Here is a 54,639-nt window from a genome sequence, read left to right on the forward strand (position 1 = left end):
GCCGAGTCAGGCCAAGCCCGCCGCGGGGGGGCGGGGCGCGGCCCCGCCCCCCCGGGGGGGGCCCCCGGGCGGGGGGGGGGGGCGGGCGGCCCCCACCCCCCCCCCCACGCCCCTTTTCGTCAGGGCGCCGGCAGCGGGCTCGCCGGGACCAGTCCCCGGCGCAGGACGTCGAGCATCGGCGCGCAGTCGTGCATGAAGAAGTGGTCGCCCGGATAGACGTGGAACCCGAACCCGGCCGCGGCATGCTCGCGCCACCGCTCGACCTCCTCGGGCGGCGCGTTGGTGTCGTGCTCGCCGGCGAACGCCGTCATCGGCACCGGCAGCCGCACCCCCTCCCGCGCCGACGAGTCCTCCGACAGCCGGAAGTCCGCCCTGATGGTGGGCAGCAGCAGGTCGACCAGGTCGCGGTCGTCGAAGAACTCCGGCGGGGTGCCGTTCATCTCCTTCAGCCCGTCGATGAACTCATCGTCGGGCAGCTCCCCCATCCGCCGTCCGGCGGGGATGGGAACGGGGCCGCAGCCCGACACGTACAGGTGCACGGGCATCCGCGCGCCTTCCGCGGACAACCGCCTGGCCAGCTCGAACGCGACGAGCCCGCCCATGCTGTGGCCGTAGATCGCGAACGGCTTGGACATGGTCGGCGCCAGGCCGTCGAGCAGCGCGGGGACGAGGTCGGCCAGCCGCGACAGCGGCGGCTCCGCGATGCGGTCCTCCCGCCCGGGGAGCAGGATCGGGCAGACCTCGACCTCCTCGCCGAGCCGCGCGGGCCAGCTCTCGAATATCCGGGTCCCCCCGCCCGCGTAGGGCAGGCAGTAGAGCCTGACATTCGCCGTGGGATTACGGTGCCGCCAGGAGATCCAGCGTGGTCCCGTACCGTTCATTCGGTCCTCCTCGAAATTCTTGCCGATGAAAAGCCGCCGATAATGAGCGGAAATCCGGGGCGGCTAGATTCGTTTCCGTGCCGGTGATAAGCGATCCGCTCCAGTACAACGCGGAAAACGTCTATGTCGATCTGCGGCCGACTTTCGGCCGCCGCCTCTACCTGAAGTGCGAAGGATTCAACTTCGCCGGATCGGTCAAATTGAAGGCGGCCGCCGAGATGGTACGGGCCGCGGAGCGGTCGGGACGGCTGCTGCCCGGCTCGACCCTGGTGGAGTCCTCCTCCGGGAACCTGGGCCTGGCGTTGAGCCTGGTCGCGGCCAGCAAGGGCTACGGCTTCGTCTGCGTGACCGACATCCGCTGCAACGCGCCGGTGCGCGCGATGATGGAGCTGTACGGCGCCCGCGTCCACGTGATCACGACCCCCGACCCGGTCACCGGGTTCCTGGGGGCGCGCATCGACTACGTGCGCCGGCTGTGCGCGCACGACGAGCGTTATGTCTGGCTCGATCAGTACTCCAACCCGGGCAACTGGCAAGCCCACTACCGCCGCACGGCCCCGGCCATCGCGGCCGACTTCCCCGGCCTCGACGTGCTGTTCGTCGGCGCGGGGACGACGGGGACGCTCATGGGCTGCGCCCGGTACTTCCGGGAGCACCGGCCCGGGGTGCGCGTGGTGGCCGTGGACGCGGAGGGGTCGTCGGCCTTCGGCGGCCCCGCGCTGCCGCGGCTGATCCCTGGACTGGGCACCAGCGTGCGCCCGCCCCTGCTCGACGAGTCCTACGTCGACGACGTCCGGCACGTGGGCGAGGCGGACACCATCCGCGCCTGCCACCGCATGGCCGCCGACGGCTTCCTCTTCGGCGGCTCGACGGGCACGGTCGTCAGCGGCGCTTTGCGCTGGCTGGCCGAGCAGCGCGCCGGGAAGGAGGTGACCGCCCTGGCCATAGCTCCCGACCTGGGAGAGCGCTACATGGACACCATCTACTCGAAGGCGTGGCTGCACGACCACTACGCCGACGAGGAGTGGATGTCCCCGCACTGGGAGCTCGACGACCTCGCCGAGCCCGCCCCCACCGTCCCGACCGCGTGAAAAGGGAGGATCCACCATGACCAATCCTTTCGAGAACAACGACGCCGACTACTACGTCCTGACGAACGACGAGGGCCAGCACTCGTTGTGGCCGTCGTTCATCGAGATCCCCGCCGGATGGAACAACGTGCACGGCGCGGACAACCGGCAGAGCTGCCTGGACTACATCGAGGCCAACTGGACCGACATGCGGCCGAACAGCCTGGTGGAGATCATGGAGAACGCCGGCAGGTGACGGACGGTGCGGTGGGCGGGCATCGTGCCCGCCCACCTGTCGTGCTATCCGCGCACATCGACCGGACGGGGCACGTCGGCGTACACGTAGTGGCCCTTCTCCTGCGCGTACTCCGCGAAGAGGCCGGGCGTCCGGTACACCGGCTCGGGCCCGGCCGTCGACAACTCCAGGAAGCCCGCCTCGCGCAGCTCCTCCAGCAGGTCCTCGGCCTCGTCGGGACCGCAGCCGAGCAGCCGCGCGGCCGTCCAGGGCGTCACCTCGGGGAAGTCCAGGCTCCCGAGCCTGTGCAGCGCCATGGACGGGCCGGGTCTGAGCCCGCGGTAGCTGAGCGCTATCCGCTCGCGCATGTCCCACACGCCGTGGCTGATCTCGCTCAGCCGGCCGCCGGGGCGTTCCAGCCGGACGATGAAGTCCTTGAGCAGCCAGTGACCCCTGGCGCCCAGGCGCATGGCCGCCCCCCACAGGGCCAGGGGCATCTGGTCGCACAGCTCGGCGAGCCGCTCGACCGCGTCGGGCTCGCCGTCGGTCCTGGCCGCGCCGACGAGGTCCCGCAGCAGCGAGACCGACTCGGCCTGCTCCAGCGGCGTCACGTGCCCCTGGACGTTCCCGTACGCGTCGGGCAGGCTGCGGCCGGTGATCAGCACGCAGCAGGTGCTGCTGCCCGGGATCAGCGGCCGTACCTGGGCGGCGCTCCTGACGTTGTCGAGCAGGACCAGCACCCGGCGGCCGTCGAGCAGGCTGTTGTAGAGCGGCACCTGCTCGTCCACCCGCGCCGGGATCTCGGCCGGTGCCACGCCGAGGTCGCGCAGCAGCCGGCTGAGCACCGCCGACGGCTCCGCGGCGAGATATTCCGAATCCCAGCCGCGCAGGTCGGCGAAGAGCCGGCCGTCGGGGAAGAGCGCGGCCGAGCGGTGCGCCCAGTGCAGCGCCAGCGCGGTCTTGCCGACGCCGGCCTTGCCGGTGAGCACGCCCACGGCGGGCGGCCCGCCGGGGCCACGGAGCCCGAGCAGCCCGTCGAGTGCGTCGAGCTCCGCCTTCCTGCCCGTGAAGTACGGCGGCGCGGGGGGAAGCTGCGCGGGCACCAGCCCGGTCAGCACGGTGGCGGCCGGCCGGCCGTCGCCCTCCGAGAGCCGGGGGTCGTCGTTGAGTATCGCCGCGTGCATGTCGCGCAGGATCGGGCCGGGTTCGAGCCCGAGCTCGTCCACGAGCCGGCGACGGCCTTCGTTGAAGACCTCCAGCGCCTCGCTGCGCCGCCCGGCGCGGTAGTGCGCCAGCATCAGCGCCGCCCGCGCCCGCTCCCGCAGGGGATGCTCCCTGACCAGGGTGGCCAGTTCGGGCACGAGGTCGGTGTGCCGGCCCAGCTCGGCCTTGCGCGCGAGGCACTCCTCGGTCGCGGCCAGCCGCCGCTCCTCCAGCTGGAACGCCTTGGCGGCCAGGACCCCGCTCGGCATCCCGGCCAGCGCGTCGCCGCGCCACAACTTGAGCGCCTGGTCCAGCAGGGCGCCCGCCACGGACGTCCGGCCTTCGCGCAGCGCGGACTGCGCCTGCCCGGTCAGCCGGGCGAACTCTTCGTGATCGATACGGCAGCCGGCGGAGTTCAGCTTGTAGCCGGGTGACACGGTGGCGATCACTTCGGGGTAACCGGCCGCGGCGAACATCTTGCGCAGCGCGGTCACGCAGATCGCGATCTGGGTACGCCGGGTCACCGGTGGATCGTCGTCCCAGACGGCCTCCACCAGGGTGTCGACGGACACCACACAATCCGGAGCGAGGAGAAGCATCGCCAGGACGACGCGCTGGCGCGGGCTGCTGACGGGGAGCTGGCGGCCACTGGCCACCACCTCCAGAGGACCGAGAAGCCTGAATTCTAGCGATTTCTGGGTATTTCCGGACAGCTCACTCACGAACCCCATCGTCGACCCCGCCCATCGCGGCCCCTCGTCACCCCGGCAGGATCTCGATAGGAGCTCAGGCGTGAACCTTTCACCAAGCCGCCGACCTCGCCTCCCAGGCGCATACCGCAGTATGCTGGTCCACGGCGGACACGACGCGCATCACGGTGACCCTGCCGAACGACCAGGTCGCCGAGCTCCGGAAACTCACCGACAACGTCTCCGGCTATGTCGCCGAAGCGGTGGCCCGCCAGCTTCGGCACCAGCTTCTGGGGGCCGAGCTGCTGCGCCACCAGGAGGAGCACGGAGAGTTCACCGATGAGGAGCTGATCGCGGCGCACGCCCGGATCTTCGGCGAGGCGAGCCCCGGCGCCGCGGCGAGCGCGGTGTGATCGAGCACGTAGAAACCGTCGTGCTGGACTCCCAGGGGCTGTCCGCCTGGATCGCGCAGGACCGCGACGTCCTCGCGATGTTCCACGTCTTTCACACCATGGGCGCCGATCTGGTGATCGGCGCCAACACCATCGTGGAGGTCAGCCATGGGCGGGTGAACACGCCCCGGTTGCAGTGGGTGCTCTCCCGCGTCAAGATCGAGCCGGTGACCGAGCAGGCCGCGAAGGCGGCCGCGCATCTGCTCAAGACGGCGGGTCTGCACGGCCACCAGTACGCGATCGACGCGACCGTCGCCGAGATGGCGCTGCGCCGGCCCGGTCCGGTGGCCATGCTCACCTCGGATGTCGCCGATATGGCGCGGCTGTGCGGCCATCGTGTCCGGCTCATCGGCATATAGGTGCTCGCCGACGCGGGGATGGCTGCGCGCCTCACCTACTGTCGGCGCCCGCCCTGATGGCTGCGCGCCTCACATGTTCTCGGCGCCTGCCCTGATGGCTTCGCGGATGCGGAAGTAGGTGCCGCAGCGGCAGATGTTGCGCAGGCCGTCGAGGTCGGCGTCGGTGATCCCGCGGCCTTCGGCGGCGGCACGGCGGACCAGCGCCACGGCGGCCATGATCTGGCCGGGCTGGCAGTAGCCGCACTGGGCGACGTCGTGGTCGAGCCAGGCCTGCTGCATGGGGTGCAGGTCCGCGCCGGCCGTGGCCGCGAGTCCTTCGATGGTGGTGACCTCGTCGGCCGGCTGGAGATCTTGGACGGGGATCGCACAGGGGTTGATCGCCGCGCCGTTGAGGTGGCTGGTGCACGCCTTGCAGACGTTGATGCCGCAACCGTACTTCGGGCCGGTGACGCCGAGGATGTCGCGCAGCACCCACAGCAGCCGCACGTCGCCGGCGACGTCGACGGTGACCTGCTCGCCGTTGACGCGGAAGGTGTACTCGGGCACGCGGCTCTCCTCGGTTCAGCGGGCGTGGTCCAGGCCGTCGGCCGGGGATGGAGGGATGGGAGGGATGGTCGGTTTGGGGGTGAAGGAGAGCGTGCCGTGGTTGATGGGGAAGCTGGTGGGCATCGTTCCGGTCGCGCGGCCGTACGCGCAGGCGACCGCGGCCATCGACGCGGCGACGCCCAGCTCGCCGGCGCCGCCGGGCGACTCGGAGGTGCTGGGCATGACGATGATCTGCAGCTCGGGCGGGGTGTTCCACTGCCGGGTGTAGAAGTAGTTGTCCCAGCTCGCTTCGAGGAAGTAGCCGTCGCGCAGGTGCAGGCTGGAGGTCAGGGCCAGCGCGATGCCGTCCATGATGCCGCCCATCATCTGCGCTTCCAGGCCGCGCGGGTTGACGGCGAGGCCGACGTCCACGGCGAAGACGACCTTGGTGACGCGTGGCCCGCCCACGCCGTCGCGGATGGGGCGGTTGACGGTCTCCGGCCGGCAGTCGATCTCCACCAGGGCGGCGCTGACGGACTTGTACTCGGCGTGGAACGCCATGCCCTGCGCGGTGCCGTCCGGCATCGGGCGGCCCCAGGCGCCGGCCTCGGCCACCTTGGCCAGCACCGCCCGCGCGCGGTCGTCGCGCAGGAAGTCGTGCCGGAACCGGTACGGGCTCTTGCCCATCTTCGCGGCGAGCTGATCGACGATGAGCTCGCGGGCGCAGGTGACGTCGGGCGAGTAGACGTTGCGCATGCTGCCGGTGTTGAAGCTCTTGTCCGTCTCGCTGAGCGACTGGCTGGTGACACCGAAGTCGTAGGACATCTCCTGGCTGAGGTGGAAGAACGTCTGGGAGAAACCGATGTCGCCCACCGGGAGCCGCGCGGCCAGGGCGGTGATGATCTCGCCGAGTCCGTGGCCGAGGTCGGTGGAGACGCCGGTGTGCCGCTGCTTGTAGCTGAGCACGGTGCCGCCGAGGTAGGCGACGCGGACCCGTGAGGTGGCCATCGGATGGGCGCGGCCCTGGCGGGAGTCGTCGGCGCGGTGCCACATGAGCTTGACGGGTTTGCCGATCTGCTGCGACATCTCGGCGGCTTCCAGCGCGGCGTCGAAGAACAACTTGCGCCCGAAGGACCCGCCGCCTTCGGCGACGTGCACGGTGACCCGGCCGGGCGGCAGCCCTAGCTTGGCGGCGATGGTCTGCTGGGCGACGATCGGCGATTTCAGCGCCGACCAGATCTCGGCGCGGTCGGCCCGTACGTCGGCGATCGCGCAGTTGGGCTCCAGCGCGCTGTTGCTGCGGAAGGCGAAGGTGAACTTGCCTTCGACGGTCGGAGTCGGCGGTCTGAGCCCGAGCGGCAGCTCCGCGGCTTCCAGCGCCCGCAACACGCTCTCGTCGGACTTGCCGGCCGCGGTGCCGGGTTTCCAGGAGACCCGCAGCGCGCGTACGGCGTCGATGCACTGGCCGAAGGTCTCGGCGCGCACCGCCACCCCGGTGGAGATCACCACCGCGTCGGTGACGCCCGGCATGGCGCGGACCTCGGCGAGGTTGGCCACCGAGCCGACCTCGCCGTTGATGGTCGGCGGCCGGCACACCATCGCCGGCTTCGCGCCCGGGACGTCGAGGTCCATCGTGAACTTCTTGCGCCCGGTCACCGCGTCCAGCGCGTCGATCCGGTTGTGCGCTCTGCCGATGACGGCGAAGTCCCGGCGGGGCGTGAGCTCGACGGACACCTGCTGGGTCCTGGTGCCGGCGGCCTTCTCGGCGAGGGCGCCGATGCCGACGCCGCGGCCGGCACGATCGGTGATCACTCCCGCCTTCAGCGTCAGGTCGGCGGCCGCCGAGCCGAGGTGGGCCGCCGCCGCCGCCATCAGCCGGAGCCGGGCGACGGCGGCGGCGACCCGGATCGGGGTGTAGGTCGCGATGGTCGTGTTCGACCCGCCGGTGAGCTGGTTGAACAGCAGCTCCGGCCGGGCATCGGCCAGCGTGACCCGCACCCGGTCCAGCGGCACGGCCAGTTCCTCCGCGATCAACATGGCCGTCGAGGTGGTGATGCCCTGCCCCACCTCGGCCCGCGGCAACGCGAACGACACCGTGCCGTCCTGGTGCACCACGACCGAGATCAGGCCCGAGGTCGGCAGCGCCGCCGCGGTCATCAGGTCGTTGAGGTCGAGCAGGTCGGTGAGCTGCTGCGAAGACACCTGGGCGCCGGCCGCCGGCGCCGGATGGAGCTCGGCGGCCGCCACCAGGGTGGGTGCCGCGAGCACGTATCCGAGAAAGCGCCGGCGACCGATGGCCTCGTCCACATTCGATCCCGTCATGTGCGGCTCATCCAGGTCGGTTGGTCGTGGGGATCTCTATCTTGGTCTCCTTGCCCTTGGTGAGGAAGAACAGGATGTAGCGGCGTACGGCTTCGTCGATGACCCAGGCGACCTCGGGCACGAGCGGCAGCGGAACGAGACCCTCGCGGAACTTCACCAGTTTCGGCCAGGCGGTGGCGATCAGCGGGTCCCACAGCGGCTCGCGCCTGATGCCGTCCCAGTCGGCCACCTGGTTGCCGGCCAGATACCGGGCGAGCGCGTTGCACAGCGGCCGGCTGACGCTGCCGGGACTGGTCTGCTCGGCGAGCTGGCGGAGCAGGACGTCGGTCAGGATCACGCCCTCGGGCGTCGGGCCCATGTTGCGAGGGAGGATCTGGTCCGACTGGGCGTTGCACGCGTCCCAGGTGGCGGGGATGTACTCGTCCTTGATGCCGAGCAGGTGCGCGGTCACCTGCCACACGTGCAGATACGCCTCGGAGTCGGCGGCGCTGATCGGGACCTTCCATTCGCGCATCTTGCGCATGGCGAAGGTCGGCAGGGTGTGCCAGGTGACCAGCATGTCCTCCTGACTGATCGGGATGTCGCCGCTCCAGTGGGGAGACTGCTGCAGCAGGTGCCGCACCGCCGCGTGCACCAGCCGGGTCTTCACGGCATCGACCACGCAGGTGCCGTCGGGCCGGTAGGCGTTGAGCGATCCGACGGCGAAGCCCAGGATGCTCGTCTTGGCGACGCGATCCTCCATGTCCGCGCCACCCTTGGAGTAGTAGACCGCGCGGGCCTCCTTGGGAATGGCGGTGCTCAGCATGCCGCCGCCGACGCCGTTGAGCAGATTGAGGTAGAGCCCTCTGGACTTGTTGAACTCGGCCGCGGCGCTCAGCTTGCCGTGGTCCGCCCATGACGGCAGCTCGCGGGCTTTCTCGATGAACGCCCGCAGATCCTCCGGCAGCCCCTCAGGTAACGGCTGATCGTTGCGGGTCCAGTCCCACAGCAGCCGGTTGACCTCGGGCACCGCGCCGCGATCGAGCAGCGAGGCGACCAGCGGGTCGGCCTCCTCGTCCCAGACCCACCGGGGATCGGCGCCGGCGCCCGCGCCCGCGATCGAGCCGGTGGGCGCCCAGGTCCAGGGCGTCATGGGGCGCGCCTGAGCCGGGGACGCCATCCCGAGTGCGCCGGCGGCCCCCAAGGCCCCGCCTGAGATCAGCATCTTGCGTCTGCTCAGCTCCGCCATGCTCCGAACTCCTTCCGAGTCCCCGTGGGTCCTATCTTCGGCCGCCCGGTCAGGACGGGCGGTTGGTATCCGGAATCTCGATCCTGATCGGCCGCGCTTCGGACAGGAAAAGCAGCGCGGCCTTGCGCAGGAACTCGTCGAAGAGCCAGTAGGCCTCCGGTGCCAGCGGGAGCGGCAGCAGACCTTCGCGGACGGCGATGAACGGCCGCCAGGACAGCTTGAGCAGCGGATCCCAGATCGGCTCCCTGGGGATCTTCAGCCAGCCGGCGATCTGGTCGCCGAGCATGTAGCGGGTGAACGCGCCGAGTATGGGCTTGGACAGGATGCCGGCATCGACCGGGGAGCCCAGGTTGAGCAGGATGTCGGCCAGCTTGACGCCCTCGGCCGTCGATGCCAGCACCGGGTCCAGGACCTCCTTGGCCTGGGCGTTCGCCTCGGCCCACGAGGCGGGGATGTACTCGTCCTTGATGCCGAGCAGGTGCGCGGCCAGCTGCCACGAGTGCAGGAAGGCCTCGGACTCGGCGGCGGGGATGGGCACCTTCCACGCGGTCAGCTTCTGCATGACGGTCGTGGGCAGGCTGTGCCAGGTGACCATCATGTCGCGCTGGCTGATCGGGATCTCTTCCTCGGCGACCTCCGGCCAGTGCGGGGACTGCGGCAGCAGGTGCCGCACCGCCGCGTGCACCAGCCGGGTCTTGACGCAGGTCACGATCATCTCGCCGTCGGGCTGGTAGGCGTTCCGGGTCCCGACGTCGTAGCCGAGTTTGGCGGTCTTGGAGATGCGGTCCTTCATGTCCGCGCCGCCCTGGGAGTAGTAGACCGCGCGCGCTTCCTTGGGGATGACCGTGCTCATCATGCCGCTGGCCAGCCCGTACAGGACGCCGAGGTAGAGCCCGCGCTTCTCGTTGAACCGGAACGCGGTCGCGAGCTTGCCCTGGTCGGCCCACGAGGGCAGCTGACGGGCCCGCTCCATGAAGTCCCGCAGGTCCGCCGGCAGTCCGGCCGGCAGCGCCTGGCCGTTCTTGGTCCAGGTCCGTAACAGCTCGTTGACCCTGGGCACGTCGCCCCGGTCGAGCAGCGCGGCGACCAGCGGGTCGGCCTCCTCGTCCCACACCCATCGCGGGTCGGTGCCCGCCCCCGCGCCCGCCACCGAGCCCTTGGCCGACCACGTCCACGGTCCCTGCGCGTACGCCGGCGCCGCGACGCCCAGTGCGCCGAGCGCGCCCAGCGCCCCACCCGCCTTCAGCACGTTGCGCCTGCTGGGTCTGTCCATGCCTTCGTTCCTCCTCCTTGCCGGAGTCTCCTCATCGGAGCGAAGCACTGGTTGATACGGTGAAACACGCTGTGCTTCTGTGTATCATCCATCATGACAGCACACTGTGAGGGGGATCACAAGCCCGCATCGGCGGCTGTGCGGGAATGAGGCAGAATCGACTAACAGGAGGTGATCGTGGAATCTGCGCTGTCCGGGCTCATGACGCCGTCGAGCTCAGAGTCGTTGCTGGAGCGCGCCTACCTTGATGCCGTCGGACAGGTCGACGACGCGGACGAGTTGCGGGCCCGCATCCTCGACGCGGCCCATGAGCAGTTCTGCCGCATGGGCATCCGGCGGTCCACCATGGAGGACGTCGCCCGGCGGGCCAAGGTCTCGCGGATCACGGTCTACCGGCGGTTCGCCACGAAGGACGCCCTGGTCGAGCACGTCGTCCGCCGAGAGTTCCGCCGCTACTTCGACCAGTTCCTCATCGACATCGAGCAGGCCGGCACCGCCGCCGATCGCGTGGTCCTGGGCTTCGTCAGCTCGCTGCGCGCCATCCGGAACAACCCGCTGATCGGCGGTCTGATCGCCGCGGAGCCTGACCTGGTCGTGCCCTCCATGATCGCCGACGGGGGCCAGACCCTCGCCACCGTGCGCCGGTTCGTCGCCGGTCAGCTCCGCCACGAGCAACGCGCGGGCAACGTCTCCGGCGATCTGGACACCGACCTCGTGGCCGAGATGATGGTCCGCATCTCCGCCTCCTTCCTGGCGACGCCCAGCCACATCATCGACCTCGACGACGACGGGCAGATGGCCGCGGTGGCCCGGCGGTTCCTGGTGCCCATGCTGAAACCGACCGGCTCCCCCGGCTGACGGTGATGGGCGGGGCAGGTCGCGCTACGCCTCGTCCCGCGCGGCGGCGCGGGCGGCGGGCTCGGGTGCGGTCAGGTCGAGCAGCGACATCGCGTCGTGGTCGGGGGTGCCGGGTTCGGCGACGTAGACGCCGAGGCGCTGGCCGGGGGTGCCCTCCAGGTTCATGGACTGGGCGCTGAGGGTGATGACGCCCACCTGGGGGTGGTGGAAGGTCTTGTGCACGTGCTTGCGGCCGGTCACGTCGTAGCGCTCCCAGAGCTTGGCGAAGTCGGGGCTTTTCAGCAGCAGCTCGCCGACGAGGCCGGCCAGGTCGGGCGCGTCCGGCGCGGTGCCGGCCTGGGCGCGCAGCCGGGCGACACAGCCGCGCACCTGGTTGGCCCAGTCGGGGAACAGGTCGCGGGCGGCAGGGTGCAGGAACAGGTAGCGGGCGAGGTTGCGCTGCTTGAGCGGCCAGTCGTCGAGGCCCGCGTACAGGGCGAGGCCGCCGGGGTTCCAGGCCAGGACGTCCATGCTGCGGCTGACGATGTAGGCGGGACTGGGGCGCATCGTCTCCAGCAGCAACTTCAGATGGGGACGTACGGTGCGGCTCGGCGGAGGCGGCGGCTCGGCGGCGTAGCGGGCGGCCCGGGCGGCCAGCTCGCGCAGGTGCTGATGCTCCTGGTCGTCGAGCTGAAGGGCCCGCGCGAGGGAGTCGATCACCGAGGGGCTGGGCCGGGTCTCCTTGCCGCGCTCCAGACGCACGTAGTAGTCGATGCTGATCCCGGACAGGGTGGCCAGCTCTTCGCGGCGCAGCCCCGGCGTCCGGCGCAGGCCCGTGCCGATGGTCAGGCCCACCTGCTCGGGACTGGTCTGAGTACGGCGGGCGCGCAGGAATCGGCCCAGCTCCGTGTCGCTGGTGGTGGGCTGTGGTGCCATGTCTTCAGTCTCACACCTCGCCGGCCTGCTCCGTGCCCAGGTGGGGGGCCGTGTCGTTACCCCCGAAGGCCACACCCCTGCATGACCCGCCCTGGCACCGAAGCCGGGAGAACGCGAAAGTGGATGACGGCTTCCCTTTCAGAAACGGAGAAAAACCCGTATGAAGCACATCAAGCTGGGCGGCCTGGAGGTCTCCCGCATCGGTCTGGGCGCGATGGGGATGTCCCATGGCTACACCGGCTCCGGCACCGACGAGGCCGAGTCCATCCGCACCGTCCACCGGGCCCTGGACCTGGGCGTCACCCTGATCGACACCGCCGAGATCTACGGCCCGTACACCAACGAGGAACTTCTCGGCCGGGCCCTGAAGGGCCGCCGCGACCAGGTGGTGCTGGCCACCAAGTTCGGCCTCGTCTCGCATGCCGGCGCGGGCCCCTGGAACATCGACAGCAGCCCCGCCAACATCCGCACCGCGGTCGAAGGCTCACTCAAGCGGCTCGGCACCGACCACATCGACCTGTACTACCAGCACCGCGTCGACCCGGACACCCCCATCGAGGACACCGTCGGCGCGCTGGCCGACCTCGTGCGGCAGGGCAAGATCCGCCACATCGGCCTGTCCGAGGCGGGCCCTGAGACCATCCGCCGCGCCCACGCCGTCCACCCGGTCACCGCCGTCCAGTCGGAGTACTCGCTGTGGACCCGTGCGCTGGAGGAGCGGGTGCTGCCGCTGCTGCGCGAGCTGGGCATCGGCCTGGTGCCGTTCTCGCCGCTGGGGCGCGGCTTCCTGACCGGGAAGATCCGCTCCACCGACGGCTTCGCCGAAGACGACTTCCGCCACGGCAACCCGCGTTTCACCGGCGAGAACTTCCAGCGCAACCTGCGCATCGCCGACGAGGTCGAGGCCGTCGCCGTCGCGGCGGGCGCCACCCCGGCCCAGGTCGCCCTGGCGTGGTTGCTGGCCCAGGGCGACGACATCGCCCCCATCCCCGGCACCAAGCGCGTCGGCCGCGTGGAAGAGAACACCGCCGCCGACGGCATCCGGTTGACCGCCCGGCAGATCGACCGGCTCTCCAGTCTCCCGCCGGCCGCGGGCGACACCCACACCGAAGCCGGCCTGCGGATGATGGAACGCTGACCCGAAAGCCCAAGGAACGATCCCATGCTGAATGTCACCCTGAACAACGGCGTCGAGATGCCGATCCTCGGCTTCGGCGTCTACCAGATCCCGCCGGAGCAGACCGAGCAGGCCGTCACCGACGCCCTCGCCGCCGGTTACCGGTCGCTGGACACCGCCGCCGCGTACCGCAACGAGGAGGCCGTCGGCCGCGCCATCAAGAACAGCGGCATCGCGCGCGAGGACCTGTTCGTCACCACCAAGCTGTGGGTCCAGGACCCGGGCGAGGACAACACCAAGCGCGCTTTCGACGCCTCGCTGCGCAAGCTCGGCCTCGACCACCTGGACCTGTACCTGATCCACCAGCCCTTCGGCGACGTCTACAGCGAGTGGCGCGCCATGCAGGACCTGCACCGCCAGGGCCGGATCAGGGCGATCGGGGTCTCCAACTTCCACCCCGACCGGCTCGTCGACCTCATCGGCCACCACGACGTCACCCCCGCGGTGAACCAGGTCGAGACCCACCCGTTCTTCCAGCGGGCCGCCGACCACGAGGTCATGCGCGAGCACGGCGTCCAGATCGAGTCGTGGGGCCCGTTCGCCGAGGGCCGCGACAACCTGTTCGCCCACCCGCTGCTGAGCGAGGTCGGCGACGCGCACGGCAAGTCGGTGGCGCAGGTGGTGCTGCGCTGGCTCATTCAGCGGGGTGTCGTCGTGATCCCCAAGTCGGTCCGCCCCGATCGTATGGCGCAGAACATCGACGTCTTCGACTTCGAGCTCAGCGACGACCAGATGGCCCGCATCGCCACCATGGACACCCGGAGCTCGCTGTTCTTCGACCACCGCGACCCGGCCATGGTCGGCCGGCTTGGACAGATGCGCGTTGACGGCTGACGCGCACGCACCCACCGGGAGCCGGTGATGACGAACCACGGCGACGCCGCCTTGGAGCGGCGCTCGTTCCTGCGCGACGCGTTCCTGGCAGGAGGGGCCGTGCTGGCCGGTGTCCCGATCATCGGGTGCGCCGCGGCTTCACCGCGCCCGGCCGGTCCCGCGCCGGCCGGTCCGGCCGCGAAGTCCGTCCTGCTGGCCTACTTCTCCCGAGCGGGCGAGAACTACTGGTACGGAGGCCGCCGCGACCTCCAGGTCGGCAACACCGAAGTGCTGGCCCAGATGATCGGTAAGCGCGTCGACTGCGACGTTCACCGCATCGAACCCGCCGATCCCTACCCCGACGACTACGAGGAGACCGTCGCGCGCAACGTGCGCGAACAGGAGGCCGACGCCCGTCCGGCCATCACGGGCCCCCTGCCGTCGATCGACCGCTACGACACGGTCCTGCTGGGCAGCCCCATCTGGAACGTCCGGGCGCCCATGATCATGTCGACGTTCACCGAGGGCCTCGACCTGCGTGGCAAGACCGTCGTCCCGTTCACCACCTACGCCATGAGCGGCCTGGGGAGCACGGCGCGCGACTACGCCGCCTCCTGCCCGGGCGCGACCATCGCCGACGGCCTCGCCGTCCGCGGCGAGGAGGTCAACGAGGCCGGCGCCGACGTCGACGCATGGCTGCGGCCCCATCGTCCGTCCTGAACCGACGCCCCCGGTGGAAGGCCGGGATGGAAGGCGGCCGTCAGCGGTGCGCGGCGCCGAGGGTGGCCGCCGGCAGGTTCGGCGAGGCGGAGATGGCCGCCAGGGCGATCTCGGTACTGGTGTGCAGGCGCAGGTGTTCCCCGACTCTGGCGATCTCGATGAGACGGGCGGGCGAGCCGCGCAAGCCGGTCAGGTGGATGGCGCCGCCGTGCTGCTGAGCGAAGGCGAAGGCGTCCAGCAGCACGCGCAGGCCGCTGCTGTCCACGAAGGTGACCTCCGTCATGTCGAAGACCAGGTGGTCGTCGGGCGTCTGACGGACCTCACGGATGAATTCCTGTAAGAGGGGGCTGCAGGCGATGTTGATCTCGCCCGCCAACGTGATCACGGTCACACCGACGTGGTGCTGGTGGTGCATGCGTAGCGATGACATGGGACCTTCTCGGTGGGGGATTACGGGCGGTGGCGCGTCAGCCGACGGGGGTCAAGCCCGCAGTGGCCTCCTTCGAGGTGCGGTTGACGCCGACGGCTCGCATGCGGCGACCTCCGCGAGTTGATCGATCCGAACTGGCTTACGCTCCTTACCCGCGCGCCACGAAGTAAACGGCAGATCATCGGCGGCGGCTCGGGGACCGGCCGGAGCAGGCGAACAGGTTCGTCGGGCGCTCTGGAGGGTACCGAGGGAAAGCTCGCCGGGTTCAGGGGATCTCAGCCGGATCCCGGAGGCCGCGAGAGCGACGACGTTCTGCTGACGACATTGGAGCGGGCACCATGGCGACCGACTATGACACCCCACGCAAGACCGACGACGACCTGCGAGAGGACGGCGTCCAGGAACTTCAGGCACGGCGCGGTGACAGCTCGGCCGGTGGCGTCGACATCGACGAGACCGACCTGGCCGAGTCGCTTGAGCTGCCCGGTGCCGATCTGTCGGACGAAGAGCTGTCCCTGCGGGTGATCCCCCGTCAGACCGACGAGTTCACCTGCTCGCGCTGCTTCCTGGTGCACCACCGCAGCCAGGTGGCCGCCGTGAGCGAGGGCGAGCAGGTCTGCCGGGAGTGCGCCGCCTGACGACCCCGAGGTGATCCCACTGTCACCTTTGGATAAGAGTAGGCCGGCCCGGGGCGGGCAGCGCGAAGCGAAGAGGTCCAGCAGAGGGCTTCGTCTCGCTAGTGGTGACGAGGCGCGCCCATGTCTGGACTGTTCTCCTGCACAGGACGCGCCATTGCACCTGGAAGCAGGGGCACGGCATGATCGTCGAAACTGCCAAGATCACGGACATGACTGCCGAGGAACTTCTCGTGGACATGGTCCGTACGGATATCTCCGAGCAACGCCGGACCCGGCTGCGTGAGCGCCTGGTGGAGCTGCATCGCGCGCTGGCGGTCGAGATCGCCCGCCGCTACCGCAATCGCGGCGAGCCGGCGGAGGACCTGCTCCAGGCCGCCTACCTCGGCCTGGTCAAGGCCATCAACGGCTTCGACGCCGGACTCGGGCACGACTTCCGCGGCTATGCCGTCGTCACCATGACCGGCGAGGTCAAACGTCATTTCCGGGACCGCACCTGGGCCATGCGGGTGCCGCGCGTCTATCAGGAGCGGCGCTCGGAGCTGAACCGGCTCACCGGCGAGCTCACCCAGCTCCTGGGCCGCTCGCCGACCATCGCCGAGCTCGCGGCCGGCATGCGGCTGTCCGAGGAGGAGGTGCTGGTGAGCCTGGACGCCTCGGCCGCCTACAGCACCCTGTCCCTGGACGCCCCGGTCGGCAGCGACGACGGCGACGCCCCCTGCCTCGGCGATCTCATCGCCGACCGCGACGAGTCGCTGACCGTCCTGATCGACGCGCAGGCCGTCAAGCCGCTCATCGACGCCCTCCCGGCCCGCGAGAAACACATTCTGCTGCTGCGCTTTCACGGCAACCTGACGCAGGCCGAGATCGCCGTCGAGTTCGGCATCTCGCAGATGCACGTCTCACGGATCCTCCGGGCCGTGCTGCACCAGCTGCGCGAGCGCCTCGACACGCCCGCCGGCCCCGAGTGCCGGGCCACGGACCCGCCGCTCCCGTCCCGGCCCCGGACCACCCGCCCTCTCAGGCCGCCGACCAGCCGCCGTCCACCGGCACGATCGCCCCGTTGATGAACGAGGCGGCGTCCGAGGCGAGGTAGAGGGCGGCGTCGGCCATCTGCTCGGGCTGGGCCAGGCGCTCCCCGAGGGCGAGCACGGGGCCGAGGCGCGTGGCGCCCGGCCGGGTCGAAGGCGGTGCCGTTGGCGGGCAGCACCGCGTGGGTGACCAGGAACGTTCCGGTGAGGTTCACGCGCAGGACGCGGGTCCACTGCTCGACCGGGATGTCGGCGGGCAGGGCCATGGTGTCCATGATCCCGGCGTTGTTGCACAGCACGTCGATCCGCCCGTACGCGCTGATCGCCGAGTCCACCAGCGCCGTCACCGAGCCCTCGTCGCCGATGTCGGCGGCCACGGCCAGGGCGGCGTCACCGATGGACTCGGCGGTCTCCCGGGCGCTGTCCTCGTTGACGTCGCAGGCCACGACACGGGCGCCGGCCTTGGCGAAGGCGATGGCGGTCCAGGGGTGCGGTCAGAGCGCGGCCGGGACGGGCGCCGTGGGTTGCGGGGTTCGGGTGCTGCGGCGGTCGGCGATGAGGATGAGCAGCAGGCCGGCCAGGACCCAGCCGGCCAGGGTCAAGGCTGGGGCGCCGGCTCCGGTGCCGTCGAAGAAGCTGATGGAACGGACCAGGCTGCCGGAGGCGCCGGGGGGCAGGAGCTGGCCGAGGGTGGCCCAGCCGCTCGGCAGCCAGTAGGGGCCGGTCATGCCGGACAGCGGGTTGCCGATGAGCATCATCACGGCCGCGCCGGCGCCCAGGCCGGCGAAGCCGAGCAGGGATTCCAGCGCGAGGAAGGGGATCGACAGCGCGGCCATGCCCCCGGCCCGGCGCCTTGACCGCGCCGAACTAGGACACGGTGTCCTAATTAAGACAAATTTCATGTTGCCGCTGATCTCTCAGCGGCTGGAAGGCACTGGAGGGACACAGCGGCTCTCTAATGTGCGGCGGGTCGTCATCTATGGAGGACTAATGATCACCCGCACCCGCCTCGGCGTCTTTCTAGCCGCCACCCTGGCCACGGTTTTCGCCGGCGCCGTTGCCCCGGCCGCCGTCTCGGCGCAGCAGTCGACCCGGACCGCGACATCGGCGAGTGCCACGGCAGACTCCGGCAAGATCCGGATGAACCAGATCCAGTTCATGGGCGCCCACAACGCCTTCCATCGTGAGATGCAGGGCGTCGAGCTGACCGAGTCGATCAAGATCGACTCGGGTTACCCGTCGTGGGGCTTCTACTCGCACGCGTCCATCGCCGACCTGCTCGGCCGGCAGAACGTCCGCGCCCTCGAACTGGACCTGCTGCCCGACCCCCAAGGCGGTCTCTATCAGCATCCGCTCGCGCGCAAGCAGGCCGGCCTCGGCCCGATCGACGACCCGGCCATGGCCGCCCCCGGCATGAAGGTCATCCACGTCGCCGATCAGGACTACAACTCCACCTGCCGGACCCTGGTGGTCTGCCTTCAGCAGGTGAAGACCTGGTCGAAGGCCAACGCGCAGCACGTGCCCATCATCATGCAGCTGGAGCTCAAGCAGACCGACGATCGCTGGGAGCGGCTGGGCGGCGCGGTCAGCGCGGCCTGGGACGGTTCGCTGCTGGACGGCATCGACAAGGAGATCCGCTCCGTGTTCTCCGAGTCGGACCTGATCACCGCCGACGACCTGCGGCGGCCCGGCCAGACGCTGGAGCAGTCGATCCTGAAGAACGGCTGGCCCACCCTCGACTGGGCGCGCGGCAAGGTGATGTTCTTCTTCGACAACGGCGGCCCCGGCACGATCCGCGACATGTACCTGGACGGGCACCCCAGCCTTCAGGGCCGCGCGGTCTTCACCCGCGGCAACCCCGGCGACGCCGACGCGGCGATCACGATGGTGAACGACCCGCGCGGCGCCAACGAGGCGGCCATCCAGGACCTGGTCAAGCGCGGCTACATCGTCCGCACGCGCTCGGACGAGCCGCTGAAGACGGTCATCACCGAGGAGTTCAGCCGGGTCCAGACCGCCCTGGCCAGCGGTGCGCAGATGGTGACGACGGACTTCCCGAGCGTCGGCATGGCGGCCCGCTACGACAGCGACTTCGTGGCCGAGCTCCCCGGCGGGGAACCGGTTCGCTGCAACCCGGTGAACGCGCCGCGGGGCTGCGACGACGACAAGCTGGAGTCCTCCCACCGCCGATGAAGGCGCCCTGAACAGGTGGCCGTCCGTGAGCGGACGGCCACCTGGTCGCGCGGAATTTCACGCGCGGAAGGTTCTCAGACGCACACCACCGCGGTGTGCGCGTGCCCGCGGCTGCCGCCGACCTCCACCTTGACCGCGCTCTTGGACTTGCGCACGCTGCGGTCCTTCTTCTCGACCGATTTCACCGGCCAGGGCAGCGTGATCTTCACCTCGCCGGCGGTTCTGGACGGGTCGGAGACCGCGAGCCGTGCCCGGTCGTGGGCGCGGTGGATCAGCAGCGTGCAGGGGCCGTCGGCGGCGAGCGGCCCGTACGCGGTCTCGACGGTTCCCGCCCGCCAGAAGACGGCGGCGAGCACGTTGTCGCGGGCGATGGCCTGCACCGCTCCGGAGTTGGCGAGGATCTCGATCCTGCCGGCGTAAGCCGCGGTCTGCGCGATGGAGGCGTCGGGCAGGACGGCATAGGCGTAGCGCGCCTTACGCGGATCGACGCCGTGGTCGATGAGGATCGTGGTGTAGTGCCGGGTGACGGGGGTTCTGTCGCCTCCGGTGGTGGCGCCCTGGTCGATGTCCCGCCAGCGGCCGGTGCGCTTCTTGCGGATCACCTTCGCCTCGCCGCCGTCGAGCAGCGCGTAGCCGGCCGCACCGGGCAGGTGGACCCAGCCGTCGCCCCGGGTCAGCGGCGGATGCCGGTCGTGGGTGTTGCGGTTCTCCATGATGGTCTCGATGCGGCGGCCGTCGGAGGCGGTGATGCCGGTGCCGAGGGCGATCACCGCGTCATCGAGGAGGAACCACGCCTTCTTGGCCCGCAGTGAGGAGCCGCCGGCGATCAGCTTCATGGCCGCCACGCCGTACTCGCCGTCGAGTGCCACGCCGCCCGCCCACGGGGTGGCCGGCAGGCGGCGCCGGCCGTGCGGAAGATCGGCGCGTCTGCGGGTGTCGACCGTGGTGCCCGGCAGCCGGTACGGGTCGATCGTGGGCCACAGGTCATCGTTCCAGTGGGTGAGGTCGCCGGTGTAGAGATAGGTCATGCCGTCGGCTGTGTACCAGCCGTGCAGGTTCTCCCGGTTCATGGCCTCGGCCGCGCCGATGCGCTCCGAGCTCATCGCGATCGCGTAGGCCCAGGTGGGACGGCGGTGCACGACCCGGTCCATGTCGGCGAAGACGTACGTGCCCGTCGTACGCGGGCCGACCGGCACCGACGGGTCCTCCAGCAGGGCCGTGGCCCGGGCGATGCTCGCCAGCGGTGCGAGCGTGTCGTAGGGGATGGCCTGGTTGCGGGTGAGCCAGCCCTTCACCAGCGGTCGCCACTGCCGGGCATGGCGCTCGGGCGCCGAGTCCAGCAACGTGAGGATGGCCTCGACCGCCTTCTGTCCCGAGTGGTAGTCGCGGTGGCCCTGCACCGAGATCTGCCGGCCGCGTACGCAGTCCATCATGAGCCCGTCGAAGATGAACGGCGTGAAGGAACGATCCACGATGTCGTAGACGTTCCCGATTCCGGCGATCTCCCACGGTGACCGCGCGAGCATGGCGATCAGCTTGGCCACGCTCTCCAGGTAGTCCACGCCGTAGCTGCCGGTGTAGGGGTACACGTCGTGCTGGATGAACGACCCGTCACGGTAGAAGCCGTCGCCCGGCCCGGCGGTCGGCCGCAGCAGGTCGGAGACCGCGTTTCCGGCTCGTTCGAGCAGACGGGCGTCGTGGGTGAGCAGGCCGCGCATCGCCACCGCCATGGCCTTGCCCGCGCGGTTGGCGCCGGTCTCGACGACGCCGGGGTGGCTGACGCGGCGCTCCGGGTCGGGGCACCAGCGGCGTAAGGGACGCAGCCAGCGGTCAAGGCGGTCCTTGGGCAGGCCGTCGTACAGCAGGGCACAGGTGTCGGTCAGCGAGCGGGGTACGCCGATCTCCCACCAGTACCAGTTACTGCCCCGCCGATCGAGCCCTTCGTGGTAAGCGTGCTCGTACAGGAAGTCCAGTGCCCTGACCGCGGTCTCGGCGACCTGACCGTCCCGGTGCAGGGCGGTGCCCGGCGTGGCCCAGCCCAGCGCCAGGGTGCGCATGCGGTTGTAGGCCCGGTTGAAGTTGCCTGTCCCGGGGTTGCCGAGCGGCAGGTCGGGCCAGAGGCTCGGGCGATCGGGGTCGGGCTTCAGCTTGCGCAGCACCGCGTTGGCCGAGCCCTCGACCGCCTGTGTCCTGTCGGTGTGGGCGGGGTCGTACGACGCGCCGGCCAGCAGGCTCACCCACCGCTCGCGCGCGGCGTCGAACGCGGCGGTGCCGGCCGCCTCGGCCGGCCTGTCCCCCAGAGCGAGGCCGGCCACGGCCGCGGCGCCCAGCAGGGTGGAGCGCCGGCTGAGGGGATGGGTCATGGCGGCCTTCCGACAATCAGGCAGGTATCAGATGAAAGATCATATGTGGAACAGGCGGGTGGTTCCTTTCGACTCTGCGGCACGCGGGCCGGCTCTGCGACACGCGAGCCGGCGCCCGAAGGTCGCCGGGCGACGCGACCGGCGCGGCGCGGCGGGCGACCGGCGCGGCCGGCCGCGATGAACGCGTCAGAAGCGCTTCGAGTAGCGGGTGCCCCGGTAGTAGATCTTCACGCCGTCGGGCTCGGAGGCGCCGTGCCCGAAGGAGTACTTGCCGATGTTACGGCGGCTGGTCTTACCGGCGGAGACCGCCACATAGCCGAAGTCGGACTGGTGGTCGCGCACGATCGAGTACTTGGTGGTGTGCGAGCAGCGGTTGGACACGGTGACCTGCCATTTGGGGTCAGACCAGCCGCTGTTGTTCAGCTTGGTGCGGCTGGCTTTCACGCAGGAGGGCCAGGCGGCGGCCGAGCTGGTGGCGGCCTGCGCGGCCACGGGGGCGGCGAAGAGGAAAGCGGTGCCCACAGCCAGGATGGGGAGGATTCGCATCGGGTTCCTTCCGGAGTGGTGGGTTTCATCAGGAGACAGCCTGATCATGTTGATCTATCCCTATCAGATTGCTCCTTGTTGGGCATTTCCTCCCAAGTCGTCCCTGCCTCGATCGGGTCGTTCCCTGGCAGACGACAGCGCGCCCCGCGATCGGCATGATCGCGGGGCGCGCTGTCGTCCGGAGGTGCGATCAGGTCGTCGCGGTGACCAGCCAGACCCCGGCGGGGAACCGGTAGCCGACACCGGGCTCGCGGAATCGTTCGAACAGCCGGGCGACCGCCGCACGGGCCGCGGCCCGGCCTGACGCCGCGGCGGCGCGGTAGGCCGCGCCGGCCGGACCCATCTCGATGAGCCACTCGGCCGCCGTCTCGCCGTCGTCCGGGGCGTCCAGGGTGACGTCGTGCGGCTGGACCGTGACGGCGTCGAAGCCGGCGGCGGTCAGGATGCGCCGCACCCTGCCCGGGTCGGCGAACGCGAACGGGCCCGGCTCGTCGCCCATCGGCAGCGGCGGCAGCGGCCCGACATGGGCTGCGGCGCCGAGCGTGGCCGCGAACATCCACGGGTTGGCGCTCCCGTCGCGGAACACGGTCGCGGCCAGGCGGCCTCCGCTGCGGAGCGAACGCCGAATCGTCGTACAGCCCGCGACCGGGTCGGCCAGCAACATCAGCGCCATGCGGGAGAACACCGCGTCGAACGGCGCGCCCGGCACGGCCTCGACCGTCTCGATGTCCGCCGTGACGAACCGCAGGCCGAGGTGCCGATCGCGCGGGAACCGCCGCCTGGCGGCGGCCACCATCGGCTCGGACAGATCCACCCCGACCACCGCACCGCCCACGCCGGCCAGATCCACCCCGGCCACCGCACCGCCCGCCCCGACCGCCGCACCACCTGGCCCGGCCACCGCCGCCGCCAGCTCGGCCGTGGTGCCGCCACAGCCGCAGCCCACGTCAAGGATCCGCTCACCGGGCTCTGGCCGCAGCCACTCCATCGCCGCCGCGCCCAAGGGCCGGCCGGCCTCGTCCTGCCGGTCGGCATGACGGATCCAGCCGGGCGCGGCCTGCGCCCAGAACTCGTGGTTGCGGGCCCGCAGAGCGTCGGTGCCGGGCATCAGAACGGCATCTCGGCGCCGGCGACGTGGGCGAGCAGACCGGGAGGACGATCCGGGCCCAGGTGCTTCTCCACCTGCCGGTACTCCGCCTCGCTGACCTCGGGCATCTCCTGGAGCACTCCGAACGGCACCGCACCCACCCCTTAGTTGAATAGAGTATACCTCTATCCAATAGAGCACTACAGTACGTGCATGGCTGTCAAGAGGCGGTATCAGTCGGCACGCAGGCAGGATCAGGCCCGCCAGACCCGGCGGGCGATCCTGGAGGCCGCGGGCAAGCTGTTCGTCGACCCCGGCTACGCCGCCACGCCGCTGACCGCCGTCGCCGCCGAAGCCGGGGTCGCGGTCCAAACCGTGTACGCGGTGTTCGGCAGCAAGCGCCAACTGCTGTCCGAGCTGGTCGACGTCACCATCGCGGGCGACGACGACCAGCGCAGCCTGCCCGACCGGCCCTTCGTCGCCGAGGTCAGCGCCCTGGCCGACCCCCGCGCCAAGCTCCTCCGCCTCGCCCGCCACCTCACCGAGACCCACGCTCGCCAAGCGGAGGTGATGCTCGCACTGGCCGGCGCCGCGAGCGCCGACTCCGACGCCGCCGCCATCTGGCACAAGAACCTGCAGGACCGCCGGCGCGGCATGGTCATGCTCGCCTCCGACCTCGCCGCCGCCGGCCTCCTGCGGTCCGACCATGACATCGACAGCGCCGCCGACGTCCTCTGGCTGGCCATGGACGTCCGCAACTACGACTGGCTCGTACGGCAGCGCGGCTGGCCGCCGGAGCGCTACCAACGCTGGTATGCCGACACCGTGGCCGCCGCGATTCTCAACAGCTCACCCTGAAGGCGCCTGCCTCCCGGCGATCGTCCGGGTCGAGACACGCCATACCGACGGAAGGGCGGAGCGGTGCTCACCGACATCGAGGCGCACTATAAGGACCTGGTCGAGCGGAATATCTTTCTCGGCGAGCTCTGTATGACGTGGTGCCGGGCGGGCTCGGCCGATGAGGTCATCCGGGCTCTCGACGTCGACGTGCTCGACATCACCACGAGTGGCTTGAAAGGGCTGTCCGCCGAATCGTACGAGGAGCAGAACGAGGGAAGATTCGGCGGGTTCCTGCTGCTCGGGAAAGAGCCCCCCTGGTTTCTCGCGATGGAGTACACCGGCGATCGGGCTTTCCGGGCGCTCGAACGGCTCTCCTCCGGCGGCGAGGCGATCTGCCTGATCGGCAGCGCGACCCTCTGCCGGTTCTCGGTGTTCTACGCGCGCGACGGCCGGAAACTCTGCAGATTGGACTACGGGGACGATGTCCGGGGCGAGACGGCGGCCATCGAGGAGCCCCTCGCGGGCCTGTTCCATCTGCACGAGCGATACGCCGACGTCGAGGCGGGCCGTGTCCCGGGTGAAGGGCTGCTGGACGACTGGCGGATGCACGCGTTCGTTCTGATGGAGCGGATCACCGGGGTCCGCCTGTCCTTCGACTGGCTGGCACGCGGGCACGCCCTCCATCGTTTCCGGGTCTGACGCTCAGGAAGCAGGCGGGCCGTCCCGGAACCGTGCCCGGTACGTCGACGCGTTCAGGCCGTAGTGGGCCTTGAACCGGCGGGCGAAGTTGTTGGCGTCCGGCCAGCCGACCGCCTCGCCGATCCGCGTGATGGACTGGTCGGTGTGCAACAGCAGCACCGCCGCGAGCTCCACCCGGAACCGTGACAGGTGCGCCATCGGCGGCAGCCCCGTGGTCGCCTTGAACAGCCGCACCAGGTAACCGCGCGTCAGGTGCAGCTCCGCGGCGAGCTCGGCGAGCGTCCAGTGATGATCGGGCGCCGCTTCCATCAGGCGCGTCGCGCGCACCACCGCGGGGTGGTTCGGGCCGGTGGGGCCGAAGGTGTCGCCGCGCTTGCCGGCCAGGGAGCGGGCCAGGCAGCCCAGGAACAGCAGGAGCCGTCCGATGACGTCGCCACGATGCAGGCCGGGCGGCTCGCGTCGGAGCCGGTCCAGCGCGTCGAGATGCCCGGCGCATTCGGCCAGGGCCTCCGGCGGCAAGCGGATGGTCAGCATGCCGCGCCGCTGCAGCGAATAGGGCCCGGTCCACAGCAGATGGCTCAGCAGCGGGTCCTCGCGGATCCAGCCGAGCTCGCGTTGCAGCATCTCCGTCGAGAAGCAGCAGTTGTACAGGTCGAGCCGGCGGCACTCCTCGTAGCCATGCCAGACGCCGGGCCGCAGCAGGATGACGTCCCCGACGGCCAGCCGCCGCTCCCCGGCCAGCGACACGTGCACGCCCTCTCCCCCGGTCACCATCGCGATCTCGAAGAAGCTGTGCGTGTGGATCGGATGGCTGCGTTCGTGCAGGTAGTGGCCGGCGTAGGCGAGCGTGCCCGCGGTGAAGTGCAGCAGTCGCCCGGACCGGTCGACGGGTGGCTCGGCCATGCTCGCACTGTATTGCGCGCCCGCCACGGCGGAAGGTGCATTTCGTGCTATCTCTGGCGTATTTCGGCCTAGCTCCGGCCATCCCAGGAACACAGGATTTGAGCAGGGCGGAAACTCCTTCGCCCATGGATGGACGCCTCAGCACGACCCCCGGAATTCCGCGCACCTTCGGAGGCCCACCTTGGATCCACGCTTCGGTCCTCGTCCCTCAGCCGCCGTACGCCGCGCCGCGTCGATCGCCGTGTCGCTGGTGCTGCTGACACCCGGAGTCCACCTGATCAGCACGGTCGCCGACGCGGCGGCCGACCCGATCGACTGTGCGACCGTGCCGTGGATGAACAGGTCGAAGTCGCCGGAGCGGCGGGCCCGCGCGCTCCTCGCGGCGTCCTCGCTCGACCAGAAACTCCGCTGGCTCGACGAGCACTCGGCCAACGACCCGGCGCGCACCACGTTCACGACCGCGGCTCCCCGCGAGCTGCCGCCCGGCGAGTTCGTCCCCGTCACGTTCACGATGCCGCCGCAGGTGCCGTGCACGCCGGCCATCCAGTACACCGACGCGCCGTCGGCGATCGCCGGCGCGGGCGCCGGGGTGACGGTCTACCCGGCCAACGTGTCGCTCTCCTCCTCCTGGGACACGGCGCTCGCGCGCGAGAAGGGCGCCGCGATCGGCCACGAGGCGTGGCGCAAGCAGCGCAACGTGCTGCTCGGCCCCGGCCTGGCCGGCGGGCGTGACCCCCGGAGCGGGCGTACCTCGGAGTATCTCGGTGAGGACCCGGTGTTGTCGGGTCTGCTGGCCGGCGCGTACAGCAAGGGGGTCGGGGCGAACGACGCCGAGCCGGTGCAGGCACAGCTCAAGCACTACGTCGCGAACGAGCAGGAGACCGATCGCAACAACAGCTCGTCGAACGTGGACGGCCGCACCCTGCGCCAGATCTACACCCTCCCCTTCGAGATCTCGATCGACCGCGGCGACGTCGGCTCCGTCATGTGCTCCTTCAACCAGGTCGACCACGATTGGGCGTGCGGCAGCGACCGGGTGCTCGGCCAGATCCTGAAGAAGGAGATCGGGTTCGGCGGATGGGTGGTGACCGACTTCGGCGCCCGGCACTACCTGAGCGAGGATCCGCCGTCGCTGAAAGCGGGCCTCGATCAGGAGCTGAACGCGTGGCGCTACTGGACACCCATGGCGATCAAGGAGCAGATCGCCCAGGGCCGCCTGCGCGAGGCGGACGTCGACGAGGCGGCGTACCGGATCGTGCGCGCGCACATCGCCTCCGGCCTGTTCGACGTGCCGCGCCTGAACGCTCCCGACGCCGACGTCGCCACGCCCCAGAGCGAGGCGCTGGCCCGCAAGCTGGCCGAGCAGGGCTCCGTGCTGCTGAAGAACACCGGCCTGCTGCCGCTGTCCCGATCGGCTCAGAAGATCGCCGTCATCGGCCCGTCGGCCGCCGGCACACCGGAGCCGGGCGACATCGACGCCTCCAGCGTCTGCCTGCACACCGCACCGAACATCCCCTGCACCGCCAAGGCGCCGCTCGACCACATCACGGCTCGGGCCCAGGCCGATGGCGGCACGGTGACCTACGCGAACGGCGCCGACCTCGCCGCCGCCACGGCCGTGGCGAGCGCGGCGGATGTGGCCATCGTGTTCGGCTACTACCGGGAGGGCGAATTCGCCGACCGGCCGAACCTCTCCCTGGACGGCGGCGGCGACGCCCTGATCGGCGCGGTGTCGGCGGCCAACCCCGACACCGTGGTCGTGCTGCAGACCGGTGGCCCCGTCGTCATGCCGTGGATCGACTCGGTCAAGGGAGTTCTGGAGGTCTGGTACGCCGGTGAGGAGATGGGACCGGCGATCGCGTCGCTGCTGTGGGGAGACACGGCTCCGAGCGGCAAGCTCACCCATTCCTTCCCCAGGTCCGAAGCCGACCTGCCGACGGCCGGCGATCCCCGGCGCTACCCCGGCACCTTCTCGGACGGGTCGATCGTCCGCGCGCCCGGCAACACCGAGGCCCGGCAGGTCGAGTACGAGGAAGGGCTCAAGGTCGGTTACCGCTGGTACGCGGCCCAGGGTGTCCGGCCGCTGTTCCCGTTCGGGCACGGGCTGACCTACACCACCTTCGCCTACGACAGGCTCCGCGTCACGCCGGCGAGCGCGAAAGAGGTCCGCATCCGGTTCCGTCTCACCAACACCGGCCGGCGGACCGGCACCGAGACCGCGCAGGCGTACGTCGAACTGCCCGCTTCGGCCGGTGAACCGGCGAAGCGGCTGCTCGGCTGGCAGAAGGTCACGTTGCGGCCGGGTGAGTCGCGCGACGTGCAGATCGCGATCAGCGCGGCCGACCTCGAAGATCTGCATCTGCTGCAGTACTGGAACCCCCGCAGTGGCAGGTGGGCCACCGCCAAGGGCACCTACCAGGTCAGCGTCGGGACGTCCTTCGACACTTCCCTGGAGAGCCGTTTCACCATCCGCTGACCGGCGGGGGACGTGTCATGACACGTCCCCCGGTCAGTGCGGGTTCCCTTCCTCGGAGTGGCGCCCTTGTCCCCTACAGCAGGGGATGCGCGCTGAGCCAGGCGGCCGCTCTGCGCACCGATGCGCGGGACAACCACGCCTCCTGGACCACCTCGGCCAGCTCGCGCCGGGTGAGCTCACCGATCCGGCAGGCCCGCAGCAGCACCGACGGGTGGCCGTTGAAGTGCGCGGTGGTGAAGAACGGCGACGCCGCGTCCTGGACCAGCGCCTGCTTGTCCGCCTGGGACTCGACCCAGAAGACGATCACGTCCGCATAGCGCTCCCCGGTGTCCGGGTCGGCCGCGTCCGGTCGCGGGTTGCGGAAGAAGACGAACGACTTCCCGCCCACCTGGTAGATCGGATTGTCGCCGGTCCCGTGCTCGACGGTCACGTGCGGCATGGCCAGGGCCAGCTCGTGCACGTCCTCGACACGGGCGGGCCGTCTTCCGTCATCGTCGGGCACACCCCACAGCGTAGGCGGCATCTCCCGGAACCGCCGCTCGACCACCCACGCGGCTTCGCGGGTCGCGGCCACGCCTGAACGGCCGCACCGAGACATAACCGACCGGCCACCAGGATGGCCATTCGGCATTCCGCTCGATCGCGCCTATGAGTCTGCGGTCAACGGCCGGGGCATACCTGATCTCGACATCGAGGAGGAGAGCGTCGAGCGAGTTCGCCGGCTCCTGCGACGCGGTGTGGCGTTCGCGTGGACCGGCGGAGTTGGGAGCCGACGGAGATCCAGGGCATCCTCACAAGCGATGAGTGCACCCAGACCGCTGCCCGGCATCCGCCGTCATGCCGAGTGACCGGGAGCGGATCGACCGAGCACGATCAGATCTCGGATCTTTCATCAACCGCCCGTTCCCGAGGTTGCCCGAAGGTGCTGAATGCCGCCGAACCTGAGAAAAGATGCCCTGGCCGCCGTGAAAGCGGCGCTGACCGGCGCCGGCTTCGCGGCCACGCGTTCGCGCTATATGTTCGTGCAGCGACGCACGCCAGGTGTGCACGGCTGGCTGGGCCTCAACGACAATGACACCCATCTGCCGGAGCTTCTCATCATCAATCCTGTGGTCGGAGTGATCCACGAACGGATACAAGAGACGATCTCGGAGCTCAACCCCGAGTTCGATCGGCGCGGACAGCCTGTCGTAAGCTGCAATCTGGGCTGTCTCACACCCGAAAAGACCTATCGCACCTGGGACTTCCATCGGGGCGGGGATCCGCGTGGCGTGGCAGTCGACCTGGCAGAAACTCTCTCCGTCCACGCCAGAAGCTTCATCGACCTCTGGGCTGATTGGTCGGAACTGTCAGAGCGGATAGCAGACACCGATCTGCTGGTTGACGATGAGAAGTACGTCGTCGTTCCGGTCGTGAGAGCACTCAATGGCGAGGTGGCGAGTGCGTTGCGGATGATTGACGAGAAAAAGCGGCAGGTCGCCGATAGCCAAGATGTTTACGCTTCGTTCTACAGGAAGTACGCCGAATCGTTTCAGGGAAGGTTCTCCTAGCGATCTTCGGTCGCTAGGAAGCACCGTCGCGCAGGGTGCTCACGATCTCCTCGGCGGTGAGGCGGCGGGAGCCGACGTAATAGAGCACGGCCCCCGCGGGCAGTTCGGTTCCCCAGCCCGGGTTGACCGTCAGCACGTCGCCGGCCCGGGCGGCGAGCATCGTGGCGCCGTGGCGCCGGCCGAGCACGGTCTGGCAGTGGTCGACCAGTACCGGGCCCAGAGACTCCGGCAGCCGCACTGAGTAGGTGTCGGCACCGCCGTGAGTCATCAGCTGCGTGTAGATCTCGGTGATGCCGGGGTCCTTCAGCTCCTCGGTGATCATGTGCGTGCTGTGCCACTGGACACAGCGCACGGCCTCATCGAGGTAGCGGAGGTGCCGGACCCTGCTGAGGTCGCGTAGCGCCACGACGAGATGGGCGCTGCCGGCGACGTGGCCGGCGGTGATCGCGACCGTCAACGCCTCGTTGTCGTCGCGGGCGTCGACCAACACGCTGTACGCCCGCTGGACCCCAGCCCTGCGCAGCACGCCCTCGTCGGTCAGGTCACCGCGGACGAACGCGACGTCGCGGTCCGACATCGGGTGCGCCGCCACGTCGTCCCACGCGCAGAGCACGAGGCCGCTCGAACCGTCGGCGAGCAACTCGTCCACCATCTGCTCGGTACGTCCCGGCGTGTAGCCGAGCAGCACGACGTGACCTGACATCTTCACCGTGACCACACCCCGCATCCTTCGTCCCTTGGCCTTCTCCAGCGACGTCGCGAGCCTGGCGAACACGGTCGTCAGCGTCGCGATGCCGCCGACGATGACGTACACGCCGACGGCATGGCCCGCCGCCGACTCCGGGTACAGGTCGCCGTAGCCCACGGTCGCGGCGGTGACCACGAAATACCACCAGTAATTGGCCGGGTCGGCGATCGCGCTGCCCGCCGGCTCCGCGAGGGCCATCAGCGGCCAACTGGTCACGAACACGAGGCTGAGGACGAGGACCGGCGTCCACCAGGTCCCCAGCAACGTGATCTGGGCCAGCAAGCGAGCCAGATAGAACTGCACGCTTCCTCCCGTCCGACACGCTCAGGTGCGGGACACTCTAACCGGACAAAACCCATAAAGCAGCACTAAGAGGGTGTTGCTCACGAACGTATCGCCAGCCCGACAAAAGCTGACGATCACTCGTCTACCGCGGCTCCGGCCGACCGGCCACGGCGCCGGCGGAGACGCGCCTGTGGGTGCTGAAACTCGGCCTTCCGGACCGACCTGAGCCTCGGCTCTCCAATGTGAGCCCACACCGGGCGGCGCCGAACACCACCAGTGCGCCCGATCGCGGGCTTTCAGCTTGAGCATCGCCCGGCTGACGTGGGTGCGCGATCGCGGCGGGGGCGCGCCGGGAGAACTGGGAGATCACACTGCGGGTGATCGAGGGGGACAGGCCGTCGATCTTGCCGAGGGGTTGTCGGTGTCGACCGGGCTTCCCGACGCGCCTGAGGCTCACCCCAGTAAGCGATCAGATCGACGATCGGTCCTGGCGAATCATGACATGTCGTCGTACGCTCGCGAGCGGCGGTCGAGATTCCCGACCGCTCTACTGTTACGGGGAGTACATGTTCATGAGCCGACTTCGGCGTGCTCTGCTCTGCTTACCGATGGCTCTGATCCTGGCCGTGCCGCTCCACGCGGGCCCGGTCCAGGCGGAGCCGCCGCCTCAGCAGGAAGCGGGAGCACTCTCCTACACCGGCAAGCTCACCCTCGACGACCAGGGCAAGCTCGGGGTCGAATCCGACCTCAAGAAAACCGGGGGACGCGAGCCCGATCTGACCTACCGTGACCCGTTCGCCACCGCGGCCGCCTCCGGGCCGCGCACCCCGCCGGCCGAGCCCACCGGGCCCGACGTCGAGGACTGTCTCAGCGGCGACGATGCCAAGGACTCCACCGGCCGGGTCTACAACCGGTTCATGTGGTGCCAGCGGTACCAAATCTCCGCGGGCCGCGTGGTCGGCGGCCGGCTGATGTCCACGGTGACCATGGACTTCGACGCCGTCGCCTACGGCCGCGACGACCGCACCCGCGGCGTGACCGTCTTCTTCAAAGCCGGCAAGGCCGTCTACTGGCCTACGACCAAGGGCTACATCCGGCCCGAATCCATGCTCTTCCAGCGCATCAGCTGCCTGGGCGGCTCCAGTGGCTGCGAGCAGAACTACGCGCACACCGGCAAGCAGCTCAAGGACTGGGACGACGGCTGGACCTCCTGGTCGATCACCTCGCTGCCGACCGTGGGCACTGACCAGATCGCCAGGCACGAGTGGGCCTTCGACGGCTACATCATCGACTCCTGGAACGTCATGCTGCCGGGGCTGCCCGCCGAGAAGCACAACATCCGCTGCGACTCGGCCGACTACTTCGGCAAGATGCGGCGCGGCGCGTGCATCTTCGACGACGTGATCCCGCACCTGCAGTACTCGGTCCAGGACTCCAGGGTCGCCGAGGTGGCCAGGCACATCCAGTGCGCGCAGGCCGAGCCGTTCTGCGTGCGGGACGGGCAGCCGTGGCAGACCTATCCCAAACAGGACGGGGCCAAGCTGATCCCGGGCAAGTTCCACCCCGGTAACCGGGACGATCTGCTCGCGCTGCACCGCGTGCCGTACCAGGGGCCGGTGTGGACCGCCAACGGCCGTGCGAAGGACAGGGCATGCGCGCAGATCCCCAAGAGCGACTACGACACCTCCATAGGGCAGGAGTGCGACGAGTATCCCTTCGCGACCACCGTTGAGGGCGCGTCCAACCCCAACTGGGACTTCTCCGTCCTCGGCGTGCAGAAGACCGTGAACGGATGCGCGGGCAACGCGCTCAAGCGGTACTACCGCGACGACCGGATCCTCTACCAAACCGACGGCTTCTACGTGCACATCAAGGACACCCCGCCGGAGGGCGCCGACGCGTGCGAGGCCGTGCCGCCGGATGAGGACGAGCCTCCGGGCGGTGGCGGCACTCCGCCGGTCAACCTGCCGCCGACCGTCAACGCCGGGCCGGACATCTCCGGCAACGAGGGTGCTTTCACCGCACTCCAGGGCAGCGCCAGCGACCCCGAGTCCGGCACGCCGCACGTGAGCTGGAGCTTCACCCCCGGTCCGGGTGTGGATCCGGGCGCGACCTGCTCCTTCGGCAACGCCAGCAGCGGCGCCACCTCGGTGGCCTGCACCGACGACGGCACGTTCACCGCGACGCTGACGGCCAGCGACGGGATCAACCCGGCGGTGAGCGACAGCGCGACGGTACGGCTCAGCAACGTCGCACCGGCCATGAGCCCGCGCCCGGTGATCGCGGCCGACGACGAACCCACCACTCCGCCGGACACGCCGGGCATCCACCAGCCCAAGCCGTGGCAGGTGTTCCGCGCGGGCACCCCGGTCACGCTGCAGGCCGTCTACAGCGAGCCGGGCGCCAACGACACCCACGCCTGCGTGACCGACTGGGACGACGGCACCAGCAGCACCTACGCCGGAGCCGACCTGACCTGTGAGAGCACGCACACCTACGCCCACCCGGGCATGTACACGATCAAGACCGAGGTCACCGACGACGACACCGGCACCGACCTCAAGGACGTCATGGTGATCGTCTACGATCCGGACGCCGGGTTCGCCACCGCGGGCGGCCAGCTCGACACCCCGGACGGCAAGGCGCACGTCCAGTTCAACCCGAAGTACCTGCCACACGACGAAGGCCCCGCCCCGTCGAACGGCAAGCTCTCCTATCGGGTGAAACAGGACATCGACCTGGACTCGGCGTCGCTGGAGTGGCTGGTCGTCACCCCGGACGACAAGATCGCCTTCAAGGGCCAGGCAGCGGATGGCCGCGGCTTCGTCGCCTACGCCTACGACGGCTCGCCCGATGCTTTCCGGGTGGTCATCTGGCCGCTGTCGGCAGGCACCTACCCCGAGTCGTCGGTGGACTACGACAACGTCAAGGGAGCAAGCTACGACCTGGACGCCGCACGGCCCCAGGAACTGGCGCACGGCTCGGTCCAGGCGCATAACTAGTAACCATGGCGAACCTGCTGAACCGGCTGGAGACCACGGTCCTGGTGGACCACCAGAGCTTCGACCTGCTCGACGACGGTGGCCCCCAGGAGGCCGTGCCGGTCTTCGGCGACCCGTCCCGCTGGTTGTTCACCGGGCGCAACGTCGTCACGGTGGTCAGCCAGGACGGGTCGCCGCACGACGCGGCGGTCGTGGTCGAGCTCTGGGACGCGCCCCCTCCGGGGCCGTCACAGGACGAGGCGCTGGTACGGCTGGACAGCGGGGAGCTGGAGGTCAACCCTTTGGTCGAGCCGGACGCGCCCTGGCTCGACCTCGGCGGCCCGGGGACGTACCGTCTGCGGGCCCGCCGGACCGGCGACCGGTCCTACCTTTTTCAGCTCTGGCCCCTGGCGGGCTCGGAAGAAGGGGAGAACGACACATCGGGCGTCTGACCATGTGACCAGCTTCGAGCCGGGCGCGGGCCCCGCGCGGGCGCAGAAGCCACGAGTCGATCGGCGGCAGACCTCGCGTTCCAGCTCGACGTCTGCCGCTTGCGGGCGCGGCGGCCAGGAAGGTCATCAGCCGTCAGCCGTACCGTCGTGAGGCATTCATCCGCCGGACGGAGGGAGCTTCTAGGTTGCCCACGCGCGAAGACCCACACGCGTGCACCTACTTAGAAAGTTTCCCCATGCAACTTCCAGGGTTCATCGTCAATCGGCTGCGATCGGCGCTCGTCCTCTTGACCGCACCGGCCGCCGTGGCAGTGATGCTCGTCGCCACCCAGATCTCTGCCGCGGACGCCTCGACGGCAGCTGCGCCGGCACCTGAGAGGGCATCGGCCACCGGCGCCGGACCGGGTGCCGTCCGCCACGCGAACCGCGGCGGGCCGGTGGTCTGGTCGCACCGAGGCGGCTCGAAGAACGCGCCGGAGGAGACCACCGCGGCGTACAAGCGGGCCCTGGCGGATGGCGCCGACGTCTTGGAGGGTGACCTGGCCCAGACCAAGGACGGCGTGCTCGTGGTCATCCACGACAACACTCTCGCGCGGACGACGAACGTCGAGGAACTCTTCCCCGACCGCGCTCCGTGGAACGTCATCGACTTCACCCTGGCCGAGATCAAGCAGCTCGACGCCGGCTCGTGGTGGGACCCCGCCTTCGCCGGGCAGCGGATCCTCACCCTGCGCGAGTGGTTTCAGCTCACCAACGGCCGGGCGGGTGTCGCGCCCGAGCTCAAGTCGCCGACCCTCTACCCCGGCATGGTGGAGAATCTGGTCCAGGAGCTTCGCGTCTGGGGTTACACCCACGATTTCAGGGCCAGGAACGGCGCTCCGCAGATCTGGGTCCAGTCCTTCGACGAGGCCGCGCTGCGCCAGTTCCACGCGCTGCTGCCCGAGGTGCCCACGCTGCTGCTCCGCAGCGGTTACCCGTTCATGACGGCGACCGATGAGGTGCTCACCGAGCTCGCCACCTGGACCACCGCGATCGCCGGCAACCCGGTGCAGACCACCGCTTCCCAGGTCGCCCGGGTCCAGTCCTTCGGGCTGGAAGTCGTCAGTGAGGTCGAGGACGGTCCGTCGATCCTGAGCATGATCGAGCGTCAGGGCTATGACCATCTGTTCACCAACGTGCCGGACGTCGCCAAGGCCGTGCTCGCCGGCAAGAAGCCGTTGCGCACGAACGGCGACGTCGTCATCGACAGCGTGGTGTACAACCCGGATGGCGACGACGTCGCGCCGAACGGGGGCGAGTACGTCACACTCCGCAACACCACCGACGAGCCGATCGATCTCAACGGCTACACCCTGCGCGAGTTCGGCAACGCCCTCCTGCGGGTGGGCGACGGCGCCGTCATCGAGCCGGGCAGCCTCTACAAGGTGTACGTCGGCCCTGGCACGGACCGGCCGAACGCGCACTTCAACGGGCTGACCGCGGGGTTGCTCGCCAACACGGTCACCGATCACGTCTACCTGTACAACGCCGGCCGGGTCATGGAGGACCTGTACTCCTACATCGCCTCCTGACCGAGCCTCCGTTGCCTCCGCCGGCAGTCGTGGTGCGCCGGGATCGCCAGGATCGCCAGGATCGCCGGGATCGCCGGGATCGCTGGGCATGGCGGGGGCAACGTCGCGACGGCTCGTCGCAGGAGGCGTTCGAGCACCGTGATCTTGTGACGCAGGGCGGGAATCTCGACGTCCTTTGTCCCGATCGACCATCGGCAGCTCGCGCTCGGCTCCCGGATTGTCGGTGCCCGTTGATAACTATGGCCCCGTCACGTTGACCGACCGACGACGATGGAGCCCCCCATGGCCACGGCCACTTTCATAGACGCGAGCGCCACCGGCAGGTGCTCAGCCGAGATCCCCCTTCCCGCTCGGCCCGACGCGGGCCCGGCGCGCGAGCTCATCCGCCTCGTGCCGCGGGTCGGAGGCTGACATGGGCGTCCTCGACGACTTTCCCCAGGCTTACGGCTACCTGCTCAGACACCGAGTCGAAGGGCTGCCCCACGAGCTGTTCGACCGGTACGACGCGGGCGGGCGGCCCGGCGCCGACGAGGCCGGGCGCAGGGCGTTCGGCATATGGGCGCAACTGCGGCTCAGCCTGGGCGACAAGGGCGGCCACGAGCACCCCGGGGAGGTGCTCCGGCTGGTGCGCGAGGTGGCCGGCGGCGACATCCCCTGGACGTTCGAGGACACGCGTTCCCTGTGGGAGATCGCCGACGCGCTGTCGAGTTGCGGTCACACCGGCCACACGGAGCTGTACCGGATTCCGCTGGCCGCCATCGCGACGCTCGGATACCCCGAGCGCCGTCAGGTCCTTGGTGACGCGCCGCCGTGGCACCCGGCCCACCGCAGCCCCGGCCGGGCCGCGTTACGCAAGGACCTGGAGCGCGTCCTGACCGAGCCCCCGGAGCACGGGGCGGCCGGGGTCGTGCGCAGCCTGGTCTGGGACGGCGACCCCATCGCCCGTGCCATGGCAGGGAAGTACGCCGCCCGGCTGGCCCACCCCGCCGTGCTGCCCCTGCTGAAACACTGGCGCAAGGCCAAGGCCAACAGGCCCAGCGAACCCTGGCTCGCCAAGGTCCGCACGCTGCTCACCGACGACGGCGTGGCGGTGCTGCGCGAGATCCTCTCCCGCTTGGCCACGCACCGCGAGAGCCGCGAGCCCGGCGGCAGGGTCTTCCTCGCCCGCCACACCGCCCTCCCGCTGCGCGGCATGTTGTGGACCTGCGAGGTGATCGACGCGCCCTGGGTGTCCACGCTGCTCGGCGACGTCGCCACCAACTGCGGCATCGGGCGCAACGGCACCGGCGGCGCCGCCGTCTGCCGCAACGAGAGACTGGCCAACGCCGCACTGAACGTGCTGGCCAAGCGGGGCGGCCTCGACACGGTGGGCGTGCTCGCGCGCGTGCGAGCCAGGCTGCGCAGACCGGCCCTGCTGGCGAAGGCGTCCGATGCTCTCGACGCGGTGGCCGTACAAGAGGGACTGAGCCACGAACAGCTCGTCGACCGGACGGTCCCGGCCTTCGGGCTCGGCCCCGACGGGGTCCGGGAGGAGCAGGCCGGCGACTGCGTCGTCCGGCTCGACGTCGACGGGCCGGTGCTGCGGTTCGTCAACGCGTCCGGGCGCGTCGTCAAGTCGGTGCCCCAGTCCATCCGCGAGGATCCCGTGCTCGCCGATCTCAAGGCCACGCTGAAAGACCTCAAACGCACGCAGGCGGCCGAGCGGCTGCGCCTGGAGCAGATGCTCATCGTCGAACGCGAGCTGTCCTGGCAGGAGGCCGAGCAGTACTTCTTCGACCATCCGGTCACCGGCCCCTACACCCGCGCCCTCATCTGGCGGCTCCCAGACGGGTTCGCCGGGCTGCCGGCCAGGAGCGAGGGCGGCTGGGCGCTGGCGGACGCGAGCGGCAGATCCGTGCGTCCGGGGGCCGACACGCCCGTCCGGTTGTGGCACCCCATCCAGGAGAGCGCCGAGGGGGTGCGCGGCTGGCGCGACCACCTGCTGGAGCGGGGGATCAGGCAGCCGTTCAAGCAGACGTTCCGCGAGGTCTACCTGCTCACCCCGGCAGAGGAGCGCACCCGCACCCACTCCGACCGTTTCAAGGGCCACGTCGTGCGTTACGGGCAGGCCAAGGCGCTGCTGGAGCAGCGCGGCTGGAGCGGGCTGTCGATCGGTCACTGGGACTACGAGAGCGGCGGCGACGTGGGGGCGGCCGTCAAGACGCTCGCCGGCTGGCAGGCGAGCTGGGACCTGCGGGTCGCCTCCGACCCCCAGCAGGACGCCTGGGGCACGGCTTCCTGTGCCGCCACCGACGCGATCCGGTTCCGCCACGCGGATCTTCCCGGCGACGCGCCGCTCACCGAAGTGCCGCCGCTGGTGTTGTCGGAACTGCTGCGCGACGCCGACCTCGCCGTGGGGGTCGGGTCCCTGGGGCTCGACCAGCAGGCGGCGGCCGGACACGACGGCTACTGGCAGTCGTACGGGTTCGGCGAACTGAGCGAGACCGCTCGTACGCGGCATGACGCGCTGGCCCGGCTGCTGCCCCGGCTGAAGATCGGTGACCGGGTGGAGCTGACCGACCGGTTCCTGCGCGTGCGCGGGCGACTGCGCGCCTACCGGATCCATCTGGGGTCGGGCAACATCCTGATGGAGCCGAACGACGCCTACCTGTGCATCGTCCCCAGACGCGACCGCTCCGTCTCATCGGTGTTCCTGCCGTTCGAGGAGGACGGCGGAATGTTGTCGGTCATCTTGTCGAAGGCGTTCCTGCTGGCGGACGACACCAGGATCAGCGATCCCAGCATCACCCGCCAGATCGTCGCTACTCAGGCCGATGCCGTCGAGGGTGAAGGCGCGTACCCACTTGGGCCCGATGCGCGTCAAGCACAGGTCTGGTGGGACGGTTGATGAAACGCTCGAACACCCTGTGTGACGATGGCCAGTATAAGAGTGCGACTTCTTTCCGAATTCAGAAAGGCGTTGTCGGAGGAGGGATATTTCCCCCTCGACGTGCTGAGCGGCCCGGTGACCTCCGAAGCCGGGCAGCCCATGCTCCGCCATGTCGACCCTTACGGGGACACGATGTTCAACCGGGCGCAGATGCGGACCCTGCTGGCCGAGATCGACGCCCTGCTGGCCGTGGATGCCGGGCTCACCACGGACCAGCGGCACTACCTGTCGTTCCTGCGGAGGTTGTGCGTGCTGGGAGACGACGGCCCGCATCGCTACCTCTGGGTGTGGGGAGCGTAATCACGCCAGTGAGACGAGAGTTTCGCGTGTCCTGGCGGCAAGGTGCCGGGTGCGAACATGACCGCGTATCCAGCGTCTCCCAGAGGTCAGAGGTTGGTCGACTTGCTGAGGGCGCTGCCCGCCAGCCAGTCCTCCCACGATTTGGCCCACGGCGTCGGCCCGTTGCCGAACTGGAGCTTGCGCGAGGTCCCCGTGACCTCGATGATGTCGCCGCGCTGCGTGAATCGGTAGAACCAGCGGGCGTTGGCCAGGCTGGCGTTCACGCACCCATGGCTGACGTTGCGGCTGCCCTGCGCGCCGGTCGACCAGGGCGCGGCGTGGAAGAACATGCCGCTGTAGGTCATCCTGACGTTCCACTTGGTGTGAGCGAAATACTCGCCCGGCCTGCCGATGGTGGCCGAGTCCATGAGGAAGTTCGCGGCCTTCTCCTGGGCGATCATGGTGCCGGAGAAGCTCTCGTCGCCCCGCTTGCCCAGGCTGACCGGGATGGTCTTGACGACCTCGCCGTTCTTCCGCACGACCGCCCGGTGGGTCCCGTTACGGATCTTGGTGATGTGCTCCTGACCGACGGTGAAGGTCAGGCTGCGGTCCTTGGTGCCCCACAGGTTCTGTCCGGCGCGCAGGCCCGCCAGGTGCGCGACGACCGTGACCTTCTCCCCCGGCGGCCAGTACTCACGCGGCCTGAACTGCACCTCCCTGTTGCCCGTCCAGCTCCAGGCGCCCTCGACCGGCTCGGACATGTGCACCGTCAGCGAGCGCTCGACGGCGGCCCGGTCCTGCTGCTCGGTCACCGGATGCGACAGCAGGAGCTGGATCGGCATCCCCACGCCGACCCGCTCACCGTCCAGGGGCGACATGCCGCTCTCCAGCACCCGCTTCGGCTTCAGTGTGCTGAACGCGGCCCGCTTCGCGATCTGCTCGCCGTTCGTGCCGGTCGCCTGCACGCGCACCGTGTACGCCGACGACGGCTTGAACGGCCACGTCGGCCGCCACGTCCCGTCCGCGCCCGCGCTTCCGCTGACCTCGCGTCCCTCGGCGTCGGCGACGGTCAGCCCGGTGACCTTGCCGTCGGTGACCTTGACGCTGATCCCGGTGTCCGGGGAGACCTTCTTGGTGCCGTCGGCGGGCAGGATCGCCAGCGTGGGCGGCGGGGCCGGGGCCTGCTGCTTCCTGGGCGGCGCGCCGGAGCCGCCCGATGCGCATCCGGCGGCCAGGAGCAGCGCCGCCGTGAACATGCCGACAAATATGGTCCCGCGCATCGCCGATGCCCCCAGTCCCCCGACAAATAGGCATATTTCGGCCTAGGTCGCCTCTTGTAGATACGGAGAGCGTTATGCCCATTACTGAAGGTAATCATGCGGAGATGTCGTGCAGATGACGACGGGTTGCCGCTGCCGGCGGCGAGTCTTCGGCGATCACCCGTCCACGTCTGTGCCGTACGCGACAGAACCCAAGGGACGCGCGGGGCCGGCACCGCAGCGTCACCGGCCCCGCGTGGCTCAGATCTCGCAGCCGGTCTCGGTGTCGCCGGCGTCGGAGAAGCAGGTGTCGGTGCCCGTCCCGGCATTGAGCGAATCGTTGCCCCCGGCCCCGTCCACGGCGTTGAGCGTGTCGTTCCCGCCCAGGCCGGTGATGGTGTCGGCACCCTGGCCGGCCCGGATCTCGTTGGCCACGCCGTTCCCCGTGACCACGTCCGATCCGGAGCCCGCGAACACGTTCTCCACGTCGGACATGAGGTTGTCGCCCTCGCCCGCGGCCCCGTCGTTGGCCACGCCGTTGAGGGTGATGGTCAGGGCGGCCGTGCGGTTGTTGTAGGCGGCGGTGTCCACCCCGGGCCCGCCGGCGAAGACGTCGGCACCGTCCACCGGGAGATCGGCGTTGTAGATGTCGTTGCCGCCGTTGCCCGCCGTGGTGTCGTTGCCCACGCCGCCGAAGAACTGGTCGGTGCCGCTGCCGCCGCGCAGCGTGTCGGCCCCCGCGTCGCCGTGCTGGTGCGAGCTCACCGGCGAGTTGTTGGTGACGGTGTCGGCCAGGTCGCCCGCGAACACCCGGACCAGGTTCACGCCCGCGCACTCGACCGTGTTCGCGTTGATCTGGGTGCACCCGGCACCGGCGCGGACCGCGTCCGCGGTGTCGTTGATCACCACCTGGCCGGACCCGTTGATGCTGATCGTGATGTTGTTGGCCTTGCCCGCGGCCGCCGAGACGTTGAGGTTGCCCAGCGTCACGTTCGTCAGCGTGTCGGCGTGGGAGGGCACCGCGAACATCGTCTGGAGCCCGATCGCCGCCGCCGCGAGGGCGGCCACGGCCAGAATTTTGCGCATGGTCTCCGCCTTTCCTGGAGGTTGGCTCCAGTAGCCCAGGACTCGTGCCGCGGGAGTACGCACAAAGGCGCACCCGGGCTGTGCCGCAGGGCATTGCGGGCCGCTCAGGAGTTTCCTGCGGCGCGGGTCGGATTCGCCCCGATCAGCCGGTGGCGAGGGGGCTTGGGTGCGGGTCCCGGCGCGCCGGCGCGATGGCGGCTCGGGGACACGCCGCGGACACGTTTGAAGGCCACGCTCAGGGCGAAGGCGTTGGCGTAGCCGACCTGCCGGGCGACCGAGTCGATCGTGGTCTCGGACGAACGCAGGAGGTCGGCGGCGAGCGCCATCCGCCAGCCCGTGACGTACGTCATGGGTGGCTCCCCCACCAGGGTGGCGAAGCGGTGGGCGAACGCCGCCCGCGAGGCGCCCACCTTCCCGGCCAGCGAGGCCACCGTCCAGGGACGGGACGGGTCGTCGTGGATCAGCCGCAGCGCCTGGCCGATCAGCGGATCGCTCTGCGCCTGGTACCAGCCGGGCGCCTGGGCCTCGGGACGGGCGAACCAGGTGCGCAGGGTCGCGATCAGCGCCAGATCCAGGAGCCGGTCGAGGACGACCTGCTGGCCGGGTCCTTCGCCGCTGACCTCCTGGGCCAGTAGTTCCATGACCGGGTCGCGGGTGCTCGACCGCGGCACCAGCACGATCTCCGGCAGGGCGTTCAGGAGCCGCTCGCTCACGTCGCCGCTGACCTGGTAGGTCCCGCTGGCCACGATCGCCGATCCGTCGGAGGTGCGCCCGCTCGTGCGCGGACCGAGCCGCAGGTCCTCGGTGATGTCGACGTTGTCCATGGTGGTCAGGCGATTGCCCGCGTGAACGATGATCTCGGGCGGGGTGGCCGGGTCGTCGCCGATCGTGTAGGGGCTCGGCCCTTTGATGATGGCCACGTCCCCGGTGCGCATCAGCAGCGGCTCGCCGTCGTCGGGCACGATCCAGGCGTGCCCGCGCAGCGCCGTGGCCAGGGCGAGCGTGGCCCCGTCGGCTATGCGCAGCGACCACGGCGGGTCGAGGATCGCCCGGCAGAACTCCGCGCTGCGGGCGCGGACGCCGTCGAGGAGGGCAGCGAGCGGGTCCACTCCTTCAGTCTAGACGGGCAGAAATGGAAAGGAGCGTATGGAACATGGATCGTCTCTCCGTGAGGGCGTTCACTGGGCTGTGACACACCACGACGACGCGCAGGAGAGTCCGATGTACGCGATCACAGGAGTGACAGGCCATGTCGGCGGCGTGGCGGCCCGGGAACTGCTGACCGCAGGGGAGCCGGTGCGGGCCGTGGTCCGCGACGCCGCCAAGGGCGAAGCCTGGATCCGGGCCGGGGCGGAGGTCTCCGTCGCCGATCTGGGCGACCGGGCGGCGCTGGCGGAGGCGTTCCGCGGCTGCCGCGCGGCGTTCGTGCTGCTGCCGACCGATCCGTCGGCGGATGACGCCGGCCATCGCAAACTGGCGGACTCGATCGCCGGGGCGGTCCTGGACAGCGGTGTCGCGCACGTGGTGCTGCTCTCCTCGATCGGGGCCGAGCTGGCTGAGGGCACCGGCCCCATCCGCTGGCTCCATCATCTGGAGAATCGGCTGCGTGAGACGGGCGTTCCCCTGACCGCGGTTCGCTCGCCGCACTTCCAGGAGAAGGTGGAACCGCTGCTCGGCGCCGCTCTCGGGGCCGGTGTCTACCCGGTCTTCGGTGACTCGGCCGACATACCGACCCCGATGGTCGCGACGTACGACATCGGCAGAGTGGTCGCCGAAGCCCTCGTGGCGGCTCCAGGGGCCGGCGAGGTCATCGATCTGGACGGCCATTCCTACACCGAGCGGCAGGTGGCCGGGGAGCTGGCGGCCGTGCTCGGCAGGCCGCTCGAAGTGGTCACCATCCCACGGCCTGGATGGGTCGGTACCCTGGTGGAGGCGGGCGTCCCGGCGCGGCTCGCCGAGGAGCTGGCCGACATGTACGACGCCGAGCGGCGCGGTCTTCTCCAGCCCCATGGCGACCGGCAACTCACGTGCACGACCGGGATCGGCGAGACGCTCCGCGGGCTCGTGCCGACCACCCGCTGAGCTCAGGCGGTCATCGTGCGGATCGAGGAGGCGGCATGCCGACGATCGTGATGACGGGCGGCACGTCCGGATTCGGCGCCATCGCCGCCGGACTGCTGACGCGGTCGGAAGACGTCCGGCTGATCCTGGGCGCGCGCCGGCCGGCCGCCGCCGGCGAGTCGATCCCGCTCGACCTGACGGAGCTCGCCTCGGTGCGCGCCTTCGCGACGTCGGTGCGCGAACGGCTCGGCGGCACCCCCGTCGACGCCTTGGTGCTCAACGCCGGCGTGATCCTGCCCGACGTCGCCACCCGGACCGCCGACGGCTTCGAGACGACGTTCGCCGTCAATCACCTCGCGCACTACCTGTTGTCGCGCCTGCTGACGCCCGTCCTGGCGGACCAGGCGATCGTCGTGCTGACCACGAGCGGCACACACGATCCCGCCACCCGCGCCGGTCTGGCGCCGCCGCGGCACGCCGACGCGGACCTGCTGGCGCACCCCGATCGCGACCCCGGCCGCGATCCCCGGCCGCGCAAGGCCGGCGAGCACGCGTACACCGCGTCCAAGCTGTGCGCCGTGCTCAGCGCACGATCACTGTCCGAGCGCCGCGACGACCGATCCCGGCGGCTCACCGCGATCGCCTACGATCCGGGGCAGGTGTTCGGCACGGGATTGGCCAAGGACCTGTCGTTGCCCTTGCGGACGGCCTGGGCACTGCTGGGCACACCGGTGCTGGGGCGGGCGCTGAGCAGGCTCAACCCGCATCTCAACAGCCGCGCCGCCGCGGGAAGGACCCTGGCCGACCTGGCTCTCGGTCTCGCGGCACCCCCGGACGGGCACGTGTACGCCTCCTTGCGGCGTGCGCGGCTCACCTGGCCGGCCCCGTCGGAACTGGCCCGCGGCGACGAACCGGCGCGGGCGTTGTGGACCGGCAGCGCCAGGCTCGTCGGCCTGCCGGACTGAGCTCACCCGCGGCCCGGCCCGGTGATGACGCGGGTGCCCACGGCCCGCACCGGCCAGGGCTACGGCCGCGTCCACAGCGGAGTGGCGGCTGCGCGTGCCGTCCGGTGATAGGGCGGCAGGTCGTCACCGGCCCAGTACACCTCGACCTGTGGAGAGTCCACCTCCATCAGGACCAGCTCGCGCTGGGCGTCCATGGTCAGCTCCCAGGCCGGGACGCCCGGTTCGACCTCGGCGAGGTAGACCCGCCGCCCGTCCTGTGGCCGCCCGCCGGACCCGAACCTCCAGGCCCGCCAGACCGCGATGACGCCGTCATGCTCGGTCAGGGCGTCGACCACGAGGGCGTCCATGAGATCGGCCGGTCCGGCGGAAACGTCCGCCGGCCCCCCGGTCAGGTCCGGAGCGGCCGGGGCGAAGCGGTGACCTGTCTCCGGGACGATGGCGCAGGACGGTACCCGCTCCATCGCGGCCGGTTCCTCCCCGGCTCCGAACGCCACCAGCACGTCACGCAGGACGCCGGCGTCGGCCGGTGTCAACGACACCGCCAGACCGGCCGCCGCGCCCGACAGCGTGTCCGGCAGGTAGGCCAGGTCGCCCTCGGCCAGCATGGACCGGGCATGGAACAGGAACTCGTCGGGGACGCGGCCGGCCAGCCGCAGCAGGAGGCGGTGCAGGCCCGCCAAGATCCGCTTGACCGTCTCTTCCTGCTCGGCGGTCATGTCGCCCCCTGTCATTCCTCCTCCATGATGAGGATGTCGTACTTATCCGGGACCTTGGCCAGTTCGCCGCGCCGGATCATCTGCTCCGCGGTCCGCTCCAAGGACTCGCGGATCCGCGCCTCCAGCTCCGGATCGTGCACCCGCCGGCCGTGCGACTGAGGCGGCAGCAGGATCTCTTCCTGCTCGGGGTGGGTGGAGAAGATGGAGATGTCCCGTCCATTGCCGCCGGTGAGCACGTAGACGACCAGTACTCCCCGCTCGCCCACCAGGTTCTTCGAAACGTACTGCACGGCTACCTCCATGCTCCGGCTCAGGCTCAGAAACTCGCGAGTCGTCCCGTGCGGGAACAGTTTCGATCCGTAGATCGGCGAATGCACCGGCGTCAGCCAGTCCCCCCGGTAGCCGAGCACGGGCCGGTCAGGGGATCCGACGGGAGGAAGCTGCATCAGCGCGTCGTGGGCCATGTCGGCGTGCCAGCGCATCTCGGCGGCCAGCTGCGGCAGCAGGCCGCCGAGGCGTTCGCGGATCTCCCGCCAGGCGGCCCGCTGGGCCCCGCGGGCTTCCCGGATCCCGTTCTCGGCCTGCTGTGCCTCCGCTGTGCGGCCCGCCGCCCGGTGCGCTTCCCTTGCGTGTTTCGCCTGTTCCCCCGTATGGGCGGCGTCGACCCACGCCTGGGCCACCGCGTTCAGCGGCGACTGAGGGGTCAGGGCGCCATCGCCCTCGTGCAGCAACGGCCGCAGCAGGAACGAGAGCGCCCGCCCTTTCCTGCCTTCGGCCAGCTCTGCGAGATAGCCGGCCAGTCGCTTCTCGACCTTCAGGCTCAGGACCTTCCGTACGGCCGCCTCGGACATGCCCGCTGTCCACAATCGGGTCCGTGTCACGTTGTTGATCAGGTCGTGGCTGGGCCGCGTGTAAACGGTCAGCGCCATCATGTGTCCCGGCGACAGCCGCTCCCCCATGGCCTGGACAGCAGCGGGGTCCAGCGGGTCGACGCCGTTGCGGCGTAGCCAGCCGGCCAGCGCCGGATCGGTGACACGCCCGCTGCCGAGCTGCTCTCCCAGCCGGCCGGCGATGTCCCGCACCACCGGGAACCGCGTCTCGGCGAACCCGCCGGGGTCGGTGGCGTGCCGCAGGTACAGGGCCTCGTGCGGGAACAGCCCGTCCTCAAGGAGCCCGGCGCGCAAGGTGTTCAGGTCCATGCCCGGCAGGCCGCGATACAGGTCGACGGCGCTGGCGTGCGTGACCGGCCAGGCCCCATGGTGGTCGAGGCCGGCGAGCTGCGCGCCCCGCATGATCTCGAACAGCGAGTGATCCCGGCCCGGCAACATCCAGCCCAGCAACGCGCCGAGAAAACGATCCGACATGACCTCGTCCATGCCGAGGAACTTGGCCGCCATCAACATCTTGGTGCTCGTCAGCGAGATGCCGTCGACCACGGAGTGGCCGTCGTCGGCGGTCCTCCTGGCCCATCGGCCGGAGGTGATCTCGTGCAGGGTCCGGCCCTCACGCCAGGGCAGCGGGTCGTCCGGGCGTAACGGGCCGTCGGCGACCCGCTCGGCGAACGCCCGCTCGAACCTGCCGAGAGGCGTGCCCAGGCCCTCGTAGCGGGCCGGAGTCGTGAACCCGAGCCGCTGCTGCTCCTCGGGGCTGCGCTCCCGCCGGTGCCCCTGGCTCTGGATCACTTCGGCGAGATCGCGGACGCCCCGCTCGGACATCATGACGACGTTGCCGGTCTCCAGCGGGTCGCGGGCGAACCGCGACCCGCCCGTCAGCCATGCGTCGAGCGTTCCGAGTATCGGCCGCTGGAAGCCGCCGTCCAGTTGCCGCCGCGCGCGTTCCAGCAGGTCCAGGTCCACGCCGGCGGCCCGGGCCGGCTCCAGGTCGCCGGTGTCGACAACGTGGAGAAGAGCCTTCGCCAGGGTGTGCGGATGGCCGTCGTTGAAGTAGGCGGCGTTGTAGAAGGCCGTCACCAGCTCCCGCAGGTTCCCGTGCGCGAGCAGCTCGTCGAGCGTGACACGGGTGCCGGCCTGGCCGGCGCTGCTGGGGGCGTCGTCGCGGAAGAACGCCTGTTCGGCCCGTTGGGTGCGGGCGGCGGGGCTCTCGTCCGGTGCCCGCGGCGTGAGCTCGGAGAGGACGTCTCGCATGCTCCGCACTGCCACGCGGGCCGCCTCCAAGGTCTGCGGATCGTTGAAGTAGTGGGCGCCCAGCCGCTGCTCGAACCGTTCGGTGCCGGCCGCCCACCGGGCGTCGGCGAAGAAGCCCTCGAAGCCGAACGGAACGCGGGCCTGGTGGTGCGCGCGCCCGGCCGGATCCGCGGATCCGGCCGGCCGCGGCCCGTGGACCGCCGCGGCGGCGGTCGTGCCGCCGGGCGAGACGTGCCTGGCCACGCCGGACGCGGGGTCGGGGACGAGCGCGCGCAGGCCGTCGGGCGGGGCGGCGCCACCATGGGGGCGACGCGTGGCGGCCAGGTGCTGGGCGGCGGCGCCACCATGGGGGCGACGTGTGGCGGCCAGGTGCTGGCCGTCGGCGCCCAGGGCGGCGGCGGTCCCGCTCTTGAGTATCAGGTCCCAGTCCAGTGGGTGACCGTCCAAGGTCAGGCTGATGGCGGAGGTCATGGCGCCCGTGACGGCGTACTGCGTCGCCTTCCCGGACAGGGTGCCCGTGAGATGGGCCAGCACCTTCTCCCCCAGGGCCGCCTCCGCCCGCGCCACCCCCGCCCGCAGCGCCGGTGTGGCCAGCCGGCCGAGGCCACCGCCCAGCAGGCCGGTCAGCAGCCCGTTGATCGCGCCGTCGCGTGCCGTGGCCGCCAGCTGGTCCCAGTCGATCCTGTCCCGCCGTCCCTCCGCCACTTCGGAGCGCTGCGCCCCGAACTCGAGCGCCGTGGCGAACGCGGTGAACACCGCGATCAGGATCACGGTGTACCTCGCGATCTCCAGGATCGTCATCCGGGTGACCTGAAGGACCGCTCTGAGGCACCACGGCGCCTGCAGGATCACCACGGGCAGCACCGCGAGCAGCAACAACACGACCAGAGTGATCATGCGCTCGGCATGCCGGATCGCCACGCCCACGCCGTTCAGCGCGATCGCCGTGTCGACCAGCCGCTTGACCAGGTCAGCCTGCCGGCCGCCCACAGTCCGCAGGACGTGTCCGGCGAACGCCTCCTGGGCCGCTCCGTCCCACTGATCTCCGACCAGCTTCGCCGTGCGGGGATCCGCGGCGGAACTGCCGGCCACCACCCGGTGCGCCGCGGCCACGCACGCGTCGGCCATCCGGAAGCAGCCGTCCGCCTGCCCCTCCGGCCAGGCCATCGCGGTCACCCAGTCCACATACGGCCGCAGTGCCTCCGGTACGACGCATCCGTCGAACGCCACCCACGATCACCGTCGACTCGTCCGGGGGGACGGATCGCCCGCGTTGCCGTACCCGGCCCATCCGGGGTGCTCGGCGGACTCGTACGTGATCGCCGCCCTGGTCAGGTCCTCGCTCGTGCCGTCGAGCTCGGTGAGATACGCGTCGAAGGCGGCGAAGAGCCCCTCCTCGATCCCGGGAAGGCGTCCTGCCAGCTCCGCGCCGTACATGTCGTCCCCCAGGGCGGCCCGGTCCCGGTCGAGAGCCTGCCGAAGGGCCCCCCTGACCTCCGCCACCTCATCATGGTGATCCCTGATGACCGAGCTCTGGCGCCGTAACGCCTGCCAAGCGACGGAGTACCCGGTCCGGCTCATGTCCGAGCCGGACAGGGCGGTTCGCCGAGCGGCTGATGACGGGGCTCCCCCACTGATGATCTACCTTTCGTGTCGGCACAACGGCGCACACAACCTAGGGAGCCCAGGTGACGCGCGAGTGACCGTCAGCCCACACATGATCAGCCATTGGATGACCACGAAGATCATCATGTACGGGGTCCGGGCGGGCGGCGGCCTTCCTTCTGGCGGGCGCGGCCGGCGGGTGCTCGCGCGAGCAGGGTCGGATCGCCCGTCAGCGCAGGTCAGCGGGCCTCTCTCGCGGGCGCCGGCCTGAGTAGGCAGGGATTACTCAGGCTCGCGGCGGGGAGTCGTCGTATGACAGGAGGAAACCGACGATAAGGACTTTCCATGAGCACCATTTCGTCATTCACCCAGCAGCGGCCTGCTTTCGGCTCCGTGCCGCGCGGCCTTCTCGCCATCGCCACCGCCGCCGCCGTCCTGGGTGTCCCGGCCCTGAGCGCCTCCGCCGCCGCGCCGGGGTGCGCCGCCGCCGCCGCGTACTACGACCGGGCTCCCACCAGCGCCAACATCACCCAGGTACGCCAGGCGGTGCACTGCCTCATCGACGCCGAGCGCGCCAAGGCCGGGCTCCCCGCACTCATCCGCAAGAGCACGCTGGACGCCGCGGCGGCTTCGCACGCGGCCGCGGCCGCGAGCCAGAGGTGGTGGCGGCCGGGCGCGGACTCACACCGCAACCCGCGGACCGGCTCGACGCCGGGCAGCCGCGTCAAAGCCGCCGGATACTGCCCGAATCCCACCTCATGGGCCTACGCCGAGACCACGTACACCGGCTGGGGCGGCTCGGGCACCCCGCGGGCCGCCGTGCGCTGGTGGGTGCACGTCAGCACGTACGGCCACCGCCAGATCGTCCTGAGCCGGACGCTGACCGACGTCGGCATCGGGGCCGCGGCCGGCTCGGCGGACCCGGCCGGAGCGGGTGCGGCGGGCGGCGGGACCTATGTGGTCGACTACGGCCGCTGCAGGCAATAATCGGCCATCGAGGCCGAAGAGAGAGGTGCGCGATGAAACTGGTGGTGCAGGAATTCCTGTCGCTCGACGGTGTCTGCCAGGGGCCGGGGTCGCCGGACGAGGACACCAGCGACGGGTTCACGCGGGGTGGCTGGTTCGTACCGCACCTGGACGAGGAGTTCGAGGGGCTGGCCGGCGCCTGGCTCGGTGAGGCGGACGCGTTCCTGTTCGGCCGCCGTACCTATCAGAACTTCGCGCGGGACTGGCCGAAGATGACCGACCACCCCGGCGCCGCCATCTTGAACGGCCTGCCGAAGTACGTGGCCTCCCGCAGCCTGACCACGGCCGGGTGGAACCCGACCACGATCCTGTCCGGCGACGTCCCCGCCCAGGTCGCCGAGGTGAAGCGGCGGCCCGGGCGGGAGCTGCAGGTGCACGGCAGCGCCCGGCTGGCCCAGTCCCTGCTGGCCGCCGGGCTGATCGACGTCTTACGGCTCGTGATCGCCCCGGTCGTGGTGGGCCGGGGCCGGCGCCTGTTCCCGGACGGCGGCGCCCCGGCCGGTCTGCGGCTGGTCAGTCATCAGACGACATCGGGCGGCCTTTCTGTGCACGTCTTCGAGTCGGCGGGGCTGCCGGAGTACGGGACCTACGGCGCCGGCGCGCCCTGATCACCGGGCTACCGGCTCGATGTCGGCTGTACGGGTTCGTGCGCCGCCGCGGACGGCAGGTGCCGTTCGAGCCAGAGGGTGCAGCCGAGCGCGGCGAGGTTGGCGGCCCCGAGGATGAGGAACGGCGCCGCGTGACTGACGCCGAACAGCGTGGTGAAGAAGACCGGGGCGATGATCTCGGCTGCGACGAAGGAGTACTGGAACGCCGCGAGGTAGCGTCCGCGTGCCTGGGACGGGGAGATCACGGCCGCGAGGGCCATGGAGGCCGGCGCGTGCATCACCTCGGCGAGGGTGAACAGGAGCGTCGAGGCGATGAGCGCCGCCATCGCCCACGTGCCCCGGCCTTGAGTGATGGCGGCGAGTGCCAGGCCCCAGCAGGACCACAGTCCCGCGGCCGCGCACAGGACACGGGTCCGCCGGTAGGGGGCGAGCCGGCGGGTGATCGTGCTGCCCGCGAGGGCGATGAGGACCGCGTTGCCGACCAGGACCGCCGAGGTCAGCCACGGGGGCCCGGCCAGGGCGGCCTTGACGAACGTCGGTAACGCGAGCCCGAGCATGAGGGTCGACAGGGCGTAGACGACGTTGAGCGCGGTGAGCCCGAGGAACGCCCGGTCCGCGATCAAGGTTCCGTACCCGGCGGAGGCCGGCGCGCGGTGTTCCGCACGGCGTGGCAGGTGCAGCAGGGCCGCGAGGGCGAGCGCCGCGAGTGCGAAACAGGCGCAGGAGGCGTACGCGATCGCGTGGTAGGTGCTCTGCCGGCCGTCGGCGATGAGGAGGCCGGCGATGAGTCCTCCGACGCCGATTCCCACGGTCCTGGCGATGTTGGCCCGTGCGTACCAGAGGTCTTTGCGGGTGGTGGCGGTGTGGTCGGCATGGTCGGCGATGAGCGTGAAGATCGACGACCAGTAGAACCGCACCCCGACCGCGCCGGCCGATGAGGCGAGGAAGATCCCGATGGGTTCGTTCACCCAGACGTAGGCGAGAAATGACGCGGCTTGGAGGAGCTGGGCCCCGATCACCAGCGGGCGCGCGCCGAACCGGTCGGCCAGCGCCCCGGCCCACAGGGGGATGGGAATGGTGACCGCGTTGGCCGCGCCGAGCAGGGTGCCCAGCACGGCGAGCGGGACGTCGGTGAGCGCGGTGAAGTACACGATCGACAGCGGCAGGAAGAGCCCGCTGCCGATGGACGCGAGCAGGAGGGAGGCGACGAGTGCGGCTCCGCCGCGGCTGGTCGGGTTCGCAGACGGCATGATGTGGCCTCGTGTTTCAGCGCAGGAGGAGACCCAGGGGCCGGCGAACTCAGGAGGGGGACCGCCCGGCCGCGGCGAGAGGGGGCCGGGACGCCGATCACCAGAGGCGCGACCGCCGAGGGCGATGTCACGGGTCATCTGACGGCCGAGCGGCACAGACCGCGGCGCTCCCGCGCCCGAAACGGCGCAGAAGCATGCGGACGAGCGCCGGCACAGGCGGCGACCGTCGCGCTAGACATCCATGAGCTGCATGGCGCGACCCTACCGGGTCCCCTCCACCGGCGGAAATCGCATCAGCCGGCCTGCGTCGTCAGCAGCCCCTTGGCGGTACGGGCGGCCCGGGCGGCGACTCCGAGGATGCCCGAGGTGATGAACGTGCCGCCTGCGGCGAAGTCGCCCACCACGTGCAGGCGCGGGTCGGCGGGGGCCAGCCCGCCTGACGGGTGCAGCGCGGCCAGCCCGTCGGCGAGGAGGGAGGTGACCAGTCGCTCGGCCGCGCGGGGCACCGTCTGCGGCGGCGGGTTCAGGGCGTTGACGACGACGTCGGCGTTCAGGTCGCCGCCGTCGCCGCGCACCCGGAACCCGCCCTGCGCCGCCTCGATCTTGCGTACGCCCGGGGCCGTGGTGAGCTGCCCGGAGTCGAACAGGCCCAGGAGGGCGGCGGCGTTCACCGGCACCATCGGCGAGGCCACGCTGGTGGCCAGACGGAGGGAGCGGCGGAGCCGTTCGCGGTCGGACTCGGGCAGCAGCCGCCACGCGTGCGGGGCGACGGTGTGGGCGCTCTGCTGCAGCACGCGCCGCCCGATCCTGGGATCGTCGACGGCGGCCAGTTGCGCCCGCAACCACCGTACGGGCTCCTGGGACCTGACCGTCAGCAGCTCGGCCGTGAAGCGCTCGAAGTCCTCGCCCTTTTCCGCCAGTTCGGCGCGGAGCAGCCCGGCGAGGTCGCCGAGCGTGACGCCGCCGTGCTCGCGGCCGAGCGCCTCCACCCGCTCGACGGTCAGGTGCCTGGGCTGGTAGCCGAGGGGGCGCTGGTAGACGTGGGGGAGCAGGCCGGTTCGCGACACCAGCGCGATCCGCCCGGTATGGCCGCGTGCCGCGAGCGACACGGCCACGTCGACGGCGGTCAGCCCGCTGCCGATCACCGCGACGTCGGCCTCGGTGTGGACCCGGTCGAGCGTGGCCGCCAGGGGATACGGGTCGCCGACGAACCCGGGGGCGCCGTCCAGGCCGTAGTGGTCCTGCGGCGTCCCCCCGCCCACGCACAGGACGACCTGGTCGGCCGGGTGCTGGTGGCCGCCCTCGGCGTACAGCGTCAGCCCGAGGCCGCGGGAGCGGGACACCGCGACGATCCGGGCGGCGATGACGCGGGTGCGCCAGCCCCGCCCGCGCAGGGTGGCCAGGGCGGTCTCTGCGGTGTCGGCCAGGTACTCGCCGTAGAGCGCGCGGGGCACCAAGGGCTGTCCGAACAGGTCGTCCATGTGGGCGGCGGCCCGCTCGGCGCCCAGCCAGGAGGAGTAGTGCCCGAAGTCCGGATGGCGGATCGACATGATCGCGGGCGGGACGTTGACCAGCACTCTGTCCAGATCCGGCCCGTACGGGCGTCCCCGCCACAGGTGCGGGGACGGCTCGAACACGGTGACCTCTCCCGCCTCCGCTTCGCTGACGGCCAGCGCGTCCAGCAGGCCGACGGCGGCGGCGCCGGCTCCGACGATCGCGATATGCATGACGTTCTCCCGTGTTTCTCGTGCAAAAGGGTCGGGCCGAGTCTCGTGCGGGCTGGGACGATGGCCCATCCCCCGCTTGCGGGGGAATCGCGGAGCATGACCCCCTCAAACGAGGGGTTGGCGAGGGAGGAGAAAACCGGCAAGCTGACCGGCGTGCGGCCCTCACGCAGGAGCCAGGGAGAACGGCCGCACCCGCTAGGAGGCTTGATGACCCACCCGCGCCGCCACACCGAGATCGTGTCGGCCGCCGAGCGGGCCGGCGACGCGCTGGACCTGTTCAGCCGGGTCTCGGCCAGGCTGCGGCGGCAGGTGCCGTTCGACTCGGCCGTGTGGGCGGCCACCGACCCGGAGACGGGCCTGGTCACCGCGCCCATGCTGGTGGAGAACCTCGGCTCCAGCGAAGGATGCGCCGACTACTGGGAGAGCGAGCTCCTGGAGGAGAACGTCCTGCCGTTCCGTGACCTCGCGCGCGCCGCCGTCCCCGTGGCCGGCCTGCGCGCGGCCACCGGCGACCTGCCCGAGCGCAGCGCCCGCTTCCGCCGCCTGCTCGGCGGTCAGGGCGTGGCCGACGAGTTGCGGGCCGTGTTGCGGATCGGCGACCGGCCGTGGGGCGTGGTGAGCCTTTTCCGCATGCGGGGCGGCCCGGCGTTCGACCCGCACGAGGTCGCGCTGCTCGCCGAGCTGTCCGGCCCGCTCGCCGATCTGCTGCGCCGTTTCGCCCGTCCGTCCGCGTCGGCCGGCGGCCCTGGCGCCTCCGCACCCGGCCTGCTGCTCTTCGACGCGTACGGCGAGGCGACGTCGATCAACGAGGAGGCCCGGCGGTATCTCGCGCTGCTGCCGGACGGACCGTCCATCCCGTCGGCGCTCGGGCTGCGGCTGCCCATCTGGTTGATCGGCACGGCTCTGCAGGCGCGGGCCATCGACCGAGGCCGTGATCGCGGCAGCGCCCGGATTCGCATCCGGACCCTCGACGGGCAGTGGCTGTCCTGCCATGCCTCATGCCTGAGCGGTGCCGGCGGGCAGCCGGGCCCGATCGCGCTCGTCATCGAGCCGGCCGCCGCCGGCGATCTGGCGGTCATGGTCGCCCAGGCTTACGGCCTGACGCCGCGCGAGTTCGAGATCGCTCAGCTCGTGGCACGGGGTCTGCCCACCACGGAGATCGCCACGGCCCTGTTCATCTCCCCGCACACCGTTCGCGGTCATCTCAAGGCCGTCTTCGGCAAGGCGGGGATCTCCAGCCGGGGTGAGCTCGTCGGCCGGCTGTTCGCCGAACCGCACCGGCCGTAGCCGCCAGAACCGGCGCAGCGGCCCCGGCCGCCAAGACCGGCGGGGCTGCCTGGGTCGCCGGGGGCCCCCGGCGCCCCCCGCCGCGGGCGGCGCCGCGCGCCGCGCCCCAGGGGGGGGGGGGGCCGCCCGGCCCGGCCCCCCCCCCCCCCCCCCGCCGCGGCCCGGGCGGGGGGGGGGGGGGGTTGAT

General features: G+C 70.7%; 50 protein-coding genes and 1 pseudogene. 25 read left to right on the forward strand and 26 right to left on the reverse strand.

The genetic code is table 11. The features are described from left to right. Positions 1-119 precede the first annotated feature (119 nt). On the reverse strand, positions 120-881 hold the full coding sequence (locus ACWD0F_RS47325) for a thioesterase II family protein (protein WP_449889010.1): 762 nt from the start codon (positions 879-881) through the stop codon (positions 120-122). A 77-nt stretch (positions 882-958) separates the two neighbouring features. Here ACWD0F_RS47325 and sbnA point away from each other — a divergent pair, with 77 nt between their 5' ends. Continuing rightward, positions 959-1,972, forward strand: a complete 1,014-nt coding sequence (gene sbnA / locus ACWD0F_RS47330) for a 2,3-diaminopropionate biosynthesis protein SbnA (protein ID WP_449889011.1) — start codon at positions 959-961, stop codon at positions 1,970-1,972. 16 nt (positions 1,973-1,988) lie between these two features. Then, positions 1,989-2,207 carry an MbtH family protein gene (locus ACWD0F_RS47335; RefSeq protein WP_449889013.1) on the forward strand — a complete coding sequence of 73 codons (219 nt, stop codon included), beginning with the start codon at positions 1,989-1,991 and terminating at the stop codon, positions 2,205-2,207. 44 nt (positions 2,208-2,251) lie between these two features. Here the strand turns inward: ACWD0F_RS47335 and ACWD0F_RS47340 are convergent, their stop codons facing one another. Continuing rightward, entirely contained in the window at positions 2,252-4,120 is a 1,869-nt protein-coding gene (locus tag ACWD0F_RS47340) for a BTAD domain-containing putative transcriptional regulator (protein WP_449889015.1), read from the reverse strand. A 146-nt stretch (positions 4,121-4,266) separates the two neighbouring features. Between ACWD0F_RS47340 and ACWD0F_RS47345 the strand changes: the two genes are divergently transcribed. Together ACWD0F_RS47345 and ACWD0F_RS47350 are read left to right on the forward strand one after the other, a co-directional pair. Further along, positions 4,267-4,491 carry a hypothetical protein gene (locus ACWD0F_RS47345; protein ID WP_449889017.1) on the forward strand — a complete coding sequence of 75 codons (225 nt, stop codon included), beginning with the start codon at positions 4,267-4,269 and terminating at the stop codon, positions 4,489-4,491. Next, complete coding sequence (locus ACWD0F_RS47350; RefSeq protein WP_449889018.1) at positions 4,488-4,889, forward strand: DNA-binding protein; 402 nt, start codon at positions 4,488-4,490, stop codon at positions 4,887-4,889. Before ACWD0F_RS47345 ends, ACWD0F_RS47350 begins: the two co-directional genes overlap by 4 nt. 69 nt (positions 4,890-4,958) lie before the next feature. Here ACWD0F_RS47350 and ACWD0F_RS47355 read toward each other — a convergent pair whose 3' ends face one another. The 4 genes from ACWD0F_RS47355 to ACWD0F_RS47370 are packed head-to-tail and all read right to left on the reverse strand — an operon-like array spanning position 4,959 to position 10,237. Next, a complete protein-coding gene (locus ACWD0F_RS47355) occupies positions 4,959-5,435 on the reverse strand; it encodes a (2Fe-2S)-binding protein (RefSeq protein ID WP_449889019.1) in 477 nt (158 codons plus the stop codon). A gap of 15 nt (positions 5,436-5,450) precedes the next feature. Continuing rightward, positions 5,451-7,736, reverse strand: a complete 2,286-nt coding sequence (locus ACWD0F_RS47360; protein WP_449889021.1) for a molybdopterin cofactor-binding domain-containing protein — start codon at positions 7,734-7,736, stop codon at positions 5,451-5,453. A 7-nt stretch (positions 7,737-7,743) separates the two neighbouring features. Next, positions 7,744-8,964: an oxygenase MpaB family protein gene (locus ACWD0F_RS47365; protein ID WP_449889023.1), complete on the reverse strand. Its 1,221-nt coding sequence runs from the start codon at positions 8,962-8,964 to the stop codon at positions 7,744-7,746. A gap of 49 nt (positions 8,965-9,013) precedes the next feature. After that, on the reverse strand, positions 9,014-10,237 hold the full coding sequence (locus ACWD0F_RS47370) for an oxygenase MpaB family protein (RefSeq protein WP_449889024.1): 1,224 nt from the start codon (positions 10,235-10,237) through the stop codon (positions 9,014-9,016). A gap of 201 nt (positions 10,238-10,438) precedes the next feature. On the opposite strand from ACWD0F_RS47370, the gene ACWD0F_RS47375 reads away from it, so the two are divergent. Then, complete coding sequence (locus ACWD0F_RS47375; protein WP_449889093.1) at positions 10,439-11,095, forward strand: TetR/AcrR family transcriptional regulator; 657 nt, start codon at positions 10,439-10,441, stop codon at positions 11,093-11,095. A gap of 24 nt (positions 11,096-11,119) precedes the next feature. Here the strand turns inward: ACWD0F_RS47375 and ACWD0F_RS47380 are convergent, their stop codons facing one another. Beyond that, positions 11,120-12,010: a helix-turn-helix transcriptional regulator gene (locus ACWD0F_RS47380; RefSeq protein WP_449889025.1), complete on the reverse strand. Its 891-nt coding sequence runs from the start codon at positions 12,008-12,010 to the stop codon at positions 11,120-11,122. Between the two features lie 160 nt (positions 12,011-12,170). Here ACWD0F_RS47380 and ACWD0F_RS47385 point away from each other — a divergent pair, with 160 nt between their 5' ends. Genes ACWD0F_RS47385 through ACWD0F_RS47395 form a run of 3 tightly spaced genes read left to right on the forward strand, consistent with a single transcriptional unit; the run spans position 12,171 to position 14,720 of the window. Further along, a complete protein-coding gene (locus ACWD0F_RS47385; RefSeq protein WP_449889027.1) occupies positions 12,171-13,148 on the forward strand; it encodes an aldo/keto reductase in 978 nt (325 codons plus the stop codon). A 24-nt stretch (positions 13,149-13,172) separates the two neighbouring features. After that, a complete protein-coding gene (locus ACWD0F_RS47390; RefSeq protein WP_449889029.1) occupies positions 13,173-14,021 on the forward strand; it encodes an aldo/keto reductase in 849 nt (282 codons plus the stop codon). A gap of 27 nt (positions 14,022-14,048) precedes the next feature. Then, a complete protein-coding gene (locus ACWD0F_RS47395) occupies positions 14,049-14,720 on the forward strand; it encodes a flavodoxin (protein ID WP_449889030.1) in 672 nt (223 codons plus the stop codon). A 40-nt stretch (positions 14,721-14,760) separates the two neighbouring features. Here ACWD0F_RS47395 and ACWD0F_RS47400 read toward each other — a convergent pair whose 3' ends face one another. Then, on the reverse strand, positions 14,761-15,150 hold the full coding sequence (locus ACWD0F_RS47400; protein WP_449889032.1) for an STAS domain-containing protein: 390 nt from the start codon (positions 15,148-15,150) through the stop codon (positions 14,761-14,763). A 338-nt stretch (positions 15,151-15,488) separates the two neighbouring features. On the opposite strand from ACWD0F_RS47400, the gene ACWD0F_RS47405 reads away from it, so the two are divergent. Then, the gene (locus tag ACWD0F_RS47405; RefSeq protein WP_449889034.1) at positions 15,489-15,788 is read left to right on the forward strand and encodes a DUF4193 domain-containing protein; all 300 of its coding nucleotides are present in this window, start codon (positions 15,489-15,491) and stop codon (positions 15,786-15,788) included. Between the two features lie 179 nt (positions 15,789-15,967). Next, entirely contained in the window at positions 15,968-16,852 is an 885-nt protein-coding gene (locus ACWD0F_RS47410; protein ID WP_449889036.1) for a SigB/SigF/SigG family RNA polymerase sigma factor, read from the forward strand. On the opposite strand, the gene ACWD0F_RS47415 is transcribed toward ACWD0F_RS47410, so the two are convergent. The 3 genes and pseudogenes from ACWD0F_RS47415 to ACWD0F_RS47425 form a co-directional block, all read right to left on the reverse strand. After that, positions 16,806-16,937, reverse strand: coding sequence for an SDR family oxidoreductase (locus ACWD0F_RS47415; RefSeq protein ID WP_449889038.1), 132 nt, complete (start codon positions 16,935-16,937; stop codon positions 16,806-16,808). The genes ACWD0F_RS47410 and ACWD0F_RS47415 overlap by 47 nt on opposite strands. A 106-nt stretch (positions 16,938-17,043) precedes the next feature. Next, a pseudogene (locus ACWD0F_RS47420) lies at positions 17,044-17,262 on the reverse strand (SDR family NAD(P)-dependent oxidoreductase); the annotation flags it as partial. 48 nt (positions 17,263-17,310) lie between these two features. Next, positions 17,311-17,652, reverse strand: coding sequence for a hypothetical protein (locus ACWD0F_RS47425; protein WP_449889039.1), 342 nt, complete (start codon positions 17,650-17,652; stop codon positions 17,311-17,313). A 154-nt stretch (positions 17,653-17,806) separates the two neighbouring features. Between ACWD0F_RS47425 and ACWD0F_RS47430 the strand changes: the two genes are divergently transcribed. Next, entirely contained in the window at positions 17,807-19,009 is a 1,203-nt protein-coding gene (locus ACWD0F_RS47430) for a phosphatidylinositol-specific phospholipase C1-like protein (RefSeq protein WP_449889041.1), read from the forward strand. A 74-nt stretch (positions 19,010-19,083) separates the two neighbouring features. Here ACWD0F_RS47430 and ACWD0F_RS47435 read toward each other — a convergent pair whose 3' ends face one another. The 4 genes from ACWD0F_RS47435 to ACWD0F_RS47450 form a co-directional block, all read right to left on the reverse strand. Then, the gene (locus ACWD0F_RS47435; RefSeq protein WP_449889043.1) at positions 19,084-21,372 is read right to left on the reverse strand and encodes a polysaccharide lyase 8 family protein; all 2,289 of its coding nucleotides are present in this window, start codon (positions 21,370-21,372) and stop codon (positions 19,084-19,086) included. Positions 21,373-21,558: 186 nt separating this feature from the next. Further along, positions 21,559-21,918 (reverse strand): hypothetical protein, encoded by a 360-nt coding sequence (locus tag ACWD0F_RS47440; protein WP_449889045.1) that lies wholly within the window; start codon positions 21,916-21,918, stop codon positions 21,559-21,561. Between the two features lie 190 nt (positions 21,919-22,108). Then, positions 22,109-23,026, reverse strand: a complete 918-nt coding sequence (locus ACWD0F_RS47445) for a class I SAM-dependent methyltransferase (RefSeq protein WP_449889047.1) — start codon at positions 23,024-23,026, stop codon at positions 22,109-22,111. Beyond that, positions 23,026-23,157 (reverse strand): hypothetical protein, encoded by a 132-nt coding sequence (locus tag ACWD0F_RS47450; protein ID WP_449889048.1) that lies wholly within the window; start codon positions 23,155-23,157, stop codon positions 23,026-23,028. Before ACWD0F_RS47450 ends, ACWD0F_RS47445 begins: the two co-directional genes overlap by 1 nt. A 61-nt stretch (positions 23,158-23,218) precedes the next feature. On the opposite strand from ACWD0F_RS47450, the gene ACWD0F_RS47455 reads away from it, so the two are divergent. After that, positions 23,219-23,863 (forward strand): TetR/AcrR family transcriptional regulator, encoded by a 645-nt coding sequence (locus ACWD0F_RS47455; protein ID WP_449889050.1) that lies wholly within the window; start codon positions 23,219-23,221, stop codon positions 23,861-23,863. 63 nt (positions 23,864-23,926) lie between these two features. Continuing rightward, complete coding sequence (locus tag ACWD0F_RS47460) at positions 23,927-24,544, forward strand: DUF6461 domain-containing protein (protein WP_449889051.1); 618 nt, start codon at positions 23,927-23,929, stop codon at positions 24,542-24,544. Positions 24,545-24,547: 3 nt separating this feature from the next. On the opposite strand, the gene ACWD0F_RS47465 is transcribed toward ACWD0F_RS47460, so the two are convergent. Beyond that, entirely contained in the window at positions 24,548-25,447 is a 900-nt protein-coding gene (locus tag ACWD0F_RS47465) for a helix-turn-helix domain-containing protein (RefSeq protein ID WP_449889052.1), read from the reverse strand. 181 nt (positions 25,448-25,628) lie between these two features. Here ACWD0F_RS47465 and ACWD0F_RS47470 point away from each other — a divergent pair, with 181 nt between their 5' ends. After that, the gene (locus ACWD0F_RS47470; protein ID WP_449889054.1) at positions 25,629-27,923 is read left to right on the forward strand and encodes a beta-glucosidase; all 2,295 of its coding nucleotides are present in this window, start codon (positions 25,629-25,631) and stop codon (positions 27,921-27,923) included. A 73-nt stretch (positions 27,924-27,996) separates the two neighbouring features. Here the strand turns inward: ACWD0F_RS47470 and ACWD0F_RS47475 are convergent, their stop codons facing one another. Next, the gene (locus ACWD0F_RS47475) at positions 27,997-28,425 is read right to left on the reverse strand and encodes an MmcQ/YjbR family DNA-binding protein (protein ID WP_449889056.1); all 429 of its coding nucleotides are present in this window, start codon (positions 28,423-28,425) and stop codon (positions 27,997-27,999) included. A gap of 427 nt (positions 28,426-28,852) precedes the next feature. Between ACWD0F_RS47475 and ACWD0F_RS47480 the strand changes: the two genes are divergently transcribed. Next, complete coding sequence (locus ACWD0F_RS47480; RefSeq protein ID WP_449889058.1) at positions 28,853-29,473, forward strand: hypothetical protein; 621 nt, start codon at positions 28,853-28,855, stop codon at positions 29,471-29,473. Positions 29,474-29,486: 13 nt separating this feature from the next. Here the strand turns inward: ACWD0F_RS47480 and ACWD0F_RS47485 are convergent, their stop codons facing one another. Further along, positions 29,487-30,524, reverse strand: coding sequence for an ion channel (locus tag ACWD0F_RS47485; protein ID WP_449889059.1), 1,038 nt, complete (start codon positions 30,522-30,524; stop codon positions 29,487-29,489). 590 nt (positions 30,525-31,114) lie between these two features. Here ACWD0F_RS47485 and ACWD0F_RS47490 point away from each other — a divergent pair. The 5 genes from ACWD0F_RS47490 to ACWD0F_RS47510 all read left to right on the forward strand — a co-directional run bounded on the left by ACWD0F_RS47490 (position 31,115) and on the right by ACWD0F_RS47510 (position 38,739). Then, positions 31,115-33,508 carry a PKD domain-containing protein gene (locus ACWD0F_RS47490; protein WP_449889061.1) on the forward strand — a complete coding sequence of 798 codons (2,394 nt, stop codon included), beginning with the start codon at positions 31,115-31,117 and terminating at the stop codon, positions 33,506-33,508. A gap of 5 nt (positions 33,509-33,513) precedes the next feature. Further along, positions 33,514-33,939 carry a hypothetical protein gene (locus tag ACWD0F_RS47495; RefSeq protein WP_449889062.1) on the forward strand — a complete coding sequence of 142 codons (426 nt, stop codon included), beginning with the start codon at positions 33,514-33,516 and terminating at the stop codon, positions 33,937-33,939. 236 nt (positions 33,940-34,175) lie between these two features. Beyond that, positions 34,176-35,510 carry a glycerophosphodiester phosphodiesterase family protein gene (locus ACWD0F_RS47500; RefSeq protein ID WP_449889064.1) on the forward strand — a complete coding sequence of 445 codons (1,335 nt, stop codon included), beginning with the start codon at positions 34,176-34,178 and terminating at the stop codon, positions 35,508-35,510. 412 nt (positions 35,511-35,922) lie between these two features. After that, positions 35,923-38,397: a DUF4132 domain-containing protein gene (locus tag ACWD0F_RS47505; RefSeq protein WP_449889066.1), complete on the forward strand. Its 2,475-nt coding sequence runs from the start codon at positions 35,923-35,925 to the stop codon at positions 38,395-38,397. A gap of 27 nt (positions 38,398-38,424) precedes the next feature. Beyond that, positions 38,425-38,739 carry a hypothetical protein gene (locus ACWD0F_RS47510; protein WP_449889067.1) on the forward strand — a complete coding sequence of 105 codons (315 nt, stop codon included), beginning with the start codon at positions 38,425-38,427 and terminating at the stop codon, positions 38,737-38,739. Positions 38,740-38,825: 86 nt separating this feature from the next. Here ACWD0F_RS47510 and ACWD0F_RS47515 read toward each other — a convergent pair whose 3' ends face one another. The 3 genes from ACWD0F_RS47515 to ACWD0F_RS47525 form a co-directional block, all read right to left on the reverse strand. Continuing rightward, on the reverse strand, positions 38,826-39,974 hold the full coding sequence (locus tag ACWD0F_RS47515; RefSeq protein ID WP_449889069.1) for an Ig-like domain-containing protein: 1,149 nt from the start codon (positions 39,972-39,974) through the stop codon (positions 38,826-38,828). A 264-nt stretch (positions 39,975-40,238) separates the two neighbouring features. Further along, positions 40,239-41,063 carry a calcium-binding protein gene (locus ACWD0F_RS47520; protein ID WP_449889071.1) on the reverse strand — a complete coding sequence of 275 codons (825 nt, stop codon included), beginning with the start codon at positions 41,061-41,063 and terminating at the stop codon, positions 40,239-40,241. Between the two features lie 104 nt (positions 41,064-41,167). Beyond that, a complete protein-coding gene (locus ACWD0F_RS47525) occupies positions 41,168-42,172 on the reverse strand; it encodes an AraC family transcriptional regulator (protein ID WP_449889073.1) in 1,005 nt (334 codons plus the stop codon). A 112-nt stretch (positions 42,173-42,284) separates the two neighbouring features. Between ACWD0F_RS47525 and ACWD0F_RS47530 the strand changes: the two genes are divergently transcribed. Then, positions 42,285-43,145, forward strand: a complete 861-nt coding sequence (locus ACWD0F_RS47530; protein WP_449889075.1) for an NmrA family NAD(P)-binding protein — start codon at positions 42,285-42,287, stop codon at positions 43,143-43,145. 35 nt (positions 43,146-43,180) lie between these two features. After that, entirely contained in the window at positions 43,181-44,089 is a 909-nt protein-coding gene (locus tag ACWD0F_RS47535) for an SDR family NAD(P)-dependent oxidoreductase (RefSeq protein WP_449889077.1), read from the forward strand. A 59-nt stretch (positions 44,090-44,148) separates the two neighbouring features. Here the strand turns inward: ACWD0F_RS47535 and ACWD0F_RS47540 are convergent, their stop codons facing one another. The 3 genes from ACWD0F_RS47540 to ACWD0F_RS47550 are packed head-to-tail and all read right to left on the reverse strand — an operon-like array spanning position 44,149 to position 48,452. Beyond that, entirely contained in the window at positions 44,149-44,820 is a 672-nt protein-coding gene (locus tag ACWD0F_RS47540) for a hypothetical protein (RefSeq protein ID WP_449889079.1), read from the reverse strand. Continuing rightward, positions 44,817-48,179: a hypothetical protein gene (locus tag ACWD0F_RS47545; protein ID WP_449889081.1), complete on the reverse strand. Its 3,363-nt coding sequence runs from the start codon at positions 48,177-48,179 to the stop codon at positions 44,817-44,819. Before ACWD0F_RS47545 ends, ACWD0F_RS47540 begins: the two co-directional genes overlap by 4 nt. 6 nt (positions 48,180-48,185) lie before the next feature. Next, positions 48,186-48,452: a hypothetical protein gene (locus ACWD0F_RS47550; RefSeq protein ID WP_449889083.1), complete on the reverse strand. Its 267-nt coding sequence runs from the start codon at positions 48,450-48,452 to the stop codon at positions 48,186-48,188. A gap of 447 nt (positions 48,453-48,899) precedes the next feature. Here ACWD0F_RS47550 and ACWD0F_RS47555 point away from each other — a divergent pair, with 447 nt between their 5' ends. Beyond that, a complete protein-coding gene (locus tag ACWD0F_RS47555; protein ID WP_449889085.1) occupies positions 48,900-49,541 on the forward strand; it encodes a CAP domain-containing protein in 642 nt (213 codons plus the stop codon). A gap of 32 nt (positions 49,542-49,573) precedes the next feature. Continuing rightward, entirely contained in the window at positions 49,574-50,188 is a 615-nt protein-coding gene (locus ACWD0F_RS47560) for a dihydrofolate reductase family protein (RefSeq protein WP_449889086.1), read from the forward strand. A gap of 8 nt (positions 50,189-50,196) precedes the next feature. On the opposite strand, the gene ACWD0F_RS47565 is transcribed toward ACWD0F_RS47560, so the two are convergent. Further along, positions 50,197-51,438, reverse strand: coding sequence for an MFS transporter (locus tag ACWD0F_RS47565; protein ID WP_449889088.1), 1,242 nt, complete (start codon positions 51,436-51,438; stop codon positions 50,197-50,199). A 293-nt stretch (positions 51,439-51,731) separates the two neighbouring features. Then, complete coding sequence (locus ACWD0F_RS47570; protein ID WP_449889089.1) at positions 51,732-53,165, reverse strand: FAD/NAD(P)-binding protein; 1,434 nt, start codon at positions 53,163-53,165, stop codon at positions 51,732-51,734. 207 nt (positions 53,166-53,372) lie between these two features. On the opposite strand from ACWD0F_RS47570, the gene ACWD0F_RS47575 reads away from it, so the two are divergent. After that, positions 53,373-54,452 (forward strand): LuxR C-terminal-related transcriptional regulator, encoded by a 1,080-nt coding sequence (locus ACWD0F_RS47575; protein ID WP_449889091.1) that lies wholly within the window; start codon positions 53,373-53,375, stop codon positions 54,450-54,452. The last annotated feature ends 187 nt before the right edge of the window (positions 54,453-54,639 follow it).

Source organism: Nonomuraea sp. NPDC002799 (genome assembly GCF_053592075.1).

What these genes read in the sequence shown, in the direction of transcription:
- ACWD0F_RS47325 (WP_449889010.1), bottom strand. Translation starts at nt 881, where the DNA reads ATGAACGGTACGGGACCACGCTGGATCTCCTGGCGGCACCGTAATCCC.
- ACWD0F_RS47335 (WP_449889013.1), top strand. Translation starts at nt 1,989, where the DNA reads ATGACCAATCCTTTCGAGAACAACGACGCCGACTACTACGTCCTGACG.
- ACWD0F_RS47340 (WP_449889015.1), bottom strand. Translation starts at nt 4,120, where the DNA reads ATGGGGTTCGTGAGTGAGCTGTCCGGAAATACCCAGAAATCGCTAGAA.
- ACWD0F_RS47360 (WP_449889021.1), bottom strand. Translation starts at nt 7,736, where the DNA reads ATGACGGGATCGAATGTGGACGAGGCCATCGGTCGCCGGCGCTTTCTC.
- ACWD0F_RS47365 (WP_449889023.1), bottom strand. Translation starts at nt 8,964, where the DNA reads ATGGCGGAGCTGAGCAGACGCAAGATGCTGATCTCAGGCGGGGCCTTG.
- ACWD0F_RS47370 (WP_449889024.1), bottom strand. Translation starts at nt 10,237, where the DNA reads ATGGACAGACCCAGCAGGCGCAACGTGCTGAAGGCGGGTGGGGCGCTG.
- ACWD0F_RS47375 (WP_449889093.1), top strand. Translation starts at nt 10,439, where the DNA reads ATGACGCCGTCGAGCTCAGAGTCGTTGCTGGAGCGCGCCTACCTTGAT.
- ACWD0F_RS47380 (WP_449889025.1), bottom strand. Translation starts at nt 12,010, where the DNA reads ATGGCACCACAGCCCACCACCAGCGACACGGAGCTGGGCCGATTCCTG.
- ACWD0F_RS47385 (WP_449889027.1), top strand. Translation starts at nt 12,171, where the DNA reads ATGAAGCACATCAAGCTGGGCGGCCTGGAGGTCTCCCGCATCGGTCTG.
- ACWD0F_RS47390 (WP_449889029.1), top strand. Translation starts at nt 13,173, where the DNA reads ATGCTGAATGTCACCCTGAACAACGGCGTCGAGATGCCGATCCTCGGC.
- ACWD0F_RS47395 (WP_449889030.1), top strand. Translation starts at nt 14,049, where the DNA reads ATGACGAACCACGGCGACGCCGCCTTGGAGCGGCGCTCGTTCCTGCGC.
- ACWD0F_RS47400 (WP_449889032.1), bottom strand. Translation starts at nt 15,150, where the DNA reads ATGTCATCGCTACGCATGCACCACCAGCACCACGTCGGTGTGACCGTG.
- ACWD0F_RS47405 (WP_449889034.1), top strand. Translation starts at nt 15,489, where the DNA reads ATGGCGACCGACTATGACACCCCACGCAAGACCGACGACGACCTGCGA.
- ACWD0F_RS47410 (WP_449889036.1), top strand. Translation starts at nt 15,968, where the DNA reads ATGATCGTCGAAACTGCCAAGATCACGGACATGACTGCCGAGGAACTT.
- ACWD0F_RS47425 (WP_449889039.1), bottom strand. Translation starts at nt 17,652, where the DNA reads ATGGCCGCGCTGTCGATCCCCTTCCTCGCGCTGGAATCCCTGCTCGGC.
- ACWD0F_RS47430 (WP_449889041.1), top strand. Translation starts at nt 17,807, where the DNA reads ATGATCACCCGCACCCGCCTCGGCGTCTTTCTAGCCGCCACCCTGGCC.
- ACWD0F_RS47435 (WP_449889043.1), bottom strand. Translation starts at nt 21,372, where the DNA reads ATGACCCATCCCCTCAGCCGGCGCTCCACCCTGCTGGGCGCCGCGGCC.
- ACWD0F_RS47440 (WP_449889045.1), bottom strand. Translation starts at nt 21,918, where the DNA reads ATGCGAATCCTCCCCATCCTGGCTGTGGGCACCGCTTTCCTCTTCGCC.
- ACWD0F_RS47445 (WP_449889047.1), bottom strand. Translation starts at nt 23,026, where the DNA reads ATGCCCGGCACCGACGCTCTGCGGGCCCGCAACCACGAGTTCTGGGCG.
- ACWD0F_RS47455 (WP_449889050.1), top strand. Translation starts at nt 23,219, where the DNA reads ATGGCTGTCAAGAGGCGGTATCAGTCGGCACGCAGGCAGGATCAGGCC.
- ACWD0F_RS47465 (WP_449889052.1), bottom strand. Translation starts at nt 25,447, where the DNA reads ATGGCCGAGCCACCCGTCGACCGGTCCGGGCGACTGCTGCACTTCACC.
- ACWD0F_RS47480 (WP_449889058.1), top strand. Translation starts at nt 28,853, where the DNA reads ATGCCGCCGAACCTGAGAAAAGATGCCCTGGCCGCCGTGAAAGCGGCG.
- ACWD0F_RS47490 (WP_449889061.1), top strand. Translation starts at nt 31,115, where the DNA reads ATGGCTCTGATCCTGGCCGTGCCGCTCCACGCGGGCCCGGTCCAGGCG.
- ACWD0F_RS47495 (WP_449889062.1), top strand. Translation starts at nt 33,514, where the DNA reads ATGGCGAACCTGCTGAACCGGCTGGAGACCACGGTCCTGGTGGACCAC.
- ACWD0F_RS47500 (WP_449889064.1), top strand. Translation starts at nt 34,176, where the DNA reads ATGCAACTTCCAGGGTTCATCGTCAATCGGCTGCGATCGGCGCTCGTC.
- ACWD0F_RS47505 (WP_449889066.1), top strand. Translation starts at nt 35,923, where the DNA reads ATGGGCGTCCTCGACGACTTTCCCCAGGCTTACGGCTACCTGCTCAGA.
- ACWD0F_RS47510 (WP_449889067.1), top strand. Translation starts at nt 38,425, where the DNA reads ATGGCCAGTATAAGAGTGCGACTTCTTTCCGAATTCAGAAAGGCGTTG.
- ACWD0F_RS47515 (WP_449889069.1), bottom strand. Translation starts at nt 39,974, where the DNA reads ATGTTCACGGCGGCGCTGCTCCTGGCCGCCGGATGCGCATCGGGCGGC.
- ACWD0F_RS47520 (WP_449889071.1), bottom strand. Translation starts at nt 41,063, where the DNA reads ATGCGCAAAATTCTGGCCGTGGCCGCCCTCGCGGCGGCGGCGATCGGG.
- ACWD0F_RS47530 (WP_449889075.1), top strand. Translation starts at nt 42,285, where the DNA reads ATGTACGCGATCACAGGAGTGACAGGCCATGTCGGCGGCGTGGCGGCC.
- ACWD0F_RS47535 (WP_449889077.1), top strand. Translation starts at nt 43,181, where the DNA reads ATGCCGACGATCGTGATGACGGGCGGCACGTCCGGATTCGGCGCCATC.
- ACWD0F_RS47540 (WP_449889079.1), bottom strand. Translation starts at nt 44,820, where the DNA reads ATGACAGGGGGCGACATGACCGCCGAGCAGGAAGAGACGGTCAAGCGG.
- ACWD0F_RS47555 (WP_449889085.1), top strand. Translation starts at nt 48,900, where the DNA reads ATGAGCACCATTTCGTCATTCACCCAGCAGCGGCCTGCTTTCGGCTCC.
- ACWD0F_RS47560 (WP_449889086.1), top strand. Translation starts at nt 49,574, where the DNA reads ATGAAACTGGTGGTGCAGGAATTCCTGTCGCTCGACGGTGTCTGCCAG.
- ACWD0F_RS47565 (WP_449889088.1), bottom strand. Translation starts at nt 51,438, where the DNA reads ATGCCGTCTGCGAACCCGACCAGCCGCGGCGGAGCCGCACTCGTCGCC.
- ACWD0F_RS47570 (WP_449889089.1), bottom strand. Translation starts at nt 53,165, where the DNA reads ATGCATATCGCGATCGTCGGAGCCGGCGCCGCCGCCGTCGGCCTGCTG.
- ACWD0F_RS47575 (WP_449889091.1), top strand. Translation starts at nt 53,373, where the DNA reads ATGACCCACCCGCGCCGCCACACCGAGATCGTGTCGGCCGCCGAGCGG.